This window comes from Arthrobacter sp. BGA-UO-ETr-C19 (assembly GCF_059568005.1).
In genome coordinates, this window is record NZ_JCAQPC010000024.1 from 340,951 (window position 1) to 394,832 (window position 53,882).

63 protein-coding genes (1 of these 63 running past the window's edge) are annotated in these 53,882 nt (G+C 64.5%); 28 read left to right on the forward strand and 35 right to left on the reverse strand.

All coding sequences use genetic code 11. The features are described 5' to 3' along the window. Positions 1–155 carry the beginning of a LamG-like jellyroll fold domain-containing protein gene (locus tag AC57BR_RS20465; RefSeq protein WP_496363921.1) on the reverse strand. Its footprint begins 1,318 nt before the window's first position, so 155 of the gene's 1,473 nt are visible here — the first part of the coding sequence; the start codon lies at positions 153–155; the stop codon falls past the left edge of the window. A gap of 252 nt (positions 156–407) precedes the next feature. Here AC57BR_RS20465 and AC57BR_RS20470 point away from each other — a divergent pair, with 252 nt between their 5' ends. The 3 genes from AC57BR_RS20470 (at position 408) to AC57BR_RS20480 (ending at position 3,123) form a co-directional block, all read left to right on the forward strand. Further along, positions 408–1,232, forward strand: a complete 825-nt coding sequence (locus tag AC57BR_RS20470) for a sulfurtransferase (protein WP_496363923.1) — start codon at positions 408–410, stop codon at positions 1,230–1,232. A gap of 122 nt (positions 1,233–1,354) precedes the next feature. After that, positions 1,355–2,638 carry a S1C family serine protease gene (locus AC57BR_RS20475; RefSeq protein ID WP_496363925.1) on the forward strand — a complete coding sequence of 428 codons (1,284 nt, stop codon included), beginning with the start codon at positions 1,355–1,357 and terminating at the stop codon, positions 2,636–2,638. Positions 2,639–2,772: 134 nt separating this feature from the next. Then, positions 2,773–3,123, forward strand: a complete 351-nt coding sequence (locus AC57BR_RS20480; protein ID WP_496363927.1) for a type II toxin-antitoxin system HicB family antitoxin — start codon at positions 2,773–2,775, stop codon at positions 3,121–3,123. Here AC57BR_RS20480 and rox read toward each other — a convergent pair. Continuing rightward, on the reverse strand, positions 3,120–4,577 hold the full coding sequence (gene rox / locus AC57BR_RS20485; protein ID WP_496363929.1) for a rifampin monooxygenase: 1,458 nt from the start codon (positions 4,575–4,577) through the stop codon (positions 3,120–3,122). The two genes, AC57BR_RS20480 and rox, sit on opposite strands and share 4 nt — an antisense overlap. Positions 4,578–4,749: 172 nt before the next feature. After that, positions 4,750–5,730 carry an aldo/keto reductase gene (locus AC57BR_RS20490; protein ID WP_496363931.1) on the reverse strand — a complete coding sequence of 327 codons (981 nt, stop codon included), beginning with the start codon at positions 5,728–5,730 and terminating at the stop codon, positions 4,750–4,752. A gap of 160 nt (positions 5,731–5,890) precedes the next feature. Between AC57BR_RS20490 and AC57BR_RS20495 the strand changes: the two genes are divergently transcribed. Then, positions 5,891–6,796, forward strand: a complete 906-nt coding sequence (locus AC57BR_RS20495) for a helix-turn-helix transcriptional regulator (protein WP_496363933.1) — start codon at positions 5,891–5,893, stop codon at positions 6,794–6,796. Between the two features lie 49 nt (positions 6,797–6,845). Here AC57BR_RS20495 and AC57BR_RS20500 read toward each other — a convergent pair whose 3' ends face one another. The 3 genes from AC57BR_RS20500 to AC57BR_RS20510 all read right to left on the reverse strand — a co-directional run bounded on the left by AC57BR_RS20500 (position 6,846) and on the right by AC57BR_RS20510 (position 8,340). Next, a complete protein-coding gene (locus tag AC57BR_RS20500) occupies positions 6,846–7,064 on the reverse strand; it encodes a hypothetical protein (protein WP_496363935.1) in 219 nt (72 codons plus the stop codon). A 245-nt stretch (positions 7,065–7,309) separates the two neighbouring features. Then, complete coding sequence (locus AC57BR_RS20505; RefSeq protein ID WP_496363937.1) at positions 7,310–7,690, reverse strand: VOC family protein; 381 nt, start codon at positions 7,688–7,690, stop codon at positions 7,310–7,312. A gap of 53 nt (positions 7,691–7,743) precedes the next feature. Beyond that, a complete protein-coding gene (locus AC57BR_RS20510) occupies positions 7,744–8,340 on the reverse strand; it encodes a TetR/AcrR family transcriptional regulator (protein ID WP_496363939.1) in 597 nt (198 codons plus the stop codon). Positions 8,341–8,467: 127 nt separating this feature from the next. Between AC57BR_RS20510 and AC57BR_RS20515 the strand changes: the two genes are divergently transcribed. Further along, entirely contained in the window at positions 8,468–9,202 is a 735-nt protein-coding gene (locus AC57BR_RS20515; RefSeq protein ID WP_496363941.1) for an SDR family NAD(P)-dependent oxidoreductase, read from the forward strand. Between the two features lie 110 nt (positions 9,203–9,312). Next, positions 9,313–9,936 (forward strand): NADPH-dependent F420 reductase, encoded by a 624-nt coding sequence (locus tag AC57BR_RS20520; protein WP_496363943.1) that lies wholly within the window; start codon positions 9,313–9,315, stop codon positions 9,934–9,936. Positions 9,937–10,376: 440 nt separating this feature from the next. Here AC57BR_RS20520 and AC57BR_RS20525 read toward each other — a convergent pair whose 3' ends face one another. Both AC57BR_RS20525 and AC57BR_RS20530 read right to left on the reverse strand, forming a co-directional pair. Beyond that, positions 10,377–11,240, reverse strand: coding sequence for an SDR family oxidoreductase (locus AC57BR_RS20525; protein ID WP_496363945.1), 864 nt, complete (start codon positions 11,238–11,240; stop codon positions 10,377–10,379). A 124-nt stretch (positions 11,241–11,364) separates the two neighbouring features. Next, positions 11,365–12,051: an EthD domain-containing protein gene (locus tag AC57BR_RS20530; RefSeq protein WP_496363947.1), complete on the reverse strand. Its 687-nt coding sequence runs from the start codon at positions 12,049–12,051 to the stop codon at positions 11,365–11,367. Between the two features lie 153 nt (positions 12,052–12,204). Here AC57BR_RS20530 and AC57BR_RS20535 point away from each other — a divergent pair, with 153 nt between their 5' ends. Then, positions 12,205–13,083, forward strand: a complete 879-nt coding sequence (locus tag AC57BR_RS20535; protein ID WP_496363949.1) for a helix-turn-helix domain-containing protein — start codon at positions 12,205–12,207, stop codon at positions 13,081–13,083. A 205-nt stretch (positions 13,084–13,288) separates the two neighbouring features. Here the strand turns inward: AC57BR_RS20535 and AC57BR_RS20540 are convergent, their stop codons facing one another. The 8 genes from AC57BR_RS20540 to AC57BR_RS20575 form a co-directional block, all read right to left on the reverse strand. Then, a complete protein-coding gene (locus tag AC57BR_RS20540; RefSeq protein WP_496363951.1) occupies positions 13,289–14,659 on the reverse strand; it encodes an MFS transporter in 1,371 nt (456 codons plus the stop codon). A 33-nt stretch (positions 14,660–14,692) separates the two neighbouring features. Continuing rightward, entirely contained in the window at positions 14,693–15,802 is a 1,110-nt protein-coding gene (locus AC57BR_RS20545; protein ID WP_496363953.1) for a zinc-binding dehydrogenase, read from the reverse strand. Between the two features lie 72 nt (positions 15,803–15,874). Beyond that, positions 15,875–17,254, reverse strand: coding sequence for an MFS transporter (locus tag AC57BR_RS20550; RefSeq protein ID WP_496363955.1), 1,380 nt, complete (start codon positions 17,252–17,254; stop codon positions 15,875–15,877). A 170-nt stretch (positions 17,255–17,424) separates the two neighbouring features. After that, positions 17,425–18,303, reverse strand: a complete 879-nt coding sequence (locus tag AC57BR_RS20555; protein WP_496363957.1) for an alpha/beta fold hydrolase — start codon at positions 18,301–18,303, stop codon at positions 17,425–17,427. 5 nt (positions 18,304–18,308) lie between these two features. Then, positions 18,309–18,683 (reverse strand): hypothetical protein, encoded by a 375-nt coding sequence (locus tag AC57BR_RS20560; protein WP_496363959.1) that lies wholly within the window; start codon positions 18,681–18,683, stop codon positions 18,309–18,311. After that, positions 18,676–19,578, reverse strand: coding sequence for an NAD(P)-dependent oxidoreductase (locus AC57BR_RS20565; RefSeq protein ID WP_496363961.1), 903 nt, complete (start codon positions 19,576–19,578; stop codon positions 18,676–18,678). The genes AC57BR_RS20560 and AC57BR_RS20565 overlap by 8 nt, the downstream gene beginning before the upstream one ends. Further along, a complete protein-coding gene (gene pcaC / locus AC57BR_RS20570; protein WP_309108648.1) occupies positions 19,575–19,973 on the reverse strand; it encodes a 4-carboxymuconolactone decarboxylase in 399 nt (132 codons plus the stop codon). Before pcaC ends, AC57BR_RS20565 begins: the two co-directional genes overlap by 4 nt. Beyond that, positions 19,970–21,394, reverse strand: a complete 1,425-nt coding sequence (locus AC57BR_RS20575; RefSeq protein WP_496363964.1) for an NAD-dependent succinate-semialdehyde dehydrogenase — start codon at positions 21,392–21,394, stop codon at positions 19,970–19,972. The genes pcaC and AC57BR_RS20575 overlap by 4 nt, the downstream gene beginning before the upstream one ends. A 281-nt stretch (positions 21,395–21,675) precedes the next feature. Here AC57BR_RS20575 and AC57BR_RS20580 point away from each other — a divergent pair, with 281 nt between their 5' ends. After that, positions 21,676–22,569, forward strand: coding sequence for a LysR family transcriptional regulator (locus AC57BR_RS20580; RefSeq protein WP_496363966.1), 894 nt, complete (start codon positions 21,676–21,678; stop codon positions 22,567–22,569). Between the two features lie 436 nt (positions 22,570–23,005). Here the strand turns inward: AC57BR_RS20580 and AC57BR_RS20585 are convergent, their stop codons facing one another. The 9 genes from AC57BR_RS20585 to AC57BR_RS20625 form a co-directional block, all read right to left on the reverse strand. Further along, positions 23,006–23,311: a putative quinol monooxygenase gene (locus tag AC57BR_RS20585; protein WP_496363968.1), complete on the reverse strand. Its 306-nt coding sequence runs from the start codon at positions 23,309–23,311 to the stop codon at positions 23,006–23,008. Between the two features lie 373 nt (positions 23,312–23,684). After that, positions 23,685–24,161, reverse strand: a complete 477-nt coding sequence (locus tag AC57BR_RS20590) for a universal stress protein (protein ID WP_496363970.1) — start codon at positions 24,159–24,161, stop codon at positions 23,685–23,687. Next, a complete protein-coding gene (locus AC57BR_RS20595) occupies positions 24,151–25,359 on the reverse strand; it encodes an MFS transporter (protein WP_496363972.1) in 1,209 nt (402 codons plus the stop codon). The genes AC57BR_RS20590 and AC57BR_RS20595 overlap by 11 nt, the downstream gene beginning before the upstream one ends. Before the next feature lie 2 nt (positions 25,360–25,361). Continuing rightward, positions 25,362–25,781: an arsenate-mycothiol transferase ArsC gene (locus AC57BR_RS20600; protein WP_496363974.1), complete on the reverse strand. Its 420-nt coding sequence runs from the start codon at positions 25,779–25,781 to the stop codon at positions 25,362–25,364. Then, complete coding sequence (locus tag AC57BR_RS20605; protein WP_496363976.1) at positions 25,778–26,452, reverse strand: arsenate reductase ArsC; 675 nt, start codon at positions 26,450–26,452, stop codon at positions 25,778–25,780. The genes AC57BR_RS20600 and AC57BR_RS20605 overlap by 4 nt, the downstream gene beginning before the upstream one ends. 33 nt (positions 26,453–26,485) lie before the next feature. Next, positions 26,486–27,877 carry an FAD-dependent oxidoreductase gene (locus AC57BR_RS20610; RefSeq protein WP_496363978.1) on the reverse strand — a complete coding sequence of 464 codons (1,392 nt, stop codon included), beginning with the start codon at positions 27,875–27,877 and terminating at the stop codon, positions 26,486–26,488. A gap of 168 nt (positions 27,878–28,045) precedes the next feature. Further along, the gene (gene trxB / locus AC57BR_RS20615) at positions 28,046–29,023 is read right to left on the reverse strand and encodes a thioredoxin-disulfide reductase (protein WP_496363980.1); all 978 of its coding nucleotides are present in this window, start codon (positions 29,021–29,023) and stop codon (positions 28,046–28,048) included. Positions 29,024–29,048: 25 nt separating this feature from the next. Further along, positions 29,049–29,471 (reverse strand): arsenate reductase ArsC, encoded by a 423-nt coding sequence (locus AC57BR_RS20620; protein WP_236803126.1) that lies wholly within the window; start codon positions 29,469–29,471, stop codon positions 29,049–29,051. A 146-nt stretch (positions 29,472–29,617) separates the two neighbouring features. Then, on the reverse strand, positions 29,618–30,292 hold the full coding sequence (locus AC57BR_RS20625) for a metalloregulator ArsR/SmtB family transcription factor (protein WP_496363982.1): 675 nt from the start codon (positions 30,290–30,292) through the stop codon (positions 29,618–29,620). Between the two features lie 45 nt (positions 30,293–30,337). Here AC57BR_RS20625 and AC57BR_RS20630 point away from each other — a divergent pair, with 45 nt between their 5' ends. The 7 genes from AC57BR_RS20630 to AC57BR_RS20660 all read left to right on the forward strand — a co-directional run bounded on the left by AC57BR_RS20630 (position 30,338) and on the right by AC57BR_RS20660 (position 34,250). After that, positions 30,338–31,078, forward strand: coding sequence for an aquaporin (locus AC57BR_RS20630; protein WP_496363984.1), 741 nt, complete (start codon positions 30,338–30,340; stop codon positions 31,076–31,078). A 71-nt stretch (positions 31,079–31,149) separates the two neighbouring features. Next, complete coding sequence (locus tag AC57BR_RS20635) at positions 31,150–31,497, forward strand: ArsR/SmtB family transcription factor (protein ID WP_496363986.1); 348 nt, start codon at positions 31,150–31,152, stop codon at positions 31,495–31,497. Between the two features lie 35 nt (positions 31,498–31,532). Next, positions 31,533–32,018 (forward strand): GNAT family N-acetyltransferase, encoded by a 486-nt coding sequence (locus tag AC57BR_RS20640; RefSeq protein WP_496365195.1) that lies wholly within the window; start codon positions 31,533–31,535, stop codon positions 32,016–32,018. Positions 32,019–32,046: 28 nt separating this feature from the next. Further along, positions 32,047–32,577: a DinB family protein gene (locus AC57BR_RS20645; protein WP_496363988.1), complete on the forward strand. Its 531-nt coding sequence runs from the start codon at positions 32,047–32,049 to the stop codon at positions 32,575–32,577. Positions 32,578–32,611: 34 nt separating this feature from the next. Further along, positions 32,612–32,950 carry a YnfA family protein gene (locus tag AC57BR_RS20650; protein WP_056084815.1) on the forward strand — a complete coding sequence of 113 codons (339 nt, stop codon included), beginning with the start codon at positions 32,612–32,614 and terminating at the stop codon, positions 32,948–32,950. A 12-nt stretch (positions 32,951–32,962) separates the two neighbouring features. Further along, a complete protein-coding gene (locus AC57BR_RS20655; protein ID WP_496363990.1) occupies positions 32,963–33,274 on the forward strand; it encodes a hypothetical protein in 312 nt (103 codons plus the stop codon). Positions 33,275–33,425: 151 nt separating this feature from the next. Continuing rightward, positions 33,426–34,250: a sulfite exporter TauE/SafE family protein gene (locus AC57BR_RS20660; RefSeq protein ID WP_496363992.1), complete on the forward strand. Its 825-nt coding sequence runs from the start codon at positions 33,426–33,428 to the stop codon at positions 34,248–34,250. An 87-nt stretch (positions 34,251–34,337) separates the two neighbouring features. Here AC57BR_RS20660 and AC57BR_RS20665 read toward each other — a convergent pair whose 3' ends face one another. After that, the gene (locus AC57BR_RS20665) at positions 34,338–35,600 is read right to left on the reverse strand and encodes an MFS transporter (protein WP_496363994.1); all 1,263 of its coding nucleotides are present in this window, start codon (positions 35,598–35,600) and stop codon (positions 34,338–34,340) included. A gap of 444 nt (positions 35,601–36,044) precedes the next feature. Between AC57BR_RS20665 and AC57BR_RS20670 the strand changes: the two genes are divergently transcribed. Both AC57BR_RS20670 and AC57BR_RS20675 read left to right on the forward strand, forming a co-directional pair. Further along, a complete protein-coding gene (locus AC57BR_RS20670) occupies positions 36,045–36,212 on the forward strand; it encodes a hypothetical protein (protein WP_496363996.1) in 168 nt (55 codons plus the stop codon). Positions 36,213–36,343: 131 nt separating this feature from the next. Then, positions 36,344–36,547: a hypothetical protein gene (locus AC57BR_RS20675; protein WP_496363998.1), complete on the forward strand. Its 204-nt coding sequence runs from the start codon at positions 36,344–36,346 to the stop codon at positions 36,545–36,547. Between the two features lie 45 nt (positions 36,548–36,592). Here AC57BR_RS20675 and AC57BR_RS20680 read toward each other — a convergent pair whose 3' ends face one another. Further along, entirely contained in the window at positions 36,593–37,012 is a 420-nt protein-coding gene (locus tag AC57BR_RS20680) for a hypothetical protein (RefSeq protein WP_496364000.1), read from the reverse strand. Between the two features lie 105 nt (positions 37,013–37,117). Here AC57BR_RS20680 and AC57BR_RS20685 point away from each other — a divergent pair, with 105 nt between their 5' ends. Genes AC57BR_RS20685 through AC57BR_RS20695 form a run of 3 tightly spaced genes read left to right on the forward strand, consistent with a single transcriptional unit; the run spans position 37,118 to position 39,903 of the window. Continuing rightward, complete coding sequence (locus AC57BR_RS20685; protein WP_496364002.1) at positions 37,118–38,047, forward strand: ABC transporter ATP-binding protein; 930 nt, start codon at positions 37,118–37,120, stop codon at positions 38,045–38,047. A gap of 4 nt (positions 38,048–38,051) precedes the next feature. Next, complete coding sequence (locus AC57BR_RS20690) at positions 38,052–39,299, forward strand: ABC transporter permease (RefSeq protein WP_496364004.1); 1,248 nt, start codon at positions 38,052–38,054, stop codon at positions 39,297–39,299. Between the two features lie 34 nt (positions 39,300–39,333). Beyond that, positions 39,334–39,903, forward strand: a complete 570-nt coding sequence (locus AC57BR_RS20695; RefSeq protein ID WP_496364006.1) for a GNAT family N-acetyltransferase — start codon at positions 39,334–39,336, stop codon at positions 39,901–39,903. On the opposite strand, the gene AC57BR_RS20700 is transcribed toward AC57BR_RS20695, so the two are convergent. Both AC57BR_RS20700 and AC57BR_RS20705 read right to left on the reverse strand, forming a co-directional pair. Next, positions 39,896–40,801, reverse strand: a complete 906-nt coding sequence (locus tag AC57BR_RS20700; protein ID WP_496364008.1) for a diacylglycerol/lipid kinase family protein — start codon at positions 40,799–40,801, stop codon at positions 39,896–39,898. The two genes, AC57BR_RS20695 and AC57BR_RS20700, sit on opposite strands and share 8 nt — an antisense overlap. Positions 40,802–40,815: 14 nt before the next feature. Then, positions 40,816–41,052, reverse strand: coding sequence for a hypothetical protein (locus AC57BR_RS20705; RefSeq protein ID WP_496364010.1), 237 nt, complete (start codon positions 41,050–41,052; stop codon positions 40,816–40,818). A gap of 528 nt (positions 41,053–41,580) precedes the next feature. Here AC57BR_RS20705 and AC57BR_RS20710 point away from each other — a divergent pair. Further along, positions 41,581–43,110, forward strand: a complete 1,530-nt coding sequence (locus tag AC57BR_RS20710; RefSeq protein WP_496364012.1) for a M23 family metallopeptidase — start codon at positions 41,581–41,583, stop codon at positions 43,108–43,110. Positions 43,111–43,119: 9 nt separating this feature from the next. Here AC57BR_RS20710 and map read toward each other — a convergent pair whose 3' ends face one another. Next, positions 43,120–43,896 (reverse strand): type I methionyl aminopeptidase, encoded by a 777-nt coding sequence (gene map, locus AC57BR_RS20715; protein ID WP_496364014.1) that lies wholly within the window; start codon positions 43,894–43,896, stop codon positions 43,120–43,122. 66 nt (positions 43,897–43,962) lie between these two features. Here map and AC57BR_RS20720 point away from each other — a divergent pair, with 66 nt between their 5' ends. Continuing rightward, complete coding sequence (locus tag AC57BR_RS20720) at positions 43,963–44,265, forward strand: helix-turn-helix domain-containing protein (RefSeq protein ID WP_496364016.1); 303 nt, start codon at positions 43,963–43,965, stop codon at positions 44,263–44,265. A 7-nt stretch (positions 44,266–44,272) separates the two neighbouring features. On the opposite strand, the gene AC57BR_RS20725 is transcribed toward AC57BR_RS20720, so the two are convergent. The 4 genes from AC57BR_RS20725 to AC57BR_RS20740 all read right to left on the reverse strand — a co-directional run bounded on the left by AC57BR_RS20725 (position 44,273) and on the right by AC57BR_RS20740 (position 49,092). After that, positions 44,273–45,127: an IclR family transcriptional regulator gene (locus AC57BR_RS20725; protein WP_496364018.1), complete on the reverse strand. Its 855-nt coding sequence runs from the start codon at positions 45,125–45,127 to the stop codon at positions 44,273–44,275. Between the two features lie 214 nt (positions 45,128–45,341). Continuing rightward, on the reverse strand, positions 45,342–46,598 hold the full coding sequence (locus tag AC57BR_RS20730; RefSeq protein ID WP_496364020.1) for an aminopeptidase P family protein: 1,257 nt from the start codon (positions 46,596–46,598) through the stop codon (positions 45,342–45,344). Between the two features lie 33 nt (positions 46,599–46,631). Further along, positions 46,632–47,963 carry an MFS transporter gene (locus tag AC57BR_RS20735; RefSeq protein ID WP_496364022.1) on the reverse strand — a complete coding sequence of 444 codons (1,332 nt, stop codon included), beginning with the start codon at positions 47,961–47,963 and terminating at the stop codon, positions 46,632–46,634. Positions 47,964–48,540: 577 nt separating this feature from the next. Continuing rightward, positions 48,541–49,092 (reverse strand): dihydrofolate reductase family protein, encoded by a 552-nt coding sequence (locus tag AC57BR_RS20740; RefSeq protein WP_496364024.1) that lies wholly within the window; start codon positions 49,090–49,092, stop codon positions 48,541–48,543. A 176-nt stretch (positions 49,093–49,268) separates the two neighbouring features. Between AC57BR_RS20740 and AC57BR_RS20745 the strand changes: the two genes are divergently transcribed. The 6 genes from AC57BR_RS20745 to AC57BR_RS20770 all read left to right on the forward strand — a co-directional run bounded on the left by AC57BR_RS20745 (position 49,269) and on the right by AC57BR_RS20770 (position 53,148). Continuing rightward, complete coding sequence (locus tag AC57BR_RS20745; RefSeq protein ID WP_496364026.1) at positions 49,269–49,697, forward strand: hypothetical protein; 429 nt, start codon at positions 49,269–49,271, stop codon at positions 49,695–49,697. A gap of 379 nt (positions 49,698–50,076) precedes the next feature. Then, positions 50,077–50,403, forward strand: a complete 327-nt coding sequence (locus AC57BR_RS20750; RefSeq protein ID WP_496365196.1) for a YciI family protein — start codon at positions 50,077–50,079, stop codon at positions 50,401–50,403. Between the two features lie 453 nt (positions 50,404–50,856). Continuing rightward, on the forward strand, positions 50,857–51,186 hold the full coding sequence (locus tag AC57BR_RS20755) for a PadR family transcriptional regulator (protein ID WP_496364028.1): 330 nt from the start codon (positions 50,857–50,859) through the stop codon (positions 51,184–51,186). Between the two features lie 2 nt (positions 51,187–51,188). Further along, positions 51,189–51,560, forward strand: coding sequence for a DUF1048 domain-containing protein (locus AC57BR_RS20760; RefSeq protein WP_496364030.1), 372 nt, complete (start codon positions 51,189–51,191; stop codon positions 51,558–51,560). Beyond that, positions 51,557–52,390, forward strand: a complete 834-nt coding sequence (locus tag AC57BR_RS20765; RefSeq protein WP_496364032.1) for an ABC transporter ATP-binding protein — start codon at positions 51,557–51,559, stop codon at positions 52,388–52,390. Before AC57BR_RS20760 ends, AC57BR_RS20765 begins: the two co-directional genes overlap by 4 nt. Next, entirely contained in the window at positions 52,387–53,148 is a 762-nt protein-coding gene (locus tag AC57BR_RS20770; RefSeq protein ID WP_496364034.1) for an ABC transporter permease, read from the forward strand. The genes AC57BR_RS20765 and AC57BR_RS20770 overlap by 4 nt, the downstream gene beginning before the upstream one ends. 37 nt (positions 53,149–53,185) lie before the next feature. On the opposite strand, the gene AC57BR_RS20775 is transcribed toward AC57BR_RS20770, so the two are convergent. Next, positions 53,186–53,881 (reverse strand): maleylpyruvate isomerase family mycothiol-dependent enzyme, encoded by a 696-nt coding sequence (locus AC57BR_RS20775; protein WP_496364036.1) that lies wholly within the window; start codon positions 53,879–53,881, stop codon positions 53,186–53,188. Position 53,882 lies beyond the last annotated feature (1 nt).

Sequence of the window (53,882 nt, forward strand, 5' to 3'; positions counted from 1 at the left end):
TTGGCCATCACCGCTGTTCCCGGATAGGTGCTGGCCGGGGCGGGGGTTCCTGGCTGGCATGTCGCTGCCTGGGCGGGGACGGCCCCCGCCGCCAGCGCCCATATGAGGGATACCGAGGTACCGCCCACAACCCCATACTGTAAGAACTTTTTCATTTTTCCGCGCTCCGATGTGACTGAACTTGTGGTTCAGGCTGATAGAGCTGTTCGGCGACAGTGGCCACATCTCGACGACCAGTACAGGGCAAACTACCCGGAGGTCGGGAGGCCGGACAACCGTGGTGGGTACGCAAATTTTTTGACCCATCCCTCCAATTACTTGCATTGGGTACTCGGATCACCCGCACCGGGTGTCCATATGCTGAAACTGCTGTCTCGAAATACAAGATGCATGCCTAGGCTGTGCTGATGGAAGAGAACCGCCTGATCCCGCCCTTCGTCGATCTCGCGTGGTGTGCCGGGCAGCGGCGGCGGATTGTGCTGGCGGATACGCGCTGGTATCTCGACGGCGCCTCCGGCCGGGACGCCTATGATCGGGGCCACCTGCCCGGCGCCGTGTTCGTGGACCTCGACCGCTGGTTGTCCGGGCCGGCCTCGCAGGACGAGGGACGGAACCCGCTGCCGGATCCTGCGGTGTTTGCCGAAGGCATGCGGGAGTGCGGCATCGGGGACGCGGACGTGGTGGTGGCGTATGACGACGCCGGCGGTGTCATCGCTGCCCGCCTGGTGTGGATGCTCAGGGCCACCGGCCGCCACGCGGCAGTCCTGGACGGTGGCATCGCATCCTTTACGGGCCCGCTGGAAACGGAAGCCGCGGCCCCGGTCCGCTCCACGTTCACGGAGCGGCCCTGGCCGGAGCATCTGCTGGCGGACATCACTGACGTCACCAGCCGAACGTTTCAGCTGGTCGACGCCCGCAATCGTGACCGGTACCGTGGCCAGCACGATCCGGTCGACCCTCGGCCCGGCCACATTCCCGGGGCGCTGAATGTCCCGTGCCGCAAGAACCTTGATCCGGCCGGCCAGCTGCTGTCCGAGGCCCAGCTGCTGGGGAACTTCCAGCGGGCGGGCATCGAATCGGCGGACCGGACGGTGAGCTACTGCGGCTCCGGTGTGACGGCCTGCCACAACCTGCTGGTGCTGGAGCACCTGGGACTGGGCCGCGGCAGGCTGTTCGTCGGCGGCTGGTCACAGTACGCGCACGCCCTCGACCTGCCCGTGGCGACTGCCTGACGTTGCCCGTTTGCCTTCACAGCTTCAGCACAGCGTCGGGACAGAAGGGCCAAAGCCCCGGTGGACAGGATTAGGGGGAAAGCTCCGGGAACCGTCGGAGCGGAACCGCCTGAGGAGCCACCATGTACACGGAGACCAGCCACAACCCTGATGTTGAAGAGACCATCGCTCTCCCTCCGGCTTTCGGTGCTGTGCCCTCTGCCCCTGCCTCCCGGCCGCTCCGGCGGGACAGGAAGCGGGTTGGCCCCGCCGTCTTCGTCACGTGCCTGGTGGCGGCCGGGCTCCTGGGCGGCGGGGTGGCCACCGGGGCCGCAGCCTTGTGGCCCGGTGCGCCGGCGGCGGCCACCACCACGGCGCAGGCCGCGATCAGCCCGGTCATCGTCAACAACACGGAGAGCGTCAACGCCGTCACGGCGGCCGCGCAGAAGGCTTCGCCCAGCGTGGTGACCATCAACGTGAGCTCCGGCAGTTCCGGGGGCACCGGCTCGGGCATCGTCCTGGACACCGAGGGTCACATCCTGACCAACACGCACGTGGTCACCTTGGACGGGGCGGCGGCGGATGCCGCCGTCGAGGTCCGCACCCATGACGGGCGGGTCTACAAGGCGATCATCGTGGGCACCGATCCGCTCTCCGACCTGGCCGTCATCAAGATCGACGCGCAGGGACTGACCCCTGCAACCCTCGGTGACTCCGGCGCCGTCAACGTGGGCGACACCGCCATCGCCATCGGCGCGCCCCTGGGACTGAGCGGGACCGTTACGGACGGCATCGTCTCCGCCGTGAACCGCACCATCGAGACGGCGTCCTCCGCCACCTCCGACGGATCCTCGTCCCAGGACGGGACTTCCCCGTATGGGTCCCAGCCCGGTGTTGCGGCGTCCGCACAGGACTCCATCAGCATTAACGTCATCCAGACCGACGCCGCCATCAACCCCGGCAACTCCGGCGGCGCGCTGGTGAATGCGAAGGGTGAGATCATCGGCGTCAACGTGGCCATCGCGTCCGCGGGCTCGTCGTCGTCCTCGTCGGCCCAGAGCGGCAACATCGGCGTCGGCTTCTCCATCCCGATCAACCAGGCGAAGCGGGTGGCGGAGGAGATCATTTCCACGGGTAAGGCGACCCATGGCCAGCTGGGACTGTCCGTTCAGGACAAAACGTCAGGGTCGTCGTCGGACTTCACGGCCGGCGCGGAAGTGGCCTCGGTGACCTCCGGATCCGCCGCTGACAAGGCCGGGCTGCGGGCCGGCGACGTTGTCACCGGATTGGCCGGCCGGACCGTGACCGATGCCTCCGAGCTGACGGCCGCCGCCCGCGAGCAGGCCGCCGGCTCGACGGTGAAGATCACCTTCCAGCGCGACGGCCAGGAACAGTCCGCGGACATCACCCTGGACGGGGCCTCCTAAGCGGGTCTTCTTTACCCGGCCCCAAAGCCGGGCACACCAGACCGGGCGCCGCTCCATGGGGGAGTGGCGCCCAGCTCTGGGTTGTAGCACTCAAAAAAGTTGAGCAGTGGTTCCATTAGTGACACCATAAATCCATGGGATTGCAGGCTAATAAAGCATCACTTGTGGCGCACTATCGCTACTCTGTTGCCTGGTCGCCAGAAGACGACGAGTACGTAGCTACGGTTACTGAATTCCCATCCCTTTCCTGGCTGGATCCTGACAAGGAAGAGGCGCTTCGCGGACTTGAACGCCTGCTGCAAGAAGTTGTGGCAGACATGGCGGAGAATGGCGAAGAGATCCCTTTGCCTTTCGCCGAGCGCAAGTACAGCGGAAACCTCAAGGTCCGCGTGTCGCCCGAAAAGCACAGGCAGTTGGCCATCTCTGCTCAGGAGCAAGGCGTCTCGTTGAACAGGTACCTTACTGAACGATTGATCGCCAGTTAGGCATAAACGTGAACGTCCCCGGCGTCCTCGGCAGCGGCTCCGAACCACTTCGGCAGGTGGCGGAGGAGGTCGTCCTGGTTTTCGCCGATCCAGGCGACGTGGCCGTCGGGCCGGAGCAGGACCGCGGGCGCGTCCAGTTCCCCGCTGGCGTCCGCGACGTGGTCGATCCGGTCCGTCCATCCGGTTACGGAGAGTCCGCCGGTCTGGTCGAGCAGGAGCCCGCGGCCTTCGCGGGTGAGCTCGTAGAGGCGGCCACGTGACAGGGGGATGTCGCGCAGCCGTCTGCCGAGCAGTTCGGGTCCCTCACCGAAGTCATACCGGACCCCGATCGAACTGATCCTCTCGGCCAGGAACCGGCTGACGTCGTCGAAGTCCATCAGCTCGGCCAGCAGGCGGCGCACGGCCTGGGGGCCGGGCTCGGGTGAGATCAGTTCGCTCTGGGCGCGGGTGATGGTTAGGACGTCGGCGGCGACCGGGTGGCGCTCGGCCTGATAGGTGTCCAGCAGCCCGTCCGGGGCCCAGCCGTTGACCTCGGCGGCGAGCTTCCAGCCGAGGTTGAACGAGTCCTGGATGCCGAGATTCAGACCCTGTCCGCCCAGCGGCGGGTGGACGTGCGCCGCATCGCCGGCGAGGAACACCCGGCCCGCGCGGTACTGGTCGGCGAGACGGGTGGCGTCCGTGAAGCGGGTTATCCAGCGCGGTGAATGGACGCCGAAGTCGGAACCGGCGAAGGCACGCAACTGTGTCTTTAGCTCTTCCACGGTCGGCGGGACCGCGCGGTCCTCGGCCACGGTCGCCGCAGGCACCACGGCGCGGTACAGCCCATTCCCGGCCGGGCCGACGCCGAACCCCCGGTGGGTCTTGCGGACCTCCTCCACCACCTCGGCCAGCTCGTCCGGCGGCGTGGTCACCTCCATCTCGCTGTGGATCCATTCGTTCGTGGCGGGATCGCCCGGGAAGCCGATGCCGAGCTGCCGGCGCACGAGGCTGCGTCCGCCGTCGCAGCCGACCAGCCAGCGCGAGGTGAGCCGCGAGCCGTCCGCGAGCCCGACGGTTACACCGTCCGCGTCCTGCTCGACGCCGGTCACCTCACAGCCGCGGCGGACCTGCGCACCGAGCTCGACGGCGCGCTCCGCCAGCAGGCGGTCGGTGACCGGCTGGGGGATGCCGAGAATGTAGGCGTGCGCGGTGTCCAGGTTCGCCGGCAGGGGCTTCTCGATCCCGGCGAAGCGGCCGACGCCGCCGGGATACTGCTGCCCGAGTGCGAGGAACCGGTCCAGGAGCCCGCGTTGGTCCATGATTTCGATGCTGCGCGGGTGCAGGCCGAGCGAGCGGACCGCGTTGCTCGGCTCCGCGTCCTTCTCCAGGACGAGCACGTCCACGCCGTGCAGCCGCAGTTCGCTGGCCAGCATCATCCCCGTCGGCCCGCCACCGCTAATGATCACGTCAAACATGTGAAACCCCAATCCAAAACTAGGCGCGGCCAACCATTCTGGTCGAGGGTGGGGGTCTTGCGGCAAGCCCCCTGGCGGGCTATATCCTGAAAGTGGCAGGGAGATTGTTTCTCCTTGCCTTTCGCATGTTCTTGGAACCGGGACGTGTTTGGCGGGGCACCCCGGCCAGGGATCAGCGGTCGATCGAGGCCATGTTGGCCTCGTCGTGGCGTTCACCTGCGGCAGGCCGCAGGGTGTTCAGCCGCTCCAGCTGGTCGCCGGTGAGTTCGATGCCGCTGGCAGCGGTGTTCTCCTCGACACGGGAGACCCGACGGGTGCCGGGGATCGGGGCGATGTCGTTCCCGCGGGTCAGCAGCCAGGCGAGGGCTGTCTGTGCAGGGGTCGCGCCGATTTCGGCGCCGATAGCCTTCACCTCGTCGACGATCGCGAGGTTCCGGCGGAAGTTCTCGCCAGTGAACCGCGGGTTGGTCTTGCGCCAGTCGTCGTCGGCAAAGTCGTCCACGGAGCGGATCTGACCGGTCAGCAGACCGTGTCCGAGCGGTGAGTACGGGACGAAGCCGATGCCGAGTTCACGCAGCAGCGGCAGGATCCCATCCTCCACGTCGCGGGTCCAGAGAGAGTACTCGGTCTGCAGCGCGGTGACCGGCTGTATTGCGTGTGCGCGGCGGATGGTCTCCGGGGAGGCTTCTGAGAGTCCGAAGTGCAGTACCTTGCCCTCGGCTATCAGGTCCGCGACGGCGCCGGCGGTTTCCTCGATCGGGGTGTTCGGGTCGACCCGGTGCTGGTAGTACAGGTCGATGTGGTCGGTGCCGAGGCGCCGGAGGGAGCCTTCGACGGCGGCCTTCACGTTCGCTGTGCTGCTGTCGATCACGCCGGGACCGCCGCTGGAATGGGAGACCAGGCCGAACTTTGTGGCGATCTTGACCTGGCCGCGGCGTCCCTTGACCGCCTGGCCGACGATCTCTTCGCTCAGGAAAGGCCCGTAGATCTCTGCCGTGTCGATGTGGGTGACCCCGAGATCGAGTGCGCGGTGGATCGTGCGGATCGACTCCGCGTTGTCCAGGGCGCCCTCGCTGGTGTAGGTGCCGGCCATGGTCATGGCGCCGAGGCCGATGGCGGAAACTTCCAGGTCTCCGAGGCGTGCGTTCTTCATGGTGGTTCCTTTTTTCAGTGGGGTTTCAGGCCTTAGCCGGCCCGTCCGGGGCGGCTGATGATTCAAGTCAACCGGTCAGCGCGTGGGCTAACGAGACCCTACCTAGAGGTTCCCTGGCAGGGACCCGCTAGCGGGCGCGGGCTGGAGTACCTTCGACATCATGGACAACCACGACGACCTCAGCCAGTTCCTCGTCTCGAGGCGGGCCAAGCTGACCCTGCAGCAAGTGGGCCTGCCTGACTTCGGCGGGCGGCGCCGCGTCCCCGGCCTGCGGCGGGAAGAAGTGGCGCTCCTGGCCGGCATGAGTTCGGAGTACTACAAACGTCTGGAACGCGGCAACGCCAAGGGAGCGTCGGAGGCCGTCATTGATGGGGTCAGCCGGGCCCTCCAACTGGATGAGGCCGAGCACTCACATCTCTACGAGCTCATCCGCTCAGCCAACGCCGGTGCCCACCCGCAGCGCCGGCGCCCGGCACGCAAAACACAGATCAACGCGGCCCTGCAGCAGACCATCGACGCGATGTCCACCGTCCCGGTGTACGTGCAAAACGGCCGGCTGGACGCAGTGGCCACCAACCGCCTCTGCCGGGCTCTCTTCTCGGAGATGTTCGAGGACTCCCGGCGGCCCGTGAACGCCGCACGCTTCGCCTTCCTTGATGCCAGGGCACAGACGTTCTACCGGGACTGGGAATCCAACACCCGCCAGATCGTCGCCCTCCTGCGGGTCGAAGCGGGCCGTTCTCCCTACGACCGCCAGCTCAGCGACCTAGTCGGCGAACTCTCCACCCGCAGCGACCTTTTCCGGAAACTCTGGGGAGCCCACGACGTCCGCGAACATCGCAGCGGCATCAAAAGCATTCACCACCCGATCGTTGGCGACCTCGACCTGACCTACCTCGGGCTGGACCTGGCCACCGACCGGACTCTCCAGATGCTCGTGTTCTCCGCGGAACCAGGCTCCACGTCCCACGACGGACTGCAGCTGCTGGCTAACTGGGCCGCCACAAACAGCGTCGAGTTGAAAGCCAAGGACGAAGCAGTCACCAGCCACGTCCCCGGAAATTGATGCTGCGATCCTAATGGACACCGGTGGACCGTCGGGTGTCGGCATCCGGTCAGGTGTTCCGGAGTTGCGCTGGTCCCTTCCGTTCCTCGCGGTCCTGCCAGTCATTCACCTGGGCCAGCAGTGCGCGTTCGGGGTTTCCGGGATGCTCCGCGAGGTGCCGGAGCAGTGCGAGGCGGGCTTCCTCGCCGACGGTCATGTCATTCAGGACGTCGCTGATGAGGCACCAAACCTGCCGTCGGACAATCCACCCGCCAGGTGGTGGGGTCATCGCCATCACTGCTCCCTTGTGGTGCCGTGATGTTCCCAGAGGGTGTTTGGAGTCAGCAGGGACAGGCAGGGACCGGAGCCGGTGCGGGCACCAAATCTGAGGCAGGCAAGCCAAATGGCGCGGGAAACCGGCCCCCCATCCTAGGGGTTGGGTGTCCCGGAAACCCTCCGGGCCGGATCGCGGGGCTCGGCCATCGAACCCGCGCGACGCCCGGGTCCGCCGGGGAACCGGAGAGCCGCTTCGCTTTAGTCGGGGCGTACGGCGGTGAGGCAGAAAGGGTGACCTGCGGGGTCGAGCAACACGCGCCACCGTTCCGGTGCCGGCTGGTGCTTGGCGGGCGTGGCGCCCAGAGCCACGGCAGCATCCGTTGCCGAGTCCAGCTCGTCCACCGCGACGTCGAGGTGAAGCTGCTGGTGCTGGGGCCCTTCGGGCCACGACGGTGCGACGTACTGGTCGACGCGCATCAGGGTGAGCATGGGACCGGCTCCTGCCAGGGCGACGACGCCCCGGTCCGGGGTCGCGAACGCCTCTTCGAGTCCCAAGAGCCGGGCGTAGAAGCCGGCCAGCAGGTCCGTGTCGGGGCAATCGAGGGAGATGGACGCAAGCTGTCCCACAGGTTCAGTCATGGGCATAAACCTACAGCTTCACGGCGGGCGTCACCGTCATGCTGGCCGTGCCGCTATCCAGCACTTGCGCCTGCCGTTGCCGTTTCCGTGGGGATGGCATTGTCTATGAGGACGGCGGCGATCGCGGCAGCGGTGGCGAAGGTGTCGGTGTTGAGGACCCGGCTGCGGGCCGAGGCGCCGTCCAGGAGCAGCGCCAGTTGCTCGCCGAGCTGTTCGGGGTTGGTGGCGCCGGCCTCCCGGGCGGTATCAGTGAGCCGCGCGGCAAAGTCTTTTTTGTAGTTGCGGGCGTAGGCGCGTGCCGGGTGGCCAGGGTCGGGGATTTCGACGGCCGCCGCGATGAACGGGCACAGAGGCGCGTGGATGTCGAAGATGGCGAGGAGTCGTTCGCGCGGTGTGAGGTCGGTGCGGTCGAAGACCTCGGGCAGGATATCGGGATCGAATTGGCGGAGGCCTTCGGCGACCAGCTCATCCTTGCCGGCGAAGTGCTGGTAAAGAGTCCGTTTGGACACCTCAGCCGCCGCGCAGAGCTGGTCCATCCCAGTGCAGTTAATGCCCTGATCGCGGAACAGTTGTTGTGATGCGCTGAGGATGCGCTCCCGTGCGCCCCTGCCGCGGCGCAGGCCTCGCGGCCCCTTCTTCAACTCCGTCATACACCCAGCTTAGCCCAAACGGGTACGGATCGGTGTGCTTAACTTGCGCCCCACCCAACTACGTGGATACGTTAAGCACTCAGATCGGTGTACTTAACGTCGACACGACATATGAATGGGAGCACTCATGGGAAAGCTTGATGGCAAGGTCGCGGTGATCACCGGCGGATCCACCGGCATGGCACTGGCAGGCGCAAAACTGTTCGTCGAAGAAGGAGCGCACGTCTTCATCCAGGCCCGGCGGCAGGAAGCACTGGATGACGCCGTCAAGCTGATCGGCCGCAACGTCACCGCCGTCCAAGGGGACGCGGCCGACCTGGACGACCTGGACCGCTTGTACGACACCGTCAAGCGGGAGAAGGGCTCGATCGATGTACTGTGGGCCAGCGCCGGGATGGGCGAACCCGCCGCCCTCGGCGAGATCACCGAAGAACAGTTCCACCGCGCCTTCGGGCTCAACGCGCGCGGCACCCTATTCACGGTGCAGAAGGCCTTGCCGCTGATGAACGACAACGGCTCGATCTTCATGACCGGATCCAACGCCTCCCTCGGCGCATTCCCCGGCTGGAGCCTCTACGCGGGAAGCAAAGCAGTCCAGCAAGCCTGGGCCCGCGTCTGGCTCAACGAACTGCGGGACCGCAAGATCCGGGTCAACGTCCTGACCCCCGGCCAGGTCGCCACTGCCAAACAGGCAGAACTTTTCGACGACGCAACCAAGGCCGCATTCGAGTCCCTCATTCCCCGCGGAACGATGGGCAGCCCAGAAGAAATCGCCTCAGTCGCCCTGTTCCTCGCTTCCGAGGACTCCAGCTACGTCAACGGCCTGGAACTGGTCGCAGACGGCGGCACCACCGCACTCTGAACCACACACCAGGAATCCCACGGGCAAACACCCGCAACTCCGGTCGCCGCAACGAACTGATCTCCAACGAGACAGGGCGACACCTCGAGAACAAGAAAAGAGCACATCTCATGAGCAGCATTACTCTCATCGGTACGGGGAACATGGCCCGTACAATCGGCACGCTCGCGGTGGCAGGCGGCAATACCGTCGAGGTCATGGGGCGCGATCAGTCCAAGGCCGATCACCTGGCCAAGGCTCTGGGCGGCGGCGTGACGACGGGCACGTGGGGCGCCGTCCCGACCGGGAACATCGTCATCACCGCCCTGTTGTACGACGGCGTCATTCCGGTCGTCACGGAGTACGGAGACGCCCTCGCGGGCAAGGTCATAGTCGACATCAGCAACCCCTTCAACGCCACATTCGATGGCCTGGCCCACAGCGAGGAAACCTCGATCGCGCAGGAAGTCGCCAAGAAGGCCCCGGCCAGCGCCAGCGTGGTGAAGGCATTCAACACCATCTTCCGTAATGTTTTGGAGAAGGGTAGGCCCAACGTCTTCCTCGCGGGCGACAATGCGCAGGCCAAGGCGGACGTGGCGGCATTCATCGAGAGCCTTGGGCTGCGCCCGCTGGATGTCGGGGGCCTGAAAATGGCGCACTGGCTGGAAGGAATGGGTCTGGTCACGGTGGGCCTCGCCGGCAACGGGGTCGGCCACTGGGACTTCGCCCTCGGCGTCAACGAATTCACCGGCTGAGCCGCGGGGGCCGGGCAGTCGGCGCGCAAGGCGGTTGACGTGGACAGCAGCCATCTGACCCACGGACCGCAGATGACGCGCTCCCTCGATCGGATGCTGCTGTTCACCGTTTCAACCTGGCGGCCCAAAGTCATTAGGCACTGAGCTACCAGACACCACCTCCACCCGTCCGTGCCTGCCCGTTAGCCGGTCGATGGAAGGGGCGCACCCCTTGAATTCTCGATCCGGCTGAGGGGCTGCCATCGGGATGCCCCGTATGCCCTGCCCGCTTCACGGCCCGGTGAAGGTCCCCAAGCTGGTGCACGGGCCTTCTCATAACCCTAGGGATACGAGGTGCACAGGTTTCGAGACACCGCAGGGGCGAATAGCCAGGCGGGGTGCCTACCGGGGCGCGGCGAAGCGGTGGCGGTCCGGGTGCCGGGCCGCCACCCGTTTGCGGTTCAGACAGTTGTGCTGCTGTTGTCGAGTTCCAGCGATGTGGAGAGTTCGCGCCAGGTTTCGAGGTCTTCGTGGCGTTTGGGGAGGATGAACGCTTCGACTGCGCCCAGGGCGTCTTTCCCGGCGATGAAGCGCATGGGCGGGTTCTCGGCCTCGGCGAGTTGGAGCAGGGCGGCTGCGAGTTTGGCGGGGTCGCCGATCTGCTGGTGGTTCATGTCGTCCTGTTCCTTGCGGAACTGGCGTGACTGTTCGGAGTAGTCCTCGATCACGATGTCACCGTAGGCAACGGAGGAGGAGTCGAGGAAGTCGGTCTTGAAGTAGCCGGGCTGGACGATGGTCGCTGTGATGCCGAAGGGTGCAACTTCCAGGGCGAGGGCTTCCATCCAGCCTTCCACGGCGAACTTGGAGGCGCTGTAGGTGCCACTGCCGATGACGCCTACGGTGCCGGAAATTGAGGAAACCGTGAAGACGTGGCCGGAGCCCTGGTGGCGCATCACGGGCAGGACGGCGCGGGTGACGTTCATCGTTCCGTAGGTGTTCGTTTCGAACTGCTGCTTGATCAGGGCCAGGGAGGTTTCCTCGAACAGGCCCAGCTGGCCGTAGCCGGCGTTGTTCACCAGCACGTCGATCCGGCCGAAGCGGGACACGGCGGCCTCGACGGCGTCCTGGGGCTGCTGCTCGTCGGTGATGTCCAGGGCCAGAGCGAGCAGGGACTCCGAGTCGCCGAGTGCCGCTTCGATGGTTTCCTGCTTGCGGGCGGTGGCAATGACGTTGTGGCCTGCGGCCAGTGCTGCCTTGGCGATCTCGGCTCCGATACCGCGGTTGGCGCCGGTGATGAACCAGACTTTGGGTGTGGTGTCAGTCATGAGGTGTTGTCCTTTGGGTCGTAAGAAGGGATTGGTACTGTTTCGGTAATCGGATTTGGCCGGTGGGGTCGTAGCACAGGCTGTTGACGATGCCGGGCGGGGCGGGTGCCCCGTGCGGGGGCGGTTAGCGCAGGTATCGTTCGGACTGCACGAGCAGGGTCAGTGCGTCCTGTCCGCCGCGGCTGACGAGTTCGTCGAACGCTGCGCGGTCTGCCGCGACGCCGGTGTGGAACGCTGTCAGGGTCGGCCACCACAGTTCATGGGCTCCGACCCACGTCGACTCATCGCTCATGGTTTCGGGCAGGATGTGGTCGCGTACGTGCCGGAACGCGCCGATCCTGTTTCCCAGCTCTGCGTCGTCGTCGCCGGCCCAGTCGGGGTTCCCGTTGCGGTGAACGAACTGAAGCATTTTGATCGAGTACGGCCGGTCAAGCGGGGACCACATGACGTCCGCGTAGCTCGCCCCGTCCTGGGCGCGCCGGCGGGGCACGAGCACCTCCTGCCGGGAGTAGAGCCATTCCAGGCCAGGGCCAACGAAGTTGGGCTCGTCGGGCTGGACGTGTTTGACATACTGCGGTTCCGTACCGAAGTCGAGGGCATCAGGGAGGGTGTCGAACTCGGTTTCGGCGATGCCCTCATAGGTGGTCTGGTTGGACCCGAACAAATCGGAGGGGATGTGGTGGCTCTGGACGTAGCTGACCATGCTTGGGATGGGCCGGCCCATGCTGCCGTGCGGGTGGCGCCAGTGGTCATGGAACTCCTGGGAGCTCACCGACTCTGCGCGGGGAATCAGGGCGAAGAACTTGATCATGTTGGGGGTCTTTCCGTCTCAGGTGTTCGTGGCTGTACTTCTACAACACCACCCATGAGGGGAGGCAAAAAGGCCGGGTTGTACCCGGGGATGGGCTTACCCGGGTACAAATTGAGCCCCCCTCGCTAAGAATCGCGGTTGTACCGTTGAAGGGTGGCCGGACCCTCAGAAATCAGTGAATTCCTCTCCTCGCGCCGGGCCAAGATCAGCCCGGAAGAGGCCGGAGTGCCCACCTACGGTGGAACCCGGCGCGTGCCGGGGCTGCGCCGTGAGGAGGTGGCCCATCTGGCCGGTGTGAGCGTGGACTACTACACCCGCCTGGAGCGCGGTAAGACGACCGGCTCGGAAAGCGTCCTCCTCGCGATCGCCCGGGCCCTGCAACTCGATGAGGCAGAGACGGCGCATTTGCTGGACCTGGTCAAGCCGCCCGCCCGGGGTGCCCGGCCCCGCGTCCCCGCCCAGCAGCGGGTGCGGCCGGGGGTCCAGAGGCTGCTCGATTCGATGCCCGAAGTTCCGGCCGTCGTGCAGAACGGACGGATGGACATCCTGGCCAGCAACCCCCTCGGCAGCGCCCTGTATCTGGGATTCGGGGTGACCCCGACACGGCCCGCGAACTTCGCCCGGTTCGTCTTCCTGGATCCCCGCGCGCCGGAGTTTTATGTGGACTGGAACCGGGCAGCCACCGACTCGGTGGCGATGCTGCGCCTTCACGCCGGCAGGCACCCGGAAGACAAAGCCCTTTCGGATCTTGTCGGGGAACTATCGGTCCATAGTGAGCAGTTCCGCCACTGGTGGGTCCGACACGACGTCCGTGCTCACTCCTCGGGGTCAAAGTCCTTCCACCACCCCATCGCGGGAGACCTTACCGTGGCGTTTGAATCCCTGGCGATTCTGGGCGACTCCCAACAAATGCTCGTCACCTATACGGTGGAACCAAACTCGCCTTCGGCTCAGGCGCTAAACCTGCTGGGCAGCTGGATCAGCAGCCACCCCTCGGACATGGGCAGCGTTTCCGCTCATCACGGAACCTGACGACTAAACGCAGTTCCCTGTAAAGGCGGTGTCAGTACTAGGCCGTCTCGCACCCAACGTTTTGAGGCGGGAAAGTTTCGAGACAGCAAAGCTGGATGGAAGGTTCTAAGGGAGTGACAACAGCCGTGCCACCCTCCGGCTTCCTGTGCGGAAGCAGGAGGGTGGCACGGCTGATCGGCCCTTACCTGGATGCGGCAGCGGATCCCTAGCGAGTAGGTGTTCTGCGGTTCGTTTCACCGGCGAAAGTCGGCGAGGCTTTTCCGATGGTGTCCAGGTCGAGGTCCTTTGATTCTTTGGCAGCTGCGACGGCGGCTACCGCGATGAGGGTGGTGACGACGATGATGACGACCAGGGGCCAGGTGCCGCCGGACCAGAGGACGAGGGCGCTGGCAATGACCGGGGTGAATCCGGCCAGGAGGATGGCTGCGGTCTGGTAGCCGACGGAGATCCCGGTGTAGCGGACTTCTGTGGGGAACAGTTCGCAGTAGAAGGCGGGGAGCACGGAGTAGACGGCGGCGTGGCCGAGGGTGAGGAAGATGGCTACGCCGGCGATGATCGCGAACGGGTTGCCGGTTTGGATCATGGCGAAGATGGGCCAGGCGCTGACGATGATGACTCCTGCGCCGAAGAAGAAGGTGTTCTTGCGGCCGACGCGGTCGGAGATGGCGCCGAAGACCGGGATCATCGCAATGTTAAGGGCCGAGCCGATCATGACGGCGACCAGGCCGTAGGATGCCGGCAGTTTCAACGTGGTGGCGACGTAGGAGAGCAGGAAGACGGTGAAGAGGTAGTAGTTTCCTGCTTCGGCGAAGCGTGAGAACAGGGCAATGACCAGGGATTTGCGGTGCTCTTTGAACACGACCGGTATTGGCGCTTTTTGCTTTTGCTGTTTCCGTTCTGCTTCGGCTTTGGCGGCGAGGAAGGCTGGGCTTTCGGAGGCGTTGAGCCTGATGTACAGGCCGACGGCGGCCAGCAGAACGCTGAGGAGGAATGGCAGGCGCCAGCCCCACTCGATGAACTGGTCCCCTGAGATGGCTTGGGAAATCGCTACGGCTCCGGTGCCAAGGAGCAGGCCGCAGGAGACGCCGATCTGGGGCCAGGCTCCGAAGAATCCGCGTCGTCCCTTCGGGGCGTTTTCGACGGCGATGATCGCCGCGCCTCCCCATTCGCCGCCGACGGCAAATCCCTGGGTGAGGCGGAGGATGCACAGCAGGACCGGAGCCCAGAATCCGACGCTCTGGTAGGTGGGGAGCAGCCCGATGGCGGCCGTTGACGCGCTCATAATGAGGAAGGTCAGGATTAGGGTGGATTTGCGTCCGATCCGGTCACCGAGGTGCCCGGAGACGAAGGCGCCGACGGGACGGGCGAGGAAGCCCACGCCGAAGCTCGCGAGTGCGGCGATCTGGGATACGCCGGGTTCGGTGGAGGGGAAGAACAGGGTGCCGAAGACGAGGGCGGCGGCGGTGCCGTAGACGGTGTATTCGTACCATTCGATGATCGCTCCGACCGTGCCGGAGATCAGGCTTTTGCGGCGGACCTGGTCAGGGGTCAGGTCGACGAGGTGTGCTGTTGTCATGCTGGTTCCATTTCAGGATGGTGGGGCGGCAGGTCAGGCAGTTGTCTCGTCGATGAGGATCGCGGCGCGGGTGACTTCGCGGGCGAGTGACTTCTCGAGGGCCTCTTCGACGCCGTCGAGGGTGAAGGTCGCGTCGATCATGGCAACGAAGGGGTATTTGTCCTGTTGCTCGGCGAGGAAGGCCAGGGATTTGTAGAGGTAGCGGCCTTCGTAGCGGTCCACGTGCTTGATGGTCAGGGCTTTGCGGGTGACGTAGCCGGGGTCGAACGGGACGGTCCGGCCGGGAGAGAGGTTTCCCATGACCAGGTAGCGTCCGCCGCGCCGGATCTGCCGCAGTCCCTCGGCGAAGGCGTCGGGGACACCGGTTAGCTCAATGGCGACGTCGGGGCCTTGGCCGCCTGTAAGGCGCTGGATGGCGGCGATCCTGTCCTCGAGGTCCGGGATTTCTGCCATGTTGATCGTGTGGTCAGCGCCGAAGCGCCGGGCCTGTTCGAGCCTGGATTCGGAAGGGTCGATGACGATGACGGTGGCGCCGCGTTCCTTGGCGACGGCGACGGCGTTCAGGCCTAGTCCACCGGCGCCCTGGATGAGCAGGGTTTCGCCGTATTGCAGGCCGATCTGGTCGATGCCGAAGGTGACTTGGGAGAGGGCGCAGTTAGCGCTGGCGGCCACGGAGTCGGGGATCTCGTCGGGGACTTTGTAGACGTGCTGGCGTGGGTGGATGTAGTAGTGGGTGCCGAAGGCGGCGTGGAAGTGGGGTGCTTCGGTGGGCTGTTTGCCGAAGAATTCGTAGGCGTTGTCGCACAGGTTGGGCTGTCCGCCCAAGCAGCGGTCGCAGCGGTCGCAGGTTTGGAAGTAGGTGGTGACGATGCGGTCTCCGCGGCTGAGTGGTTGGCCGGCGTTATCGGTGGGACGGCCCTCGCCGATGGCGGCGACGGTGCCGACCATTTCGTGGCCGAGGCCGCCGCTTTTCTTGACGGGGTGTTTGCCGTTCCAGATGTGCAGTTCGGAGCCGCAGACGTTGGCTCTGGTCACTTTCATCAGGATTGCCCCGGGTTCCGGGGCGGGAAGCGGGTACTCGGCGTAGTCGAGTTCGCGTGGGCTGGTCATGACGGCAATGCGGCCGTAGGCGGTTTCAGGCATTGGGGGTCCGTTTCGTTGGACGGCAGTTGCCGGGGGGCTCGTGGGCGCCCCGGCAACTGCCTGCTCGTGTTGTTAGTGGGCTGTCTCGTCCGCGGGTGCTCCGCCGGCGACGGCCGGGATGTGTACGGGGTCCGCAACGTGCTGGTGCTTGCGGGAGAACAGGACCGCGACGCCGGACAGGACGCACGGGATTGCTCCGAAGAGGAACGCTGCGGTGGCCCAGTTGCCGCCGTTGGAGAGCAGGGTTGCGGCCAGGGCGCTGGAGATGATGGCGCCGATGGGTCCTACTGCTGCAACGAAGGTGGCTCCGCGGCCGCGGATGCGGGTGTCGTAGCTTTCGCCGACGAAGAACAGGACGCAGGAGTACGGGCCGATGAGGAAGAACGTTCCGAGGCTGTAGAGGGCGACAACGGTCCAGAAGTCGCTGGGTCCGAAGATCATGGCGGTGAAGACTATGCCACCGGTGATCCAGCCGAAGGCGATGACGTTGCGCCGGCCGAACTTGTCGCCGAGGAATCCGTGGGTGAGGTAGCCGAGGTAGGCGATGAGGTTGGACATCAGGAGGATGGCCAGGGAGTTGGTGAAGGACACGTTATGGACGCTGACCAGGACGGTGGTGCCGAGGACGCTGAAGACCTGGACGGGGAAGTAGTTCAGGATGTGCCCCAGCGCCAGGGACAGGGTCGTGCGCAGGCTCCGGCCGCGGAAGACATCAGCGAGGGTGCTGCGGGTTTCGTGCTCTTCGATGCCGAGGGCGGCGGAAAGGTGTTCCGCGTCGGCGTGGTGGCCGGCTTTCTGGAGCTGGCGGATCTTTTGGATGGATTCGAACTGGGGTGATTCGCGCAGTTTGCGGGCCAGTGCCGCGACGATCAGGGATGGGACGGCGGCGAAGACGAAGCAGCCGGCCCAGCCGATGGTGGGGAGCAGGACGGCGGTCAGTGCTGCGGCGAGGATGGCGCCGATGGGCCAGCCGCCCTGGACGAGGGAGTAGATGAAGCCTTGGCGCTTTTTGATCCTGGGGTCATCGGAGGCGCCGTAGAGTTCGCTGAGGTAGGCGCCGTTGACGCCCTGTTCTGACAGGCCCAGGCCGCTGAGGGAACGGATGGCGACCAGGGCCGCGACCGGGACGATTGCGCCCAGTGCGGTCAGTGCCGAGGCGATGCCGGCTCCGGCGGTGGTGAAGGCGAGTCCGGCTTTGCGGCCGAATTTATCGACGACGGGCCCGGCGAGCAGGCCCAGGGCGACGGCGCCGACGGACATCCAGGTGACCATGGTGGCCTGTTCGGCTTCGTTCAGACCAAGGTCTTTGCCGAGTTCGGGCAGGAGCGTGCCGAAGAGGATGAAGTCGTAGACCGCGAAGGCCCAGGCCAGGAAGGCCAGGATGGTCGCGAATTTGATCTGCCGGTTGGTGACGTGCGCCGGCCGCCAAGCCGTGCTGTTTGTTGAGGACATGTTCCAGCTCCATTGATGGGTACTGACGAATGTGACGGGAGTTACATCTGTTTTTGGGCGTGACTGCCTAAGGACGTGGCGGCAGCAGGGCCCCGCAGTGCGGTGATGCGCCGGATGGTCGGCGCCGTGTCCGGCGGGCCGGTCAATGCCGGCCCGCCGTGAAGGCGGTCCTAGGCGGACTTGCCTTCGATTTCTTCCAGGATCGGCAGGAGGAACTTGCGGAACTCGTCGTAGTTTTCGGTGACCGGGAAGTGGCCGAGCTTGGGCATTTCCCAGAACTTGGAGCCCTTGACCAGGTTCGCGGCTTCCTTGGTGTCGGCCGGGGAGGTGTTGGGGTCGTATTCGCCGGTCAGGAAGTACAGCATGCACTTGCTGGTGTCGATCGCTGCGGCTTCTTCGGGGCTGACGTTGTGGTCGTAGTAGTAGTAATAGAGGTCGCCGGCGAAGACACCGGGTCCGCCGCACTGGTACTCCCACTGGATTTCCCGGACGTTCTCCTCCGGCGAGTACGGGGAGATGTTCAGCAGCATCGCCGCACCGGTGGAGGTGCGTGAGACGTTGGGGTTGTCGAACTCGCGGCGGATGCCGTCCATGCCGACCTCGACGTACTCGGTCGCGGAGCGCAGGGCGCCTTCGACGGAGATGGTGGCGCGGTAGCGGTCGTTGAAGTTGGAGGCCAGGTCGATGGCCAGGTGCCCGCCCATGGAGCTGCCCATGTACACGGGCCGGTCCAGTTCCAGTGCTTCGGAGAGCGCGTTGGGGAAGGCCATCATGCGGGACTTGGTCATGTTGTATTCGCGGGTCCACCATTTGTCTCCGTGCGGAGGCAGGGACTTGCCGTGGAAGGGCAGGTCGAAGGCGATGACGCGGTAGCGGGAGGTGACTTCTGCGTCGTTGAGCAGGTGCCGGTACTGGCGGCCGTCGGAGCCTGCGGTGTGCCCGACGATCAGCGGGATGCCCTGACCGGCTTCTTCGTAGTAGACCCGGTATTCGATGTCCTCGACGGTGAGGTAGACGTAGCCACCCTTGATGGGTTCGAACTTTGCCATGGCTTTTACGCTCCTTCGCGGTTGAGCTGGCGGAAGATTTGCATGAGCCGGTTCAGCGCCGGCAGGTAGGCGTAGAGCTGGTGGGTGTTGCTCAGCAGCACGCCGTGTTTGGCCGAAGAGCTTTGCAGGGATTGAAAGAAGGGCCGCGGATGCTCGGCGGTCATGTCCTTCCACTGTTCCTCGGTGCCTTTGATCCAGATCGCCGCGCCCTGAGGGTCGGTGTCGGCGGGTTCCACGGAGAGGAATTTGCCGTCGTCGTAGGCGGCCAGCCAGGCCTTGTCGCCGATGGCGACGTGCAGGTTGCCGGTGTAGTAGCGCATCTCGCGGTTGAACTCGAAGTCCTGGGTCGCGGTCTGCAGCACCTGTGCGAAGTCACGCATGGATTTGCCTTTCATCGTTGAAAGCGGGGGTGGGGGTGGCGAGGTATTCATACATTCTCGTGTGGTCCTCGGCGCCGTGGCCGGCGTCGAGGACTGACTGCCAGATGGCCTCGCAGTCGTGGCTGAAGCGGGCATCAACGCCGAGGGAGTCGGCAAGGGCCGTGGCGATCTTGATGTCCTTGGTCATCAGCCCGATCGGGAAACCGGAGCCGAAGGTGCCCGAGAGCATGAACTGTGCGACCTTGTTCTCGGACGTGTTGCTCCGTCCGGAGGAGTCGTTCAGGACCTCGGTCAGGGTTGCCGGGTCGATGCCGAAGCGTTCTCCAACGCGCAGGGCTTCGACGGTGGCAGCGACCGAAGCCGCGGAGACCAGGTTGTTCAGGGCCTTGGCGGCGTGTCCGGAGCCTGCGTCACCGACGTGGATGACGGATTTGCCCAGCACGTCGAAAATGTCCTTGGCTTGGTCCAGATCGTGCCAGCGGCCTCCGACCATGATGGCGAGCTGCCCGTTCTGGGCTCCGCGTACCCCGCCGGAGACGGGGGCGTCCAGGTACCGCATGCCCTGCCGTTCGAGCCGGGCACCCAGATCTCTGGAGCGGATGGGCTCGGAGGAGGACATGTCGATGAACAGGGTGTTCAACGAGGCGGCCGCGGCCACGCCCCCGCTCAGTACGGCTTCGACGATGTCGGAGTTGGGCAGCATCGTGATGATGATGTCGGCGTCCTGCCAGGCCTTGACGTCTGCGGCCGTCCGGGACGTGGGGTGCTGGTCCTGGAACCGCTGTACGGCGCCTTTGTCGCGGTCGTCCACGATGAGGGTATGGCCGGCTTCAGCGAGCCGCGAGGCCATGGGAAAGCCCATGTTGCCCAGACCGATGAAGCCGATGGTGCTCATGCTTCGGCCTCCATCTCTTTGAAGACCTCACGGGCCAGGCGGAAGCTTTCCAGAGCGGCGGGCGCCCCGCAGTAGATGGCCACCTGGAGGAAGACTTCCTTGATCTGCTCCTTTGTGACGCCGTTGCGGACCGCGCCGCGGACATGGACCTTCAGCTCGTGGGGCCGGTTCAGGGCGCTGATCATGGCCAGGTTGATTAGGCTGCGCTGTGCCCGTTCCAGGCCTGGGCGGTTCCAGACATCGCCCCAGCAGTACTGGGTGACAAGTTCCTGCATCGGCATGGAAAACTCGTCCGCGCTGTCCAGGCTGCGCTGGACGTACTCGTCGCCGAGGACCTCCCGGCGGGTGGCCAGGCCCTTGTCGAAGAGCTCCTGGTTGATGGTGGTGGTGCTCATTGTGCTACTCCTTGTGCTGCTTCCTTGGCGGCGTTAAGCGGGGTCTGGTCCCAGACCGCCTGGATGTTAGTGAATTCGTGGACGCCCAGATAGGACAGTTCGCGGCCGAAACCGCTCTTCTTCACCCCGCCGATCGGGATGCGGGGGTCCGAGACGGAGAGGCCATTGATGAAGACCCCGCCGGCGTCGATCTTCCGGGCCATGGCGCGGGCCTTCGCGCTGTCGGCAGTCCAGATCGCTGCGCTGAGCCCGAATTCGGAATCGTTGGCCTTGGTCAGGGCGTCCTCGGCGTCCTCGGCCGCGATGACGGTTGCCACCGGGCCGAAGATCTCCTCCTTGAAAGCCGTCATGGCTTCGGTGACGCCGGCCAGGACCGTCGGGGCATAAAAGGAGCCAGGACCGGGGATGCGGTGACCACCGGTCAGAAGCTCAGCACCTTCGGCGACGGAGCGCTTGACTTGGTCATCAACGTCCAGCAGGCCTTCTTCCTTGGCCATGGGGCCGACGAAGGTGTCCGGGTCGGTGGGGTCACCGACCTTGAAGTCTTGAACCTTGCGGGCGAGCTTGGCGGTGAACTCGGCATAGACGGGGCGTTCGACGATGATGCGCTTGGCCGAGATGCATACCTGGCCTGCGTTGACCATCCGCCCGGTGGCTGCGGCGTCGACGGCCTTGTCCAGGTCGGCGTCGGCCAGGACGATGAACGGGTCCGATCCTCCGAGTTCGAGGATGACCTTCTTCAGTGCCCGCCCGGCCTCCGCGGCCACGCTCTGCCCGGCGACGGTCCCTCCGGTCACTGCGACGCCTGTGATGCGCGGGTCGTGGATGATGGCGGGGACCTGGTCACGGTCGCAGTTCACGACGGCGAAAGTACCCTTCGGCAGCCCTGCCTCCTCCCACAGTGACTCCAGTGCCAAGGCGCAGCCCACAACGTTCGACGCGGGCTTCAGCAGGTAACCATTACCGCCCAGGATGATCGGGGCAGCACCGCGGAAGATCTGCCAGACCGGGAAGTTCCACGGCATGATCGCCAGCACCGTGCCCGTGGGCAGATAGGAAACGTAGGCTTCCGGGCCGATGGTTGTTGGAGTGTCCGCCAGCATGGCCGGGCCGTTCTCTGCGTACCAGTCCAGCATGTTCGCGCACTTGGTCACCTCTGCCTGCGCCTGGGTGACGGGTTTGCCCATTTCGGCCGTGATCACCCCGGCGAGCTTCGCAGTGTCGCGGCGCAGCAGTTCCGCAAGACGGCGGAAAACCTCAGCGCGCCGGGCGGGGGACGTCTCCCGCCACTGGGCGAAACCCTCGGCAGCTGACTGGACAACGCCCGCGACGCCCCGCTCATCCAGATAGGGATAGGCCGCGACCTCCTCGCCGGTAGCCGGGTTCGTCGACTTAGCGACGGCAACTTCGATGGTGCCCATAATTGTGTTCCTTCAAGTTCGTATGTGATGGGACTAACAACGACTCTAGAAGCCTGCGTCGCTTTGATAAATAAGAAGTTTCCGAAGTTTCACTTCTCAAAAACAGAATGGTCCGGTGCGTGGGTCGAGCTTCTCGAACCTGCCCTTGCCTCTCAGGGGCGGATTGGGATCGAAGGAGCGGGCGACCGAAAAGAGCGGTTGAAAAGAATCCCGAAGACTGTCATCATTCTGTGAGCGTGATGCATCAGCGCGCATCACTTCACTCAAAGAGAATGAGGACGATGGAGATCTCGCAGCTGGAAATCTTTCTTGCCGTAGCGGAGACGGGCAGCATCACCAAAGCCGCGAACAAGCTTCTTCGTGCCCCCTCCAACGTTTCCACCCGCATCCAGCAGCTGGAGCGGGAACTTGGAGTCAAGCTCCTGGTCCGGGACAAGCGGCAAAGCTCGCTCTCGGCCGATGGGGAGATCTTCCGTGATCATGCCCAAAAGATCATCGACCTGTGCAACGACGCCAAAGCCTTCACGGCCCAAGGCGAACCCCGCGGCAAGTTCCGTCTCGGCGCCCTCGAAAGCACAGCGGCAGTCCGGATACCGCCCATCCTGGCCAGCTTCCATCTCCGCTACCCGGCCGTCGACGTTGAACTCGAAGCAGGCTCCTCTGGCGTGCTGTTCGACCATCTGTTGAACGGGCAACTCACGGCAGCCTTCTCTGACGGAAAGCCCGCTGTCCCTTCGCTCACCGGCATCAGGGCCTTTGCGGAGGATCTCGTAATCCTCACTCCGCAGACGGTCACCGAGATCAACGACGACTTCAAGTCATCACACCCGACCGCCTTCATGTTTGGCACCATCTGCTCCTACCGCCAACGCTTTGAGGACTGGCTCGATTCGCAAGGAATGGTCCCGGGCCGAATCGTCGAAATCTCCTCGTACTACAGCATGCTCGCCTGCGTCGCGGCCGGCGGCGGCATCTGCATGATGCCCAAATCCCTCCTCGAGACACTGCCCGGAGCAAGCCGCGTCCAGGTTCACGAGATAGAAGGCAGTCTCGGCACCGCGGAAACCTGGCTGATGTGGCGGCGGGACTGCCGGTCCGCGAACCTCAAAGCCTTCATCACCGAGCTAAAGGACCACCTCAACCCAGCAGAGCAGTCTGTGTCTGCGGCCGCCTAAGGGCCTCCACCAGGATCAGCAGCACTGACCGCGGCTGGCGGAAAGGACCCGCCATGTTGCGGGCAAGAGCAGCATCCGGCTCTTGCTCGTTTACAAACGGGGGAGGCAGTCCTGCTGCCTACCCGGCCGCGCGAATTATGGGAATTCAACGAGCTCGACGCCTTCCCTGTGGTCAAAGGCACGCCGTTGCCCGCCGTCATCAGTCACCCGAACAACCGCCGAATCAGCCGTTTTGGTGTCAATCGTCGCCCGGGTAGTCCTGGCGGTCCGGCTCGGTCACGACCACTTTGTCTTCCGGGGAAAGAGCGGACCAGTCTCGCACACGGCTGTCCTGATATGGCGTCACGATCTCGTCTCAGTGAATGTCACGGGCATCGATGTTCCAAGGCCGTCACACCAAGCGTCGAGCACCGCACGTGCCAGGATACGGATTCGTTCACGGAACTTCATTAGGCACATCCTCTGAGGTGTAGGTGGAGACGTGGCGGGAAACCAGCCGCGGAATGATCTGACGGACGCCTACGTCCAGAAAATGTTGGCTCTCTCTGTGCCGGTCGAAATCTTCCGCCTCGTCGTAGGACTCGAGAATCACGATTTGTGTCGGATCCTCCCCGCCGCGATAAAAGTCATAGGAAAGGTTGCCCGGTTCCCTGCGGGTAGCGGCTGCCATTTGCGCAAGGAGACCGAGAACGTCCTCTGTCATTCCCTGCTTGACGCCATACTTGGCGACTACGTTGAACAAAAAACTCTCCCTTGAGCATGTGTGAAACAGAAGCGGGGACCTCGGTCCGGTGAAACCAGAGTATTCGGGCCCCAGGCTTCCTTGTAGACGCACTTTGCCAACATTTACTTCTCCCAAAGAGAACACCTGGCCGGTTAGAGGGATGATCCGAACTGGGCACCGGGGCACAGGAGCTGGGCACGGGCCTCATCGAGGCGCTTCGTCTAAACGAACTCCTTAAGGCAGTTCTGACAGGAGCTGCAGAGAACCAGTCTCGAAAAGCGTCTCGAAACCCTAGAGTTTCGAGGCATAGAGGTTTCGAGACATCGAGTTGTATGGGAGGCTCGCCGACTGGACGCTCGGACATGTCTTCTTGTTGTCCTATCAGGTCTGTTTAGAGGGGCTCCGGGACGACGAGGACGGGCCGCCGGTGTTGGTGGATCAGGGATATGGGCACGGATCCTTCGAGGGTTCTGTCCAGCCAGGCCAGGGTTCCTGGCCGGCCGGCGCCAACGATAAGCATGGTTGCGTTGGTGTTTTCGGCCAGTCGGTTGAGGGCTTTTGGCACGTCGCCGTTGAGCACCCGGAACGACCAGGTTTCCCCGGGTTTCCCGAGAATAGCTTCGATCCTTCGTTGCATGTGTTCGGAGGGGAATTGTGCTTCTTCGTTGATGCTCGGGTCCAGGGAGAGAGCTGTGAGTTGTTGCGCTGGCGCCCATTCCGTGAGGTAGCTGGCCGGGTCGACGAAGGCGCAGATGAGGTGTTCTCCCAGGGTGGCGGCCATGCCCGCAGCGGTCCGGATCAGATGCTCGGAGACATCCCATGCGGTTCCCAGAATGACGGGTCCTTCAGGCCATTCCTCATCCGACATGGGGGCTTCTCCTGCGGGAGGCAGCGATAAGGAGCAGGGCACTTCCGGAGGCGGCGGCCATGACATAGGCCATGGCGGTAAAGGAGCCAAGCCAGGCAGCTATCGCCGGGCCTGCTGCCGGGGCGAGAGCGGTGACGATGGTGAGAGGCGCGGCGAAGATCCCTTGGAGGGTGCCGAGGCTGGTTGTTCCCCACCGGTCCGCGACGATGGTGGCCTGCAGCAGTGTCTGGCAGCCGCGTACGGCGCCGGCGAGCATGCCGGCAGCGATAAGCAGGGGCACCGGTCCTGGCAGGAGCGCGAGCAGAAGGACGGCGCCGGTAGCTGTTCCGGTGACGACCGCGATACGGCCATTGGCAGGGATCGCGGCGAAGAGCAGGCGGCCGGCGACTTGTCCTGCCCCCACGAGTCCAAGTCCAAGGGCAGCCAAGGTGTAGTCGGCTCCCTTTTCCATGAGCAGCGGGATGATATTCAGCGTCACGGTATACAGGCCGAGGCACAGCAGGACCATGAGGGCCTGCAGGCCAACGAATTCACGGCTGCGCCGGATGCTGCGGACCAGCGCTCTGTCCCCGGTGAGCTGGGCAGGGTGGCTGACCTGTTGCCAGGACCCGTTGAGGTAGCGTGCGTGCAGCGGCACAGTGACGGCGCCGAGCAGTCCGGCGAGGGCGAGGAAGGCTCCGCGCCACCCGATCGCGCTGCACAGGGCTGCGGTCACTGGGGCGAAAATGGTGGACGCGAATCCTGCCACGAGGGTCAGGATGGTCAGCGGACGAACCCGGGCCGGGCCGTACCAGCGGTTGATGACGGTGAACGCCGGCTGGTAGAGCACCGCAGCCTGCGCGGTTCCGGCCAGCAGCCATGCCGCTGCAAAGACGGCCAGGTTCGGTGCCAGCCCCACCAGGACCAGTGCTAGGACACCGAGCAGGGAGCCGCCGATCATCAGGTTCCGCGGGCCGGTTCTGTCCAGGATCCTGCCGACGGCGATCCCCGCCGCCGCGGACACCACCAGCCCGGCGGAGAAGGCCCCCGTGATGAGGGCCGGGTCCCAGCCGGTGTCATCACTGATGGGCCGGACCGCTGCCAGCAGCGCGTAGTAGAGCACACCCCAGCTGATGGTCTGCGTGATGCACAGCGCGGCCAGTCCGCCGCGCGGTGCACCTTCCGCAGCCAGTGTCAGTGACGGCGCCGGGGCGGACATCGCTAGTTCCCGGTGAGCTCCGTGTAGAGCGCCTGGACCCGGGTTTTAATGTCGTCCCTGACCAGTCGCATCCGCTCCATCCCTTCGATGCCGCGCTCGGAGGGCTCGTCCGTTTCCCAGAACTCGAAGCGCTTGCCCTCGACGGGTTCAAGCTTGGCCTCGGTGCCCAGGACAATAACGGCGTCCACCGTGTCCAGGACTTCGTCGGTGACCGGTTTGGGGTATTCGCCGCTGACGTCGATGCCCAGTTCGGTCAGGGACTCCACCGCCTGCGGGTTCAGGGACTTCGCCGGCTTGGTGCCGGCGGAATAGACGGCAACGGCATCTCCGGCCAGGTCTCGCATGAGGCCGGCGGCGAGCTGGGATTTGCCGCCGTTCTTGCTGCAGACGAACAATACGGACGGCGTCTTTTCCTGGTTCATGAGGAGGTTGTTTCCTTTTCGAGTGAGACGGCGGGAAGTGAGGCAACGAGGGCTTTGACCCGTTCATGGATTTGGTCCCTGATGTCCCGGACGGTGTCGAGAGGCTGGCCGGCCGGGTCGGGCAGGTCCCAGTCCTCGTACCGTTTGCCGGGGTAGATAGGGCAGGAATCCCCGCACCCCATCGTGATGACCACATCGGAGGCGCGGACGACGTCATCGGTCAGGGGTTTCGGGTAGTTCCGGGAAAGGTCCAGGCCCATTTCGGACATGACTGTCACGACGCTCTGATCCAGTTCCGCCGCCGGGAGCGATCCGGCGGAACGGACATGTACCCTGCCTTTGGCTTCGACGGTGAGCAGCGCTGCGGCCATTTGGGACCGACCTGCGTTCTGCACGCAGACGAACAGGACCTCGGGGGCCTCGGATCCGGCTGCGCCCTTGGATTTGGCCAGGGCTGCCAGCCGGTCGTTGGCGAAGTGCTCGGTGGTCGCGGGCAGGTACGCGCTGATTTTTGCGGTGCGCGCCAGTGCCGTGTAGGACTCGAAGACGTAGCGTTCGACGGTTTCGGCGGCGAAGACCCCGGCGAACCTCTCGGCGAGCCGTTCACTGATGCGGCGCAGGAGGCCGGTGTTGTCCTGCAGGCCAAGGCCGGTATCGCGGTATTCAGTCATGACAGCTCTCCAATAGGGGTTCGTTGACTGGGGTTATGAGTTACTGGCGCCGGAGCGGCCGTGGACCAGGCCCGTGGGGAAGCCGACCAGCACCGGTTCGGGTGCGGCGCAGCAGCCCTCTGTAGGAGCGGCTTCCGCTGCTGCGGATGCAGTGGCCGGGACGTCGCAGCTGGTGCCGGCGTCGGTGGAGCAGACGCCGGTTTCGGGGAGTTCGAGGTGAACGGCGTCGGCTGATTCCTGGTCCCCGGCGAGGGTGGCGGCGACGGATCGGACCTGCTCGTAGCCGGTGGCCAGCAGGAAGGTGGGTGCGCGGCCGTAGGACTTCATCCCGACGATGTAGAAGTCTTTGTCCGGGTGGGCCAGGAGCTTGGCGCCGTGCGGCGGGACGGTACCGCAGGAGTGGAATTCCGGGTCAATCAGCGGACCCAGTTCCATCGGCGCTTCCACGGCGGGGTCCAGGTTGAGGCGAAGCTCGCGCAGGATGTCCAAGTCGGGCCGGAAACCGGTGCAGGGGACCACCACGTCGGCCTCAAGGGTCCGGCCGTCCACGGACTCAACAACAACTCCTGAGTCGAGGGATTTAAGGGAGCTGATGCCGAAGCCTGTGCGCAGCTCGATCTTTCCGGCTTCCACGAGCCGACGGACCCGGCCGCCGAGCTGGCCGCGGGCAGGCAGCCCGTCCAGGTCGCCCCCGCCGTAAACTTTCGCGGCCGAGTCGCCGCGGACGGCCCACAGGATTCGGGTCTCCGGCTCATCCCGGGAGAGGTCGGCGAGGTTGATCAGGGTGTTGGCGGCCGAGTGCCCGGCACCGACCACCAGGACGCGGCGGCCGGCAAAGGCGGCACGGTCTCGGCCCGTGACGTCGGGCAGCGGCGCGGAGATCCGGTCCGCTGCTGCGTCTTCTCCGATGGCCGGCAGGCCCGAGGTGCCCAGCGGGTTGCGGGTGGACCAGGTGCCGGAGGCGTCGATGACTGCTGCCACGGTGTGGTCCCGGGTTTCACCGTCACTGTGTTCGACCCGCACGATGAAAGGTGTGGTGTCGCGGCCCTTGATGTGGGTCTTGTCCAGCCCCTGCCGGGTCACGGCTGTGACGCGGGCACCGGTCTGCAGGCGCGAGGAGATCTGAGGCAGCGCGGCCAGCGGGGCGAGGTAGTTGTCGATCAGCTCCCCGCCGTAGGGCAGGGCCGTGGGGCGTGGAGCTTCCCAGCCGGTGGCTTCGAGGAGGCGTACGGCTGCGGCGTCGGTGTTGAACCGCCACGGTGAAAAAAGACGGATGTGGCGCCACTGTTCAATGGCAGCCCCCGGCGAGGTGCCGGCTTCAAAGATCAGCGGTTCCAGGCCCCGTTCGAGCAGGTGGGCCGCGGCGGCCAGGCCGACCGGGCCGGCGCCGATCACCGCGACCGGGAGATTCTTGGCTGAATCCATGGTGTCCTCTTTCATCCGTAGTGGTGGTGCGGTTGTGTTGGGGGCGCGCCTGCCGGCCGGGGGGCCGGCAGGTGCCCGGGGACAGTGGTTAGCAGCAGTCCTCGTCGCAGCAACCTGAGTCGCCGCAGCATCCGTTGGTCATTGCGCTCACCCCCTCCCTCTTCCCGGTTAGGCGTGGATCGGTTCTTCGACCAGCGCGGTGGCGATGCTGTCCGCATCATCCAGCGCGGCGAGGTAGCGTTCGGCGTCCAGGGCGGCCGCGCAGCCGGTTCCCGCGGCCGTGATGGCCTGGCGGTAGCGGTGGTCCACCGCGTCTCCGCAGGCGAAGACGCCGGAGAGGTTGGTGACCGTGGTGGGGGCGTCCACTTTGATGTAGCCCTCCTCGTCCAGGTCCACCTGCCCGGCGACCAGTTCTGTGCGCGGGAGGTGGCCGATGGCCACGAAGATGCCGGTCGCGGCCTGCTCGCGGGTTTCACCGGTGACAGTATCCGTGAGGGTCACTCCGGTGACTTTGGTGTCGCCGTGGATAGCGGTGATCGCGGAGTTCCAGGCGAAGCTGATCTTAGGGTTGTCCTTGGCCCGCTGGGCCATGATGCGGGAGGCCCGCAGCTCGCCCTTGCGGACGACGACGGTCACCGACCTCGCGAACCGGGTCAGGAAGGTTGCTTCCTCCATGGCCGAGTCACCGCCGCCGACGACGATGATGTCTTGGTCGCGGAAGAAGAACCCGTCGCAGGTGGCGCACCAGGACACTCCGTGGCCGCTGAGCTTCTTTTCCTCGGGGAGGCCGAGCTCCTTGTAGGCAGAGCCGGTGGCGAGTATGACCGCCGGTGCCTGGTGGGTTTCGCCGGCTCCGGTGACGACGGTCTTCAGGTGGCCGGAAAGCTGGACTTCGGTGACGTCGTCGAATACGACCTTGGCGCCGAACTTTTCGGCCTGTTCCTGCAGCCCGTCCATCAGCTCGGGGCCCTGGATCCCGCCGGGGAAGCCGGGGAAGTTTTCCACTTCGGTGGTGTTCATCAGGGCACCGCCCGCGGTGACCGATCCGGCCAGCACGAGCGGTTCGAGGCCGGCGCGTGCGGCGTAGATGGCGGCGGTGTAACCAGCGGGGCCGGAGCCGATAATGATCAGCTGTTCGTTGCTCATGGGCGTGTTCCTTGAGGGTTTCGGGCTACTTGGCGGCCGGGATCAGGGAGTCGATCAGGCCCTCGATGCGGGTCTTGATCTCGTCGCGGATGGGGCGGACGGACTCGACGCCCTTGCCGGCGGGGTCTTCCAGGACCCAGTCCTCGTAGCGCTTGCCGGGGAAGTAGGGGCATTCGTCGCCGCAGCCCATGGTGATTACCACGTCGGACTCTTTGACGGCCTCGGTGGTGAGGACCTTGGGGACCTCGGTTGACATGTCGATGCCGACTTCGGCCATGGCCTCCACGGCGGCGGGGTTGATCTTGTCAGCGGGCTGGGACCCTGCGGAGCGGACCTCGATCTGGCCCTTGCCAAGCGTGGTGAGGAAAGCGGCGGCCATCTGGGAACGGCCGGCGTTGTGGACGCAGACGAACAGGACGGAGGGCTTCTTGGCGGTTTCGGTGCTCACGGTGTTTCTCCTGGAATCGGTTGTGGGTGGTGTGGACTGCATGGTGCCGGTGACGCTCCCCAACCGAACATTGATGATGATCGATATAGCGAGTATCGGGCTATACATTGATGAATGTCAATATTTGTTGTGGTGGTTCAGCGTACTTATGCGGCGCTGAGGCGGGGCGCGAGGTCGGTGATGCGGTGGGCGATGTCATCAAAGGCTCGGTCAAAGGCCTCCTTTGTTCCCAGGCGTAGGGGGTCGGGAACGGACCAGTGGATCCCGCGGATCCCGGGCAGTTCCTCGTGGGCGTTGTCGCAGACGGTAACGACGAAGTCTGCCGCTGCGGCCACGTCGTCCAGGGACCGGGGGGCGATGTCGGGCAGGTCCAGGCCGTGGCGGCGCGCGGCGTCGACCGCGCCGGGCGCGATGCGTTCCGCGGGGTGTGTTCCGGCCGAGGCCGACGGGATGCTGCTGACCTGGCGCCACAGGGCAGCGGCCAGCTGGGAGCGGGCGCTGTTGCGGGTGCAGACGAACAGGACGCGACCGGCATTCTGCACCACTCCGGGCACCAGTCCATCCAGGGCCCCGGCCGCAAGTCGGAAGTAACTGCGGCGTTTGTCCGCTTCGGACCGGTGCCGGGTCGCCAAGCCGGCGTCTTCCAGGGTTCGCAGGTGGTGCGAAAGCAGGTTCGAGGGCATGCCCAGTTCGGACTGCAGCTCCGTCGGAGACAGGTCACCGAGTGTCAGGAGGTCAACGATGCGCAGGCGTGCCGGATCGGCAAGAGCCGCATGCCTGGCCACCCTCGCTTGGAATGTGTCATCTGCCTCAGTTTTCATTGATTCAATTTTGACTGAGTTAATTCTTTCGGTCAAGCTGGTTCTATGACTTCACACCAGCCGCCGTTGTGGCGCCGCGCCCTTGCTGAATTACTCGGGACTGCCCTGCTCGTTGCCATCGTCGTTGGTTCCGGGATCGCCGCCCAGCAGCTCTCACCCAATGACGTTGGCCTGCAGCTGCTCGAGAACAGCACAGCGACCGTTCTGGGGCTGACGGTGCTGATCCTGGTCTTCGGTCCGGTCAGCGGCGCGCATTTCAACCCTGTCGTGTCCCTGGCCGACTGGTTCCTGGGCCGGCGCAGCGGCTCCGGCCTGACCCTGCCGGACGTTGGCGCCTACATGGTCGCCCAGATCACCGGGGCGATCGGCGGCAGCGTCCTGGCCAATGCCATGTTTGAGGTCGGAACGTCCATCTCCGTCAAGGACCGCGCCACCACCGGGCACCTGCTTGGTGAGGTCGTCGCCACCGCCGGGCTCATCCTGCTGATCTTCACCCTTGCGGCCACCAACCGGGGCGCCCTCGCAGCACCCGCTGTCGGCGCCTACATCGGGGCCGCCTACTGGTTCACGTCCTCGACCTCCTTCGCGAACCCCGCGGTGACCGTCGGCCGGATCTTTAGCGACACGTTCGCCGGCATCGCACCGGGTTCGGTGCCGCCCTTCGTGATCGCCCAGCTGATCGGTGCGGCCATCGGCCTGGGCCTGCTGCTCCTGCTGTTCCCGTCCGCTGCCCGCGCCGCGGATGACGTCGTTATCCCGCACGGCGCCAAAGCAACCAAGCCATAACCCTCCCGCAGGGCAAAAGGACGCCCCTGGGCATACATTGATGACCGTCAATATCGGGGCATAATGGATACATGACCTCACTGCCGCTGCTTGAACCAGCCACGGACACCGGCTGCTGCCCGCCGGCAGAGCCCAGCCTGGGCGCTGCCGAGGCGAACAACAGGGCGGCGGTCTTCAAGGCCCTTGCCGACCCGAACCGGCTGCGGCTGCTGTCCATCGTCAAGAGCGCTCAAGGCGGCGAAGCCTGCGTCTGCGACCTGACCGATCCGCTGGATCTCACCCAGCCGACCGTGTCCCACCACCTGAAGATCCTCGTTGACGCCGGTCTGCTGCACCGCGAAAAACGCGGCACCTGGGCCTACTTCTCGCTCGTCCCCGGCGCCCTGGAACGCACCGCAGGACTCCTGGAGAGCCTGTGACCCCCGCGGTTCCGACGGGCGTCTTTGTCCGTTCCATGCGTCAGGAGGATTGGCCGGACGTTCGGGACATCTTCCAGGAGGGAATCGACACCGGCCACGCCACTTTCGAATCCGAAGCACCCGACTGGGACCGGTTCGACGCTACCCGGCTTCCAGGCCATCGGCTTGTCGCCGAAACTACAAAGGGCATGACCGTCGGTTGGGCGGCCGTCTCGCCCGTTTCAGCCCGCCCCGCATACTCCGGTGTGGTCGAACACTCTGTGTACGTAGCCTCTGCTGCCCGCGGCCTGGGCACCGGCAAAGCCCTCCTTGAAGCGCTTATCAAGTCCACCGAGCGCCAGGGCATCTGGACCATCCAGGCCAGCGTTTTCCCTGAGAACGAAGCCAGCCTCAAACTCCACGTGGCCCACGGCTTCTCCATTGTCGGCCGCCGGCAGCGCATCGCCCGGATGAACCACGGCCCATTGAATGGCCAGTGGCGTGACACCCTCCTGATCGAACGCCGCTCACCCAGCATCTAACCAACCAATCATTATCGTGGAGGGCAACGTGGAACCGACCAAGGAAGACATCCTGGCCGGCTACAGCCGCGCACGGGCCGAGCTCGATAAGTGGCTGGCAGGCGCCACCGCTGCAGAGCTTCGCCACAAGAGCGACGGCACGAAGTGGACCAACGAAGAACTGCTCTTCCACATGGTTTTCGGCTACATGGTGGTCCGCGCACTGCTTCCACTCGTCCACCTCATCAGCCGGCTCCCCGCGCCCCTCGGAAAGGCCTTCGCCGCACTCCTGAACGTAGGCACGCACCCCTTCGACGTCATCAATTACTGGGGCTCCCGCAGTGCAGCGCTCTACTTGAACCGGCGGCGGATGGCCCGGAAATTCGACAAAACCATCAACGCCATCACCCGCAGGCTGGAGCGCGAGAGCCACGCATCGCTGTCCAGGTCGATGCCCTTCCCGGACCGGTGGGATCCGTTCTTCACGCCCACCATGACACTTAACGACGTTTACGCGTACCCGACAAAACACTTCGACTTCCATGCAGGGCAACTCAGCCTGGACCGCTCGCACCGGTAAACCGCCTGGCCGCGCGCCTGCAATGATGGGCGGCGTGACTATCGCGAAGACAATCCTGCTGTTCATTCTTGCCGCCGCCGCGGAAATCGGCGGCGCGTGGCTGGTCTGGCAATCTGTCAGGGAAGGCAAGGAATGGTGGTGGGCCGGACTGGGCGTCATCGCCCTCGGTATTTACGGTTTCGCTGCGACATTGCAGCCGGACGCGCACTTCGGCCGGATCCTTGCCGCTTACGGGGGTGTGTTCGTCGCCGGGTCGCTGCTGTGGGGTATGGCCTTTGACGGTTTCCGGCCCGACAGGTGGGACATCGCAGGTTCTGCGATCTGCCTGCTCGGGGTCGCCGTCATCATGTTCGCGCCGCGCAACGCAGGTTGAAATACTAAATCAGTGACCTACGAGTTGAGAGTTATCCCGGACTGCCCCAACAGCATTGCTGCGCCGGAACTGTTCCGTAGCGCTCTAGCTGCCGAAAACACAGGGGTGGACATCCGCGTGGTCGAGCTCAGCAACGAGGAGCAAGCCGAATCTCTGAACTTCCATGGTTCACCCTCCTTCATTGCCGGCGGCCGCGACCTGTTCCCCTCAACCGCTACCCCTGCTCTGACCTGCAGGGTCTACCAGACTGAGGCGGGCCTGGCCGGCCTACCCTCCCAAAAAGATCTCCAGGCGGCCCTGCGCTCGGCGCCACGTACTTCCTAGGCGGCCGTGGTCGGGCCTTTCCGTGTGATGGGGGCCGGTGGAATCATCTCACCGGGCTGCACTGACTGTGACAGGTTTGGATGGCCCCGATACGTCCAACCGCGCTGGACAGCCGACAGTTCCGGGCTGCTGCTGCTGATAATTTGCAGGTATGAATAGCAAAACCATGCCGCTGCTTGCCCCTGGACAGGCACGACAGCAATCCCTCCCGCTGGTGTTCCTTGCCGGAGCAATCATCGGTGTCCTGGGTGGCATGATCGGCCTGGGCGGCGCCGAATTCAGGCTTCCGCTGCTCATCGGTCTCTTCGGCTTCGCCGCGCTGCAGGCCATCATCATGAACAAGGCCATGAGCCTGATCGTCGTGATCACCGCACTACCAGCCCGGCTCCTTGCCGTCCCCCTAGGGGAGTTATCACCGCACTGGTACATCGTGCTGAACCTGCTCGCAGGAAGCCTCCTGGGCGCTTGGATCGGCGCGCACTGGGCCACTAAGCTCAAGTCGAAAACACTGTTCCGCGTGATCGCGGTCCTGCTCGTCCTGATCGCGGTGCTCTTGTTCGTGACCCACTTCTTCCACGTGGACCCCCTCAGCATTCCGGCCGCCCCGCGGACCGTGTTCGGCATCATCGCCGGCGTCCTCATCGGCGTCGTCGCTGCCCTGATGGGAGTCGCGGGCGGAGAGCTGCTGATTCCCACAATCGTGCTGCTCTACGGTACCGACATCAAGATCGCCGGCAGCCTCTCCCTGGCAGTGTCCCTGCCGACCATGCTCGTGGCCTTCGCACGCTTCAGCAGGGACAAGAGCTTCACCGTGCTCAGTCAAAGCAAGCCCTTCCTGATCACCATGACACTGGGATCCATCACCGGAACCATTCTTGGCGGTCTGCTCCTGGGCGCCGTACCTAACCTGGTCCTCATCCCCCTGCTCGTCCTGCTCCTACTGCTGTCATCCGTCAAAGTCTGGAACCACGACTAACGCGGCCGCGACCGGGAAGAGAAACGCCGACAAGGGGGCGGCTCAACATTGCGCCACGGCGGTCCGGCCGCCATCGATGACTGAGCCTCAGTGCACGGGTTTGCTGCGGTGGGGACGAGTCGCCAGGAACAGGGCCAGAGCTGCTGCCTGCACGATAGTCAGTGTGACGGCCAGGGCGAAAATTGATTGCTGGTACAGGGCACCGATAAGAATACTGCCTGCAAGCCAAGCAACGCCGTAACAGGCGGTGAAAATGCCGTAGGCGCTGCCGCGCCGCAAGGGTGGTGCGAGTTCGGCGACGCCGGCACGCATGGTGCTTTCCTGGACGCCCATGGCAGCGCCCCATAGGAGTGCTCCGGTCACTGCCAAGGCGGTGTTCATGCTGAACCCCAGCCACGGGACAGCGGCGGCCAGCAGCGGGAGGACAATGAGGACCCTGAGTCCGACCCGGTCAAAAAGCCATCCCGAGGCCAGAGCCGCCACGGCATCCATGGCCATGGCAAAGGCGTAAACCACCGGGATCCAGGCAGGAGCCAAGAGCCCATTGACGACCAAATGGTAGGAGAGCAGGCCAAAGGTGGCGTATCCGAACATCGTCACGCTGCTAAAAGCCGCGTAAAGCCAAAACCTGCGCGGCAGCCCGCCGCCAACGGCGGCGGCCGCAGGCACCGGGGATCCCTCGGAACCTCCGGCAGAGTCTGCTTCCGAAGTAACGTGATGAGCCGGCTCGTATATAGAGGTATCCGGAACCCGCCGCCGGAGCCAGAACAGGACCAGCATCGCGGCGACTCCGGGCACGGCAAGAAGGAGGAAGCCGGGCCCATAGCTGCCTGACAAGGCTAGAGAGAGCCCGACCAGGAGCGGACCAATAAACGCGCCGACCTGGTCCAGTGCCTCATGCAGTGCGAATGCCTTGCCACGGCCGACGGCGGTTCCCGCCTCGGCGAGCATTGCGTCTTTCGCCGGACTGCGCACTGCCTTGCCCAGTCGCTCGGCGAGCACGAACACGCAAGCAACCCAAAGGGCATCCGTGATTCCCAGCAACGGCACGGACAGGGCCGTAAGACCGTATCCAGTCATAGCCAGCGCCCAACGCAGCTTCGGCCGGTCCGCCAGGCGGCCAAAGACCAAACGCAGGACCAGAGCCACAGCTTCACCGGCACCACTGATCACGCTGATCAACAGCGCCGAGGCACCAAGAAGGCCAAGGAACGGTCCCGTGACGCTCCTCGCACCCTCATAAACCACGTCCATGAGGGCACTCACAATGCCGAAGACGAAAATGTAGCGAAACGCGGTCAACGGCTGCGCGGTCGCCGGCCGCGCAGGAGGGGACATGGGGTTCGTCATTCGCTGCGCTTCCTGTAGCTCGTCCGTCTATCGTGCTCCGAGCTCGCCCTCCTTCAAAATCCGCAGAACGACCGATCTCACACCCCGTTCATTCCCACCAGGGCCGGATATAGCCGTCACGCCGGGGCCAAAAAGGTTGACACAGACACTGCCTCATGCCTCCTTGCGAGGCACCAACCCCTTTCAACCGGTCGCCCTTGAGGAACCAATTGTTCTGCCCTTTTCATCGCCAGGTGCGTGTCCCCCAATTAGAGTGCGCCGTCTCACAACCCTTGGGAAACGAGACGTCTCACCTATTTGAACGACCGCGAGGACCGCAATGCCCTAATCTTCGTGGAATCGTACAAATTCGTCCTTGGCCAGCGATTCTCGTAACTATGTCTCACAACCTTCTGGTTGAATCGCCGTATCCACCGTTAGTTATGAGACGCTCTGGAGCACCCCTTGACCAAACTGATCGGCTACGTGTGCGTCTCGACTCGGCAGCAGTCGACCGACCGGCATCAGGCAGACCTTCTGGCCGCCAGCGTCCGGCGCGACGACCTCTACGTGGGAGCTCAAGGCCTAGCCGCGACGCAGGGAAGATCCGGCGGCGAGAATCTGGCAATCTGAAAAGGCATGGCGCGGCCGTCCGCGTCCTGTGTCCAGCCAGACTGAATAGGGCCGAGGGGCGCTCCAGATGGCCGACGAGATTGAAACCAAGATCATTACTGCCACCGCTATGGGGCCGGACGAGTACTAGTGTGAATATCGTTGCCATTGGATTATTGGGGGGAATTACTGTGGACGTCGGCCTAATCGTGGGTGTTCTTTGGGTCTTGGGTCAGGTTTTCCTGATTTTGTTGCTCGCATATATCGTCGTTCGACTGGCGGTCAAACACACGCTTCGGGCCTTTTACAGCCGTGAGCAGGCCAAAATGGACGAGGTTGTTCATCCTGCCGAGTGAGGGCCTGCGCGGAACATTTTCTTCAGGCCGGCTAACCCGAAAAGGCTAAGCCCCGCGGGGCACCCTGTCCGGGTGCACCATGTCGCCGAAGCCATGAACCATCCACCGGCCGTGGTCCGGCCGCCACACGAGCGTGATCAGCAGTGGATCATCCAGCATGGCGGCTGGTGTGTGGGAGGTGTGTTCCTTGGCTTCCCGGATAACTCGCACGTAGCAGACGTCGAGGTCTCCATCGGCGTAGACAGCCTGCTGGAGCATGCCGGCGTCCTCGATGGAGTCCAGCAGCGCTGCGGCGATTTCGAAGGATCCCCACGATGGACGGGACTCCGGGGTCACGATCAGATGCAGGTCGTCCAGGTTCTTTGCCCGGTCATGGAGCGCCCTGAAGAACCAGTACCCGATTCGGCGCGGATCGTTCGCGATTTCCTGCGATTCTTCCGCCTCAAGGTCAAAGTCTTCCGTCATGGCACAAAGCTACTCGTGGGGCCCGGGCGCTGACGAGACCTTCCCGGGGCAGACTTTCGTGGCCGGAACCGAGACGGCTGAATCGCTTCCTATAGGCTGGGTTTCATGACGTTGGGGGACGCGGCCGAGCCGCTTGTGCACATCAAAAACTTCCGCATGGACTTCGGGGAAACAACGGTCGTCAAAGACCTGTCCTTCGATGTCCGGGCCGGGGAGACCTTCGGCTTCCTGGGCAGCAACGGGTCCGGGAAGACCACCACGCTGCGGGCGCTGCTGGGCATCTACCAGCCCACCGCCGGGACCCTGCACATCGGCGGGAAGGTCTTCGAGCCCCGGGACGGGGCACGGCTTGGGTACCTGCCGGAGGAGCGGGGCCTGTACAAGAAGGAAGCCGTCCTGGACGTGATGGTCTACTTCGGCCGGCTCAAGGGCCTGAGCAAACACAGGGCCCGCACCTGGTCCCAGACCTACCTGGAGCGCGTGGGCCTCGCGGACAAGGCCGCCGTCCGGCTGGACAAGCTCTCCGGCGGCCAGCAGCAGAAGGTCCAGCTCGGCGTCACGATCATGAACGACCCCGACCTGCTCATCCTCGATGAGCCCACGAAGGGCTTCGACCCCGTGAACCGCCGGCTGCTGATGGACATCATCGAGGAACAGAAGCTCGCCGGCGCCACGGTCATCATGGTTACCCACCAGATGGAGGAAGTGGAACGGCTCTGTGACCGGGTCATCCTCCTCAAAGACGGCACCTCCCGGGCCTACGGGACCGTCGCCGAAGTCCAGGACCAGTTCGGCGGCACCCTGTACCGGCTGGGCTACGACGGCGTCCTGCCCGCCTCGGCCCTGTACGACGTCGTGCGCTACGCAGACGGGCACGCCGAGCTGGCCCCGGCCGCCGGTGCCGACGAAACGGCGGTCCTGCGGGAACTGATCGGAGCCGGCGTCGCGGTCCGCAGCTTCGCCACGGCACGGGCGTCCCTGGAGGAAATCTTCATCCAGGTCTACGGGGAACAGCACGAAATGGCAGAGGTCTAGGACGATGGCACGCACAGCATTCAAACAGCACAACCTGGGTACCGTCGTCGGGTTCGAATTCGTCCGCACCATCAAAAAGCGCGGGTTCGTGATCGCCACCCTGGCCATCCCGGTGGTCTTCGCGATCATCTTCGCCCTCGTCTACGCCAGCAACTCCAGCACCTCGGCAAACGCCGACGCCCAGAAGAACTCTGCGCTGACCTTCACCTACACGGATGCCTCCGGACTCATCCCCGCGCCGCTGGCCCAAGCCATCGGCGGGACCCTGACGTCCGATCCGGGCGCCGCGCTCCAGTCGGTGAAGAACGGCAGCAGCGAGGCCTATTTCGCTTACCCAGCCGACCCCGGCACCGAGCCGGTCAAGGTCTATGGCGCGGACAAGGGCATGTTCGAGAACGGCAAATATGAGGCCGTGGCCAAACACCTGCTGGTCACCGCGGCCCAGTCGAGGGTCAACTCGCCGGAGGTCACAGCGGCCCTGAGCGGGGGAGTGAAGTTCGACGCCGAAACGTACCGGGGCGGCCGGGTCTCCGGGGGGATTGGCTCAGTGATTCCGCCGCTGCTGTTCCTGGTCATTTTTTACGTCAGCATCATCCTGCTGTCCAACCAGATGCTCAACAGCACGCTGGAGGAGAAGGAAAACCGGGTCACGGAGATGATCCTGACCACCCTGAACCCCACCACTCTGGTCACCGGCAAGATCATCTCACTGTTCGCCGTCGGCCTCCTCCAGATAGCAGTGTTCCTCACGCCGATCGCCGTCGGCTACTTCCTGTTCCGCGACTCAGTGTCCCTGCCCGACGTCGACCACTCCTCCCTGGTATTCGAGCCTGTCCCGATGATCACCGGGGCGCTGCTGCTGCTGGGCGGGTTCACCCTGTTCACCGGCGTGCTCGTGGCCATCGGCGCCATCATGCCCACGGCCAAGGAGGCTGGCACCATCTTCGGGCCGCTGATGGCCCTGATCTTCGTGCCCTTCTACGCCGTCAGCCTCATCATCAGCGACCCCGAAGCCCTGATCGTGCAGGTCTTCACCTACTTCCCGCTCACCGCCCCCATAACCGCGCTGCTCCGCAACGCCTTCGGAACACTTGGCGCCGTCGAATCGGCCATCGTGATCGCCGAGATATTCATCGTCGGGATTCTCGTACTGCGCCTGGCAGTGCACCTGTTCCGCTACGGCTCCATCGAATACGGCCGCAAGCTCTCCATCGCCGGGACGTTCCGCCGGAAGGAACTGGCGGCCAAGTAGCTGACACACGTGCCGCCCGGTGCAAGAATGCCGCATGCCCATATTCCTGGAGACCGAGCGGCTGGTGCTGCGGCAGTTTACTGCCAACGACGCAGACCTGCTCGTGGAGCTCGACGGCGATCCGCGCGTGATGCGGTACATCACGGGTGGCGCCCCAACGCCCCGGGGTGAGATTGAAAGCGATTACCTTCCAGCGTTCCTGGGCTACTACCGGAAATTTCCCGGGTATGGATTCTGGGCCGCGATCGAGAAATCAACAGGGGATTTCCTCGGCTGGTTCCACTACCGGCCCGCGCCCGGCGATCCACCCGACCAGCCGGAGCTGGGCTACAGGTTGCGCTACGGGGCCTGGGGGAAGGGCTATGCCACCGAGGGGTCCCGCGCGCTGATCGCCAAGGGGTTTACCGAGTTCGGCGTGCAACGGGTGGTTGCCTCCACCATGGCAGTCAATACAGCGTCGCGGCGGGTGATGGAGAAATCCGGGATGCGCCTCGTCCGTTCCTTCGTCGCTGACTGGCCCGTATCCATCCCGGGCGATGAACACGGCGACGTCGAGTACGCGATCTCTCGGAGCGAATGGGAGCTGGATTACGGCATCAGATGACGGCCAGGGCGCCCTTAGCGCTTTCCACCAGAACGTGGGTTGCGGCCGGAAGGTGCCTGACCTCCCCGTCGATCTGGCAGGGAACAGCATCCCGCGTGGTGAAGGCATAGCTGCTGACGCTTGGCTGATTCCCGAGTCCCAGGGTCACGGCCCGAAGAGTCATCAGGGCCATCTTCCAGCGCCCGGAGTGGGGGAGCGTCACAACCTCGAAGCGGCCGTCGTCGGGGCCGACCGACTCGCTGACCGTCCCATACTTGGCCATCCTGGAAATGTTGGCCAGGATCAGGCTGTCGAAGCGGGCGGTGGCGCCGTCGGCCCGGACGAGCTCGAACGGCCTCAAGTCGGAGAGCGTGCGGGCGACGGACAGGAGTTCGAGGAATTTGCCCTTTCCGCCGCTTTCGATGCCGATGGCCATCAGCGGGGTGAGCCCAAAGCCTATGTAGGAGTGGGCGTAGTGGACCTGCGCCGGCTGCTCCTCCCCGAACGTAATCCGCAACAGGTCGATATGCCGGACCCTGCCTTGGCGGACAGCCTCCGGCAACGGCCGTGCGGGCATGCTCCGGTGGTGGTCGTTGGCGTTCCCCGCCGCGAGCACGGTGCAGACCGCCCTGCTGCCGGGGACGTCCATCACCCCGTTGACAACCTCGTTGTACCCGCCGTCCCCGCTGACCGAAACAATGAGCGGTCTTCCTGTCGCCGCCACGGACCGTGCAAGGTCCCGTGCGTGTCCGGCAAAGTCGGTAGGCAGCAAATCAACCGGCAGCTGGGGTACTCCGGCGGACAGATCCCGTTGCAGCTCGTTGATCCTGGCCGTCATGCCGGGCTTGCCGGGGTTGAAGACCAGGACGGCCCGGTCAAAGCGGGCTGCAGGTGCTCGGTCGGGGCCACTCGCTGTCATCGGCCTTTCAGCCCTTATTTTTCCACCAAGTCGTCCGCCACGCGGCGAAGGTCCTGGACCCACCCCGTTGAACGGCTGGGGGCTCCCGAACTGGCCTCAAAGTTCGCAAGCGCTTCCGCTATGCGGTCCAGTGCCTCCGAGATATTGGCCTTGACCGCCGCATAGCCCTCCTCCGAGCGGGGGTCGGAAGACACCGCAGACAGCAGTTCCGCTCCGGACTTGATGACCAGTGAGGCCTCGTACTCGTTCACACTCACACCTCGCGGCTTCCTCGTGTTGGATGTGCGGTAACTGTTCGTCAGCACAACCCTACATCCGCGGTGCCGGGCCTGCGGGAGCCGGAAGCGGGCCGCCCCCTTCACGTGAAGATGTCCGCCACGTACCTGCCGTGGGTGCGCTGTGCGGCGGCCGGGGGAGGCACAGTGTTCCTCAACATCACGCGAGGATTTCCGCAGTTCAGTCGAGGTCCCCGTCAAGATTTTCCGAGCTTATCCACATATGGGTCCGTAGCGGTTTCCGTGGCCTGCACGGCGTGCTCCCATAGTAGGGAGCCAACGCATCCACCAGCATCTGGCGCCTTCATGGGGGAGATCCAATTGCCAAAGCATCTTGCACCTGCTGTTGTCCGGCGCACGCATCAGAACTTGCGTCCCGGCGTTAATCACAATGTTCTGAGCCGTGCCGTCCGGGTAGGCGCGGGCGCGGCTTTCCTTGCTGTCTACGCTTTTGGATTCCAGGGCGCTGCTCCAGTTGTCTCGTCCGGGCAGGCGCCTGCCGAGGTGGCTGGCGATATCGCCGTCAACGTGCCCCTCGTATCTGCTGCCGTGGCCGAGGCTGCTCAGGGCTCCGTTTCCAGCGCCGGCGTTGCAAGCCTTAGGGGTTCAAATGCCAGCGCTTCAGGTACCGGCGTTTCGAGTGCCGGTGCCGTCGCGGCCTCCGCGGACGCGTTCGTATCCTACAGCCGCACGGTGGTCTTCACCGAAGCAAAGCCAGCGAACGAAAAACTCGATGTGGTTTCCACCAAGGTGCGTCGCCCCGCGGCCGGGAGCCTGATGGCGCCGCTGGAGGTCCTGGTTCCCACCTCGCACTTCGGGCTGCGGACAAGCCCCATCTCCGGCGCAGCAGGGGAGTTCCACTGGGGGCAGGACTTTGCGGCCGCCTGCGGAACCAACGTATTTGCAGCGGATGCCGGTGTGGTGCGGGCAGTGGGATGGCACCCGTGGGGTGGCGGCAACCGTGTGGAAATCGACCACGGCAACGGCCTTATCACCAGCTATAACCACCTTGAAGGCATCGGTGTGAAGAAGGGACAGTCGGTTCAGGTGGGGCAACTCATCGCCAAGGTGGGGACCACGGGCTCATCAACCGGATGCCACCTGCACTTCGAAACCATTTTGAACGGCAAACACACGGACCCCGACAATTGGACGCTCCTGCGGCTCCGCCACTCGGGACCTGTTGCCAACGTCAAGATGACCGACTACCGGAAGACCGGCACCGCGACGGAAACGCCGAATTGGGCTGTTCCGGTCGGGGCAAGCGCCCAGCGGAGTGCGGTGAACGACGCGTCTGCTCATAGCGCTGCCTCAGTGAAGTCCGCTTCGACTGCCAAGGCGTCTGCTTCCGCAGCCAAGTCTAGGGGCAGGCGGGCTGCGGTTCCGGGGACGAAGGCGGCGGCGCCTAAAGTGGCCGCGCCGAAGGCGACCGCGCCCAAGCCGGCTCACCGGGCGCCCGCCACTAAGCCGGCCACTCCGGCTCCTGCCCCGAAGATCGCGCCCAAGCCGGCTCACCGGGCGCCCGCCACTAAGCCGGCCACTCCGGCTCCTGCCCCGAAGATCGCGCCCAAGCCGGCAACGCCGGCCCCGGTCACGCCTAAGCCGGCAACTCCGGCTCCGGTCACGCCTAGGCCGGCCAGGCCGGAGCCCGCTCCAACACCGGCACGCACGCCCAAGCCGACAACGCCCGCTCCGACGCCGGCTCCGGCACCGACTGTCACGCCAGCTCCGGCAGCTACGCCGACGCCGGCTCCTTCGCCCGGCATCTCAGCGGCACCGAAGGTGACCGCACCCAAGCCGGCAACGGCGGCTCCGGCTGCAGCACCGGCTCCCACCGCAACCCCCGCACCTGTGGCCACGCCATCGTCGGCTCCGACTCCTTCAGCCAGTGCTGCCGCTACCTCCGCACCGGCTCCTGTCGAGGCTCCGGCTCAGCAGCTCACTCGCAAGCAGGCAAAAGAAGCCGAGTCAGCAAAGAAATCGAAGGCAACTGCAGCAGCTGCGACGGCTGCTACTGAGACGGCAGCTCCGTAGCGAGGGTTCCTAGTTGCCCGTCGGCAGGGTGAGGATTTCGGCTCCGTCGTCTGTGATGGCGATCGTGTGTTCGCTGTGGGCCGTCCGGCAGCCTGTGGCACTTCGGAGCGTCCACCCGTCGGCATCAGTGACGAGCCGGGCTGTGTCCGCCATGACCCACGGCTCGAGTGCGAGCATCAGCCCAGGGCGCAGTTTGTATCCGCGGCCGGGCCGTCCGGTGTTGGGAACGTGCGGGTCCTGGTGCATGGTTGATCCGATGCCATGACCGCCGAACTCGGTGTTGACCGGGTACCCCGCGTCGGTGAGGACCGAGCCGATGGCATGGGAAATATCACCGATGCGCGCACCGGGCCCGGCAGCGGCTATCCCTGCGCTCAACGCCCGCTCGGTCGCGTCGATCATTGCGACGCTTTCCGCGGGCTTTGAATCGCCCACGATGAAGCTGATGGCGGCGTCTGCAGCGACCCCGTCCTTGGAGACGGCGAGGTCCAGAGTCAGCAGATCGCCGTCGGCAAGCGAGTAATCGCGTGGCAGCCCGTGGAGCACGGCGTCGTTGACACCTGTGCAGATGTAATGCCCAAAGGGCCCCCGCCCGAACGACGGCGCGTAGTCGACGTAGCAGGAATCGGCTCCGGCGTCCAGGATCATTGCTTGGGCCCACCGGTCGATCTCCAACAGGTTCGTGCCCACGGCGCTGCGGCTCTTCAGCGTGTGCAGGATGTCCGCGACGAGGGCACCTGACACTTTAGCTCGGGCCAGTTCGGCGGGGTTCAGGATCTCGATCATGCGTCGTCCTTTTTCAGACTCCAATAACTATACCGGCCATATTATCCCGGTATTAGAATTGGATCCATGGTCAGGTTGCCCCTCACATCCGAAGAAGTCGAGCGCGGACAGCGTCTTGGGGCCCTGTTGCGCCGCGCCAGGGGAGGTCGCTCGATGCTCGAGACCGCGCTCGATGCCCGTGTCTCGCCGGAGACCCTTCGGAAGATCGAGTCGGGCCGCGTGGCGACCCCTGCTTTCCCGACCATCGCGGCCATCGCCGATGTCCTCGGACTCTCCCTCGACGCGGTGTGGGCCGAGATCACCCAGCCCGAACGCGGTGTTGAGCCAACCGGCGCTGGGCGAAGCACAGGAGAGAGGCTGGCTTCGTAAGAGGCGCCTATGCGCTGCGGCGCTCCCGGGGTGCCACGCCGCCAAGGCGCTGCGTGACCTGACGGGCCGCGCTGGCGCAGGCCTCGCCGAGGCTCTGCAGGGTATCGGGGGAGACCCGGAACCTGGGTGCGGGGATGAGGACGGCGGCCACGATGTCTCCGCGGTGGTCGTAGACGGGGGCGGCGATGCCCACTTCCTCGATGGACGTCTCTCCATAGTTGATGGCCCAGCCGCGCTTGGAGACTTCCCCGAGCCGCTGCAGGTACTCCTCGACGGAGTGGTCGTCGAGGCCGGGCAGGGTAATGGTGCCGCTGCGGAGCAGGGCGCTGACCCGTTCGGCCTGTTCCCCGGCGAGGAAGATCTGGACCGAGGCGCTGAGGGCATCGTTGTAGCGTGCGCCCAGCGGGGTGGTGTGCTTGACCTGCTGGCGGCTGGCGATCTGCTCCACGCACATCGATTCGGTTCCGTTCCACACCATCAGGGCGCTGGTTTCGCCGGTGCGTTCAGTGAGTTCGCGCAGCACCGGATAGGCCACGCGCCGTTCCTCGAGTTCGGCCAGCAGGGGACCGGCCACCGCGATGAGGCCCAGCCCAAGCCGGAATCGGCGTGTGTCCGGGTCGCGCTCCACCAGGTGTTCCTGCTCGAACGTGGCGAGGATCCGCGACACCGTGCTCTTGTGCAGGCCCACCCGGCTGGCGATCTCGGTGACGCCCAGCATGGGCTCGTCCGCGGTGAAGCTGCGGAGCACGGCGATGGCATTGACGATCACGGAGGCGCCGCGGGCGTCGCCGTTGCTTGCGTCTTTGCCTGCGCCGTTGCCTGCATCAGGGGCCGGGTTCGCGGGTGTTGCCGGGGGAGTCATGGTGTTCACTATATTTCTTCGCTGTCGTGCTTCCGGTCTTTTGTTGCCTAGCGGAAGCGGGGGCGGCATGCCCTCCCAGCCGTCCGCCGTCGTCGTACTTAACCCAAGGCTGCTAAAACAAAAGCCTTGGTGGCCACGGAAGGCGGGGGAGGGCATGCCCTGTTGTCAGCTGACTGGGTTGTTGGCTAACCGGGCTGTTGGCTAACCGGGGGTGTCAGGCGCCGATGATGTTGTATTCAGGGCCGAACGGGAACTTGGTGATGTTCTCGGCGCCGTCGTCGCCGACCACCAGGATGTCGTGCTCGCGGTAGCCGCCGGCACCGGGCTGGCCGTCGAGGACCGTGATCATCGGCTCCATGGAGACCACCATGCCCGGTTCGAGCACGGTGTCGATGTCCTCGCGGAGCTCGAGCCCGGCTTCGCGGCCGTAGTAGTGGCTGAGGACGCCGAAGGAGTGGCCGTAGCCGAAGGTGCGGTTGGCGAGCAGGCCGTGGGACACGTAGATCTCGTTGAGCTCGGCGGCGATGTCCTTGCAGACGGCGCCGGGCTTGATGAGTTCCAGGCCGCGCTTGTGGACCTCGACGTTGATGTTCCACAGCTCCAGGGAACGGGCATCCGGTTCACCGAAGAACAGCGTCCGCTCCAGGGCCGTGTAGTAGCCGGACGTCATCGGGAAGCAGTTCAGGGACAGGATGTCGTGCTCCTGGATCTTCCGCGTGGTGGCCCAGTTGTGCGCGCCGTCGGTGTTGATGCCGGACTGGAACCACACCCAGGTGTCGCGGATCTCCGAGTTGGGGAAGGTGCGGGCGATCTCGTGCACCATCGCCTCGGTGCCGATGAGCGCCACCTCATACTCGGTGATGCCGGCCGTGATGGCGTTGCGGATGGCCTCGCCGCCGAGGTCGCCGATCCGGGCACCGTGCTTGATGACCTCGATTTCCTCGGCGGACTTGATCATGCGCTGGCGCATCGCGGCCTGGGCCACGTCCACCAGGGTGGCGGACGGGAACGCGGCCTGGATCTTGTTCCGGTTGTCCAGCGGCAGGGAGTCGTCCTCGACGCCGAGCCGGCGGGCGTTGATGCCGCGGGTGCGCAGCACCTCCTGGATGCCAAAAATGTAGTTGTCACGTCGCCAGTCCGTGTACACCAGGTTGTCGCCGTAGCTGCGGCGCCAAGGCATCCCGGCGTCGATATTTGCGGTGACGGTCACCGTGTCCTCCTTGGTGACCACCATGGCGTAGGAGCGGCCGAAGTAGGTGAACAGGAAGTCGGAGTAGTACTTGATCGAGTGGTAGCTGGTCAGGACGACGGCGTCCAGGTCCTTCTCGGCCATGATGCTGCGGAGGCCGGCGAGGCGGCGCTCGAACTCGGCGTCGGAGAAGGTCAGGGAGACTTTCTCGCCGTTGTTGAGGACCTTGAGGCGCTCGAGCTTGGCGACGTCGTTGACAGCTTCGTTCTCGGTGATGGTCATGCTTGTTCCTTTTCTTTCTTGGGTGGGTGTTTGTCAGTGCTGCTGCAGGGGCTTCTTGGAAGTCTCCACGGCGAACAGGACTGCGATGAGGGAAACCAGTGAGGCGGCCACGAGGTACCAGCCGGGGGCCAGCTTGTTGTGCGTGAGGCCGATGAGGAGGGTGGCCATGAACGGGGCGGTGCCGCCGAACAGGGCGTTGGAGAGGTTGAAGCTGACGGCGAAGCCGCTGTACCGGGTCGTCGTGGGGAAGAGTTCGGCCAGGAAGCTGGGCAGCGTGCCGTCGTTGAGGGTGAGCATGCCGCCCAGGAGGATCTGGACCAGGACGATCACCAGGAAGTTGCCGGTATCCAGGAGCATGAACGCCGGCACCGTCAGCACTATGAACAGCACGGATGCGGTAATCAGCATCCTCTTGCGGCCGAACCTGTCCGAGGCGATGCCGGTGAGGAAGATGAAGCCGATGTAGCTGGCCAGCGCGATGGTGGTGGCCAGGAACGATTCGCCGGCCCCGAAGCCCAGTTCCTCGGCGAGGTAGGTGGGCATGTAGCTGAGGATGACGTAGAAGCCGACCGCGTTCAGGAGCACCGCGCCGGTGGCGATGACGAGCTGCCGCCTGTTGTTCCGGAACATGTCCCTCGCGGGGGCCTTGCCGTGCTCTTCCTGCGAGAGGGCCCGGAACGCGGGGGTGTCCTCAAGCTTGGTGCGGATGTACCGGCCGATCAGGCCCATGGGGGCGGCCAGCAGGAACGGCAGGCGCCATCCCCAGTCGTGCAGCTGGCTTTCGCTGAGGACCGACGTCAGCAGTGCTGCCAGGAGGCTGCCCAGCAACAGTCCCGCCGCGGTGCTTGCGGGTACGACGGCGGCATAGAGTCCGCGGCGATGTGCGGGAGCGTACTCCACCAGGAAGGCGGAGGCGCCGGCGTACTCGCCGGAGGCAGAGAACCCCTGGACGACGCGGACCAGCAGGAGCAGGACCGGCGCCATGATGCCGATGGTGCCGTAGCCGGGGATCAGGGCGATGCAGAACGTGGCCACGGACATGATGACGATGGAAAGCGACAGTGCCTTCCGCCGTCCGAGCCGGTCGCCGATGTGGCCCCAGAAGAAGCCGCCCAAGGGACGGACGAAGAAGGAGATGGCGAAGACGCCGAAGGTTGCCAGGAGTGCTGTCTGGCGGTCGGCCTCGGGGAAGAAGACCGTGGAGATAATGCCGGCGAGGTAGCCGTAGACGGCGTAGTCGAACCATTCGACGAAGTTGCCGATGAAGCTCGCGGTGATGACGCGCCGCCGGGTGTTTTTGCTGACCTGCTCGACTTTGAGTTCAGGGCCAGCCGCTTCGGAAGTTTGAGTTGGGGGGTGTTCCATGTGTCCACCAATGAATTCTTGGGGTTGCTTCTGTTGCAACGCTGTTGCACCAGATTAGGCGTGATGTGGCTCACCCGTCAATGGGTATTTTGGGGTTGCTTAGGGTTCCACGCTTCGGGTGAGCGCAAAATGGCGCCCTCCACCGGGAATCTCCGCAGTTGCCGAGGCTGCAACAAGGTTGTGCCGACACGCACGATGCGGGCACACCAAGATGAAACGCTCCCTCACTTTTCGTCGCCTTTTCCCGGACGCGTCCTCAGGTTTGGTCGGGTTTTTCCGGACGCGTCCTCAGGTTTGGTCGGGTTTTTCCGGACGCGTCCTCAGGTTTGGTCGGGTTTTTCCGGAGGCGTCCTCAGGTTTGGTCGGGTTTTTCCGGACGCGTCCTCAGGTTTGGTCGGGTTTTTCCGGACGCGTCCTCAGGTTTGGTCGGGTTTTTCCGGACGCGTCCTCACGTTGCCCGTTCATTGGGTGCAGGCGTGGGCGAGCCGGCCGCCGGTACGACCTAAGGAAGCGTTTGGGTGGGGGCGGCGGGAGGTGAGGAAGCGTTTGGGTGGGGGCGGCAGGAGGTGAGGAGGCGTCAGTCGGTGCGCAGGGCGTAGGTGCTGACGACGTTGCCCTTGCTGGTTCTGTACCGGTCCTTCAGTTCCAGCCTGGTCAGAGGGTCGCCGTCTTCGAAGAGCCGCCGGCCGCTGCCGGCCACCACGGGATGCGTCATGAGGGTCAGTTCATCGAGGAGGCCGCCGAACAGTAGTTGCCGCGTAACTGAAATGCTGCCGCAAACGGCGATCTCGCCGCCGTCGCGCTTTTTAAGATCGGCGACAAACGTTTCGAGCGATCCCTCGATCAGGTGCGAGTTTTCCCATTCGAGAGGCTCCGACAGACTGCGCGATGCGACGAACTTTTCCACCGGGTTGATGAAGGCGGCGAAGTCCTCGTCCTGCGAGGCGTTCGGCCAGTAACCGGCCCACTCCTGATAGCTGACCCGTCCCAGAACGACAGTGTCCACGGTGTTGATCATCTTGGTCAGTCCCTTGCCCAGGTCCTCGTCGAAGCTGTCGAACTGGAACTTGAACGGGTCCTGCACCACTCCGTCGACGGAGTGGAACAGTCCGGCGGTCACTTTGCGCATCGGGTCCTCCGAATCGGGTCGTCAGGCATTACCGTATGCCGCCGCGGCTTCCGTGGGAAGGTTTGGCGCGCGGAATCCGGCAGTTCCTGGACGTCTGGACCTTATGCTGGGGCCAGGAATCGACGTCGAAATATTAGGGGATAGGGATGACTCACCGGGGTGCCTTTGGCCTTGCCGTGAGCATCGCACTTGCTCTTGGGGCATGTTCGGCGCCGCAGGGGGACTCCGCGCCCGCGTCGACCACGCCTTCGGTCCAGCAGGAAATGCCGACAGCCGTGGTGCAAAGTGCCGGGGGTAAGAAGGCAGTGGTGCACGCAGGGGTCTCGTCTGCTCCCGAGGAAGGCGGTCAGCTCATCGGCAGGCTGGCGGCAGACGGGGCCGGATGCATCGTGGTGCGCACCGGCAACGGGGAAACAACAACACTGGTCTTCCCCGAAGGCACTGCCTTCAGCGGCGAATCACTGGCCCTGCCTGACGGTTCGTCCCTGACCGAAGGGGCCAAAGTGGCCCTGGACGGCGCGCGTGTTCCTGCTGACGAGAAATTGAGCATTTGCCCGAACTACGCCAGGCTCTTCTCGGTGGTGAGAGCCACCGTCAAACCATAGCGGCCCTTGGATAAATGCCGCTATCTCGTGCGACAAGCACGGTGTCGTGCACCTTTTCGAGCCCTCTGATTGCAGCGTGCAACGCTCCCTCACGTCTTGTAGCTTCACCACAGACGCTTCCTCACGTCTTGTCGCTTCACCACAGACGCTTCCTCAGCTTTTGGTCGTCTGTTCCCTGGACGGACAATATTCTGGCGAGCACCGCCGTCGAACTTTCCATTGGCCGCACGCCGGGTGCCGACCCTGGGTGGGGTATCTTGCGGGTATCCGATCGGAGGCGCCGGCAGTCCGCTGGAGGATTTTTCTCCGAGTGTCCTTTTGGTGCCTTGCGGGTTGTCGTAGGGGCATCAACAGCTAAGAAGGAGTCATCGTGGAATACATGCTTTTCATCTGCACCGATCCCTCAGCGCCGAAATATGTGGCCGCCGAGGACAACATTGAGGAATGGGTTGCCGAGATGGAAGCCCGCGGCGTGGCCCAGCATGGGGACAGGCTGCGTCCCGTTGAGGATGCGACCACTGTGACGGTCCGCGGGGGCGAAGTCGTGGTCTCGGGCGGACCGTTTGCGGAGACGAAGGGGTGGATCGCGGGCTACGACATCATCAAGTGTGCCGATCTGGACGAGGCAGTCGAGGTGGCGGCCAAGCACCCTATGGCTAAATTCGGCAAGATCGAAATCAGGCCGGTGTGGCCGCTCGGCGTGTAGTCCTCGGCTGATTATCGGCGGATGTGCGGTCGAGAGCCCCTGCCGGAACTGACGGACGTCCGTGCAGCCATCGAGGCGGCCAAAATGTGAGGAAGCGTCGGAAACGACGATGAAACGTGAGGAAGCATTTGGCGTGAAGCGGCGAAAGCTGAGGAAGCGTTTCGCCTGAAGCGACGAAAGCTGAGGAAGCGTCGGGCGTGCAGCGGCGAAAGCTGAGGAAGCGTTGGGCCTGCAGCGGCGAAAGCTGAGGAAGCGTTGGAAGAGGCGAGGCCCGTCAGGTCCTGCCCCGTAAGACCCAAACGCTTCCTCACGTCTTGTCGCTTCGCCACAAACGCTTCCTCAGCTTACGTCGTCGTCCTTCCGACGTTCCTCACTGGACCCCTTGCGCTTCCTCTACTTAGCGTTACTATGTACCGGTAGCTAGTACTACTAAGTAGCTGGAGGAGGTGTCCGGTGGGCAAGCAAATGACGGAGATGCTCAAGGGGACGCTGGAGGGCATCGTTCTTGCCCTCCTCACGGGGAAACCGGCGTATGGATACGAGATCACGACGCTCCTCAGAGCGAAGGGCTTCTCTGACATCGCCGAGGGAACCGTATACGCGCTGCTGGTGAGGATCGAGCAAAAGGGTCTTGTCGACGTCGAGAAGCGTCCGTCGGAGAAAGGGCCCCCGCGCAAGGTGTACACGCTCAACGCCCAGGGCGATGAGTACCTGGAGGAGTTCTGGAGAACGTGGAGCTTTCTGGCCCAACGGCTCGAACAGCTTCGAGATGGAGGGAATTAGACATGGCCATGGGATGGATCGAGCAGGTAACCGGCTCGCTCGAACAAAAGAAGCAGTACCGGCAGTACAAAGCACGCACCAAGCAGCTTCCCGCGAACTACCGCACAGCCATCGATGCGTTGGAGCGGTACCTGACCTACTTCGGGGCGATCACGAAAGGGGAGACCCTGGTGAAGATGCTGGAGGATCTGGCGGATCTCTTCGAGCAGAGCGCGGCGAGCGGAACCCCGATCCGGGAAGTCGTCGGGGAGGACCCAATCGAGTTCGCGGAGACGTTCCTGCAGAACTACTCGGAGGGGCAGTGGATCAACAAGGAGCGGAAACGGCTCACAGAGACGATCGGGAGCATTACGAAAGAGGAGGAAGTCCCATGAGCGCCAACGCCTCAGCTCCTCCGGATCGCGAACCCGCGATCCGTGTGCAGGGCCTGGAGAAGTCCTACAAGGAACTGCATGTCTTGCGCGGCGTGGACTTCGACGTGGCGCCGGGCAGCATTTTCGCCCTCCTCGGCTCGAACGGAGCAGGAAAGACCACCATGGTGAGGATTCTGTCCACACTGTTAAGGCCCGACGCCGGGACAGCCACCGTGAACGCATTCGACGTTGCGACTCAACCCGTCCGAGTTCGGGAATCCATCAGTCTGACCGGACAGTTCGCAGCTGTCGACGAGATCCTCTCGGGCCGGGAGAACCTGGTGCTGGTAGCCAGGTTGCGGCACCTGAAAGACCCCGGCGCGGTGGCGGACGATCTCCTCGTCCGCTTCAACCTCGCCGAAGCAGGATCGCGCAAGGTGTCCACCTATTCGGGAGGCATGCGCCGTCGTCTTGACATCGCCATGAGCCTGATCGGGCAGCCGAAGGTGATCTTCCTCGATGAGCCGACGACGGGGCTCGACCCCGAGGCGCGCATCGAGGTGTGGCAGGTGGTCAAGGAGCTCGCCAGGCAGGGGATCACCGTTCTGCTCACCACGCAGTATCTCGACGAGGCCGAGCAACTGGCAGACCGAATCGCCATTCTTCACGAGGGGCGGATCATCGCGAACGGCACCCTCGCCGAGCTGAAACGGCTGCTCCCGCCGGCGGAAATCGAGTACGTCGAGAAGCAGCCAACCCTGGAGGACATCTTCCTCGCACTGGTGGGGAAGGATGACAAAGTCGGGTCAGGTGTCGCAGCCCACGTCGAATCAATTAAGGACCTGCCATGAGCAAGCATTTCTTCGGCGACACGGCCGTCCTGCTGGGCCGCTCCCTGCGCCACATCATCCGCAGCGTGGACACGATCATCACGACGGCGATCACGCCCATCGCACTCATGCTGCTGTTCGTCTACGTGTTCGGGGGCGCTATTAAGACAGCCGCCAACAACTACATCAATTACCTGCTCCCCGGCATCATGCTGATCGCGATCGCGTCCGGCATCGCATACACCGCCGTCCGGCTGTTCACCGACATGAAGAGCGGCATTTTCGAGCGGTTCCAGTCCATGCCGATCGCACGATCCTCTGTGCTGTGGGCCCATGTTCTGACGTCGATGGTTGCCAACGCGCTCTCGCTGGTGATCATCGTCCTGGTCGCCCTCCTCATGGGCTTCCGCACCTCGGCAGGCCCGCTGGAGTGGCTCGCCGTCGTCGGAATCCTCGCGCTGTTCACTCTGGCACTCACCTGGATCGCGGTCATCGCCGGCCTGTCAGCGAAGTCCGTGGACGGCGCCGGCGGTTTCTCCTACCCGCTGATCTTCCTGCCGTTCATCAGTTCGGCTTTCGTCCCCACGGCCACCATGCCGGGTCCCGTGCGGGCGTTCGCCGAGAACCAGCCGGTCACCTCGATCGTCAACACCATCCAGGACCTGTTTGCGCAACGGCCGGTCGGCGTCGACATTTGGATCGCCCTGGCCTGGTGCCTCGGGATCCTCGTTCTCGCGTACGTCTTTGCCATGGTGGCCTACCGGCGCAAGATCTCCTAGGGGCGCTTCTCTTCCGGCCGTCAGGGCCGCGTGCCGTTCATGGCGTGAGCGGACCGCGGATGACACGCAGGGCAAGCTCGACGTCGCCCTCGATGAAGGCCGTGCCTGACAGGCTGGAGCGGCCCCAGAGGCCCAGGTACATTTCTCTTGGTGTTGCGGTGATTGATGCCGCGGTGTCCCCAGTGCCGACAGTCCATGCGGTGCTGCCGGGTACTTGGAATGTCACGGCCCTTCCCGGGTCGGTCATCCGGTGCAGCCGGAGCTGGCGCGGGGCGAACATTGCCAGGACCTCGTCGACGCCGTCGAGCATGAAGTCCTCGGCGAACTCCGGGTCCGCCAGACCGGCCCCCTGATGGGCGTCGATGAGGTGAATGGCGTGTTCGTGTGCCTGTCGGCGCAGCCAGAAACCGGCCGTGCGCGGGGGAGGGCCGAAGTTCCAGCACGGCGCCGCGGGGTCCAGGGAGGTCATCGTGGCCAGGAAGTCGGGCGCACCCTCAAGGAACCAGGCTGCGGCCCCGTCAGCAGGTGGGGCCGTTTCCTCGACGTACTCGCCGGCACGAACAATAGCGGCAGCCCACCGTTCTATTGAACCGATGTGCCCGAACAGCGCATCGAGAGTCCATCCCGGACAGGCCGGAACTGACCTTTCGAGCACACTCTTTGGTTGGCGCGCGAGCGTTTCGAAGGAACTCAGGGTTTGTGCGAGTTCGGCGAGGTAGCGTTCGGGCAACATC

Bases quoted from the DNA above. Each gene is read 5' to 3' on its own strand.
- AC57BR_RS20630 (WP_496363984.1), top strand. From the start codon at position 30,338: ATGACTTCACACCAGCCGCCGTTGTGGCGCCGCGCCCTTGCTGAATTA.
- AC57BR_RS20565 (WP_496363961.1), bottom strand. From the start codon at position 19,578: ATGAGCACCATCGGCTTCATCGGTCTGGGCAACATGGGCTTTCCCATG.
- AC57BR_RS20475 (WP_496363925.1), top strand. From the start codon at position 1,355: ATGTACACGGAGACCAGCCACAACCCTGATGTTGAAGAGACCATCGCT.
- AC57BR_RS20725 (WP_496364018.1), bottom strand. From the start codon at position 45,127: ATGACTCCCCCGGCAACACCCGCGAACCCGGCCCCTGATGCAGGCAAC.
- AC57BR_RS20760 (WP_496364030.1), top strand. From the start codon at position 51,189: ATGGCCATGGGATGGATCGAGCAGGTAACCGGCTCGCTCGAACAAAAG.
- AC57BR_RS20685 (WP_496364002.1), top strand. From the start codon at position 37,118: ATGACGTTGGGGGACGCGGCCGAGCCGCTTGTGCACATCAAAAACTTC.
- AC57BR_RS20750 (WP_496365196.1), top strand. From the start codon at position 50,077: ATGCTTTTCATCTGCACCGATCCCTCAGCGCCGAAATATGTGGCCGCC.
- AC57BR_RS20690 (WP_496364004.1), top strand. From the start codon at position 38,052: ATGGCACGCACAGCATTCAAACAGCACAACCTGGGTACCGTCGTCGGG.
- AC57BR_RS20510 (WP_496363939.1), bottom strand. From the start codon at position 8,340: ATGACGGAGTTGAAGAAGGGGCCGCGAGGCCTGCGCCGCGGCAGGGGC.
- AC57BR_RS20600 (WP_496363974.1), bottom strand. From the start codon at position 25,781: ATGAACCAGGAAAAGACGCCGTCCGTATTGTTCGTCTGCAGCAAGAAC.
- map (WP_496364014.1), bottom strand. From the start codon at position 43,896: ATGATCGAGATCCTGAACCCCGCCGAACTGGCCCGAGCTAAAGTGTCA.
- AC57BR_RS20540 (WP_496363951.1), bottom strand. From the start codon at position 14,659: ATGACAACAGCACACCTCGTCGACCTGACCCCTGACCAGGTCCGCCGC.
- AC57BR_RS20515 (WP_496363941.1), top strand. From the start codon at position 8,468: ATGGGAAAGCTTGATGGCAAGGTCGCGGTGATCACCGGCGGATCCACC.
- AC57BR_RS20635 (WP_496363986.1), top strand. From the start codon at position 31,150: ATGACCTCACTGCCGCTGCTTGAACCAGCCACGGACACCGGCTGCTGC.
- AC57BR_RS20695 (WP_496364006.1), top strand. From the start codon at position 39,334: ATGCCCATATTCCTGGAGACCGAGCGGCTGGTGCTGCGGCAGTTTACT.
- AC57BR_RS20590 (WP_496363970.1), bottom strand. From the start codon at position 24,161: ATGTCGGATGAGGAATGGCCTGAAGGACCCGTCATTCTGGGAACCGCA.
- AC57BR_RS20495 (WP_496363933.1), top strand. From the start codon at position 5,891: ATGGACAACCACGACGACCTCAGCCAGTTCCTCGTCTCGAGGCGGGCC.
- AC57BR_RS20580 (WP_496363966.1), top strand. From the start codon at position 21,676: ATGGAGATCTCGCAGCTGGAAATCTTTCTTGCCGTAGCGGAGACGGGC.
- AC57BR_RS20770 (WP_496364034.1), top strand. From the start codon at position 52,387: ATGAGCAAGCATTTCTTCGGCGACACGGCCGTCCTGCTGGGCCGCTCC.
- AC57BR_RS20640 (WP_496365195.1), top strand. From the start codon at position 31,533: ATGCGTCAGGAGGATTGGCCGGACGTTCGGGACATCTTCCAGGAGGGA.
- AC57BR_RS20530 (WP_496363947.1), bottom strand. From the start codon at position 12,051: ATGATCAAGTTCTTCGCCCTGATTCCCCGCGCAGAGTCGGTGAGCTCC.
- AC57BR_RS20680 (WP_496364000.1), bottom strand. From the start codon at position 37,012: ATGACGGAAGACTTTGACCTTGAGGCGGAAGAATCGCAGGAAATCGCG.
- AC57BR_RS20470 (WP_496363923.1), top strand. From the start codon at position 408: ATGGAAGAGAACCGCCTGATCCCGCCCTTCGTCGATCTCGCGTGGTGT.
- AC57BR_RS20730 (WP_496364020.1), bottom strand. From the start codon at position 46,598: ATGACCATCACCGAGAACGAAGCTGTCAACGACGTCGCCAAGCTCGAG.
- AC57BR_RS20735 (WP_496364022.1), bottom strand. From the start codon at position 47,963: ATGGAACACCCCCCAACTCAAACTTCCGAAGCGGCTGGCCCTGAACTC.
- AC57BR_RS20525 (WP_496363945.1), bottom strand. From the start codon at position 11,240: ATGACTGACACCACACCCAAAGTCTGGTTCATCACCGGCGCCAACCGC.
- AC57BR_RS20625 (WP_496363982.1), bottom strand. From the start codon at position 30,292: ATGAAAACTGAGGCAGATGACACATTCCAAGCGAGGGTGGCCAGGCAT.
- AC57BR_RS20575 (WP_496363964.1), bottom strand. From the start codon at position 21,394: ATGGGCACCATCGAAGTTGCCGTCGCTAAGTCGACGAACCCGGCTACC.
- AC57BR_RS20500 (WP_496363935.1), bottom strand. From the start codon at position 7,064: ATGACCCCACCACCTGGCGGGTGGATTGTCCGACGGCAGGTTTGGTGC.
- AC57BR_RS20520 (WP_496363943.1), top strand. From the start codon at position 9,313: ATGAGCAGCATTACTCTCATCGGTACGGGGAACATGGCCCGTACAATC.
- AC57BR_RS20490 (WP_496363931.1), bottom strand. From the start codon at position 5,730: ATGAAGAACGCACGCCTCGGAGACCTGGAAGTTTCCGCCATCGGCCTC.
- AC57BR_RS20505 (WP_496363937.1), bottom strand. From the start codon at position 7,690: ATGACTGAACCTGTGGGACAGCTTGCGTCCATCTCCCTCGATTGCCCC.
- AC57BR_RS20610 (WP_496363978.1), bottom strand. From the start codon at position 27,877: ATGGATTCAGCCAAGAATCTCCCGGTCGCGGTGATCGGCGCCGGCCCG.
- trxB (WP_496363980.1), bottom strand. From the start codon at position 29,023: ATGAGCAACGAACAGCTGATCATTATCGGCTCCGGCCCCGCTGGTTAC.
- AC57BR_RS20595 (WP_496363972.1), bottom strand. From the start codon at position 25,359: ATGTCCGCCCCGGCGCCGTCACTGACACTGGCTGCGGAAGGTGCACCG.
- AC57BR_RS20700 (WP_496364008.1), bottom strand. From the start codon at position 40,801: ATGACAGCGAGTGGCCCCGACCGAGCACCTGCAGCCCGCTTTGACCGG.
- AC57BR_RS20660 (WP_496363992.1), top strand. From the start codon at position 33,426: ATGAATAGCAAAACCATGCCGCTGCTTGCCCCTGGACAGGCACGACAG.
- AC57BR_RS20550 (WP_496363955.1), bottom strand. From the start codon at position 17,254: ATGTCCTCAACAAACAGCACGGCTTGGCGGCCGGCGCACGTCACCAAC.
- AC57BR_RS20555 (WP_496363957.1), bottom strand. From the start codon at position 18,303: ATGGCAAAGTTCGAACCCATCAAGGGTGGCTACGTCTACCTCACCGTC.
- AC57BR_RS20765 (WP_496364032.1), top strand. From the start codon at position 51,557: ATGAGCGCCAACGCCTCAGCTCCTCCGGATCGCGAACCCGCGATCCGT.
- AC57BR_RS20480 (WP_496363927.1), top strand. From the start codon at position 2,773: ATGGGATTGCAGGCTAATAAAGCATCACTTGTGGCGCACTATCGCTAC.
- AC57BR_RS20560 (WP_496363959.1), bottom strand. From the start codon at position 18,683: ATGCGTGACTTCGCACAGGTGCTGCAGACCGCGACCCAGGACTTCGAG.
- AC57BR_RS20720 (WP_496364016.1), top strand. From the start codon at position 43,963: ATGGTCAGGTTGCCCCTCACATCCGAAGAAGTCGAGCGCGGACAGCGT.
- rox (WP_496363929.1), bottom strand. From the start codon at position 4,577: ATGTTTGACGTGATCATTAGCGGTGGCGGGCCGACGGGGATGATGCTG.
- AC57BR_RS20740 (WP_496364024.1), bottom strand. From the start codon at position 49,092: ATGCGCAAAGTGACCGCCGGACTGTTCCACTCCGTCGACGGAGTGGTG.
- AC57BR_RS20605 (WP_496363976.1), bottom strand. From the start codon at position 26,452: ATGACTGAATACCGCGATACCGGCCTTGGCCTGCAGGACAACACCGGC.
- AC57BR_RS20775 (WP_496364036.1), bottom strand. From the start codon at position 53,881: ATGTTGCCCGAACGCTACCTCGCCGAACTCGCACAAACCCTGAGTTCC.
- AC57BR_RS20545 (WP_496363953.1), bottom strand. From the start codon at position 15,802: ATGCCTGAAACCGCCTACGGCCGCATTGCCGTCATGACCAGCCCACGC.
- pcaC (WP_309108648.1), bottom strand. From the start codon at position 19,973: ATGAGCACCACCACCATCAACCAGGAGCTCTTCGACAAGGGCCTGGCC.
- AC57BR_RS20665 (WP_496363994.1), bottom strand. From the start codon at position 35,600: ATGACGAACCCCATGTCCCCTCCTGCGCGGCCGGCGACCGCGCAGCCG.